The 57,671-nt window shown below is 44.3% G+C and carries 49 protein-coding genes (1 of these 49 running past the window's edge); 27 read left to right on the plus strand and 22 right to left on the minus strand.

The features are described from left to right. Positions 1–22 precede the first annotated feature (22 nt). From NH462_RS07130 to NH462_RS07155, 6 genes are all read right to left on the minus strand, one after another. Complete coding sequence (locus tag NH462_RS07130) at positions 23–976, minus strand: tyrosine-type recombinase/integrase (RefSeq protein WP_253105112.1); 954 nt, start codon at positions 974–976, stop codon at positions 23–25. Positions 977–1,137: 161 nt separating this feature from the next. Next, a complete protein-coding gene (locus tag NH462_RS07135) occupies positions 1,138–1,656 on the minus strand; it encodes an ester cyclase (protein WP_253105113.1) in 519 nt (172 codons plus the stop codon). 12 nt (positions 1,657–1,668) lie between these two features. After that, positions 1,669–2,607: a polysaccharide deacetylase family protein gene (locus NH462_RS07140; protein WP_253105115.1), complete on the minus strand. Its 939-nt coding sequence runs from the start codon at positions 2,605–2,607 to the stop codon at positions 1,669–1,671. Between the two features lie 2 nt (positions 2,608–2,609). Then, complete coding sequence (locus tag NH462_RS07145) at positions 2,610–3,161, minus strand: YbhB/YbcL family Raf kinase inhibitor-like protein (RefSeq protein ID WP_253105117.1); 552 nt, start codon at positions 3,159–3,161, stop codon at positions 2,610–2,612. Further along, on the minus strand, positions 3,158–4,279 hold the full coding sequence (locus NH462_RS07150) for an alkene reductase (RefSeq protein WP_010369581.1): 1,122 nt from the start codon (positions 4,277–4,279) through the stop codon (positions 3,158–3,160). Before NH462_RS07150 ends, NH462_RS07145 begins: the two co-directional genes overlap by 4 nt. Before the next feature lie 13 nt (positions 4,280–4,292). Then, on the minus strand, positions 4,293–4,712 hold the full coding sequence (locus NH462_RS07155) for a lactoylglutathione lyase (protein WP_010369578.1): 420 nt from the start codon (positions 4,710–4,712) through the stop codon (positions 4,293–4,295). A 112-nt stretch (positions 4,713–4,824) separates the two neighbouring features. Here NH462_RS07155 and NH462_RS07160 point away from each other — a divergent pair, with 112 nt between their 5' ends. Beyond that, positions 4,825–5,751 (plus strand): LysR family transcriptional regulator, encoded by a 927-nt coding sequence (locus NH462_RS07160; protein WP_253105119.1) that lies wholly within the window; start codon positions 4,825–4,827, stop codon positions 5,749–5,751. 96 nt (positions 5,752–5,847) lie between these two features. After that, positions 5,848–6,465 (plus strand): HAD family phosphatase, encoded by a 618-nt coding sequence (locus tag NH462_RS07165; protein WP_010369570.1) that lies wholly within the window; start codon positions 5,848–5,850, stop codon positions 6,463–6,465. Between the two features lie 46 nt (positions 6,466–6,511). Here the strand turns inward: NH462_RS07165 and NH462_RS07170 are convergent, their stop codons facing one another. Together NH462_RS07170 and NH462_RS07175 are read right to left on the minus strand one after the other, a co-directional pair. Further along, positions 6,512–6,724 carry a hypothetical protein gene (locus NH462_RS07170; protein ID WP_010369567.1) on the minus strand — a complete coding sequence of 71 codons (213 nt, stop codon included), beginning with the start codon at positions 6,722–6,724 and terminating at the stop codon, positions 6,512–6,514. Positions 6,725–6,756: 32 nt separating this feature from the next. Beyond that, entirely contained in the window at positions 6,757–6,939 is a 183-nt protein-coding gene (locus NH462_RS07175) for a hypothetical protein (protein WP_010604114.1), read from the minus strand. A gap of 303 nt (positions 6,940–7,242) precedes the next feature. Between NH462_RS07175 and ggt the strand changes: the two genes are divergently transcribed. Further along, positions 7,243–8,985: a gamma-glutamyltransferase gene (ggt, locus tag NH462_RS07180; RefSeq protein WP_253105121.1), complete on the plus strand. Its 1,743-nt coding sequence runs from the start codon at positions 7,243–7,245 to the stop codon at positions 8,983–8,985. 274 nt (positions 8,986–9,259) lie between these two features. Here the strand turns inward: ggt and NH462_RS07185 are convergent, their stop codons facing one another. Together NH462_RS07185 and NH462_RS07190 are read right to left on the minus strand one after the other, a co-directional pair. Beyond that, positions 9,260–9,733: a hypothetical protein gene (locus NH462_RS07185; RefSeq protein ID WP_253105124.1), complete on the minus strand. Its 474-nt coding sequence runs from the start codon at positions 9,731–9,733 to the stop codon at positions 9,260–9,262. A 6-nt stretch (positions 9,734–9,739) separates the two neighbouring features. After that, positions 9,740–10,894, minus strand: a complete 1,155-nt coding sequence (locus NH462_RS07190) for a PepSY-associated TM helix domain-containing protein (protein ID WP_010369557.1) — start codon at positions 10,892–10,894, stop codon at positions 9,740–9,742. 327 nt (positions 10,895–11,221) lie between these two features. Between NH462_RS07190 and NH462_RS07195 the strand changes: the two genes are divergently transcribed. The 3 genes from NH462_RS07195 (at position 11,222) to NH462_RS07205 (ending at position 14,590) form a co-directional block, all read left to right on the plus strand. Next, positions 11,222–13,348 (plus strand): TonB-dependent siderophore receptor, encoded by a 2,127-nt coding sequence (locus tag NH462_RS07195; RefSeq protein WP_253105127.1) that lies wholly within the window; start codon positions 11,222–11,224, stop codon positions 13,346–13,348. Between the two features lie 109 nt (positions 13,349–13,457). After that, on the plus strand, positions 13,458–14,039 hold the full coding sequence (locus NH462_RS07200) for a hypothetical protein (protein WP_253105130.1): 582 nt from the start codon (positions 13,458–13,460) through the stop codon (positions 14,037–14,039). 14 nt (positions 14,040–14,053) lie between these two features. Beyond that, complete coding sequence (locus NH462_RS07205; RefSeq protein ID WP_253105133.1) at positions 14,054–14,590, plus strand: hypothetical protein; 537 nt, start codon at positions 14,054–14,056, stop codon at positions 14,588–14,590. Positions 14,591–14,842: 252 nt separating this feature from the next. Here the strand turns inward: NH462_RS07205 and NH462_RS07210 are convergent, their stop codons facing one another. The 3 genes from NH462_RS07210 to NH462_RS07220 form a co-directional block, all read right to left on the minus strand. Then, entirely contained in the window at positions 14,843–16,288 is a 1,446-nt protein-coding gene (locus NH462_RS07210; RefSeq protein ID WP_253105136.1) for a metallophosphoesterase, read from the minus strand. A 91-nt stretch (positions 16,289–16,379) separates the two neighbouring features. Beyond that, complete coding sequence (locus NH462_RS07215) at positions 16,380–18,368, minus strand: hypothetical protein (protein ID WP_253105140.1); 1,989 nt, start codon at positions 18,366–18,368, stop codon at positions 16,380–16,382. A gap of 50 nt (positions 18,369–18,418) precedes the next feature. After that, positions 18,419–20,020, minus strand: coding sequence for a hypothetical protein (locus tag NH462_RS07220; RefSeq protein WP_253105143.1), 1,602 nt, complete (start codon positions 20,018–20,020; stop codon positions 18,419–18,421). Between the two features lie 368 nt (positions 20,021–20,388). Between NH462_RS07220 and NH462_RS07225 the strand changes: the two genes are divergently transcribed. Beyond that, a complete protein-coding gene (locus NH462_RS07225) occupies positions 20,389–20,859 on the plus strand; it encodes a hypothetical protein (RefSeq protein ID WP_253105146.1) in 471 nt (156 codons plus the stop codon). A gap of 45 nt (positions 20,860–20,904) precedes the next feature. Here NH462_RS07225 and NH462_RS07230 read toward each other — a convergent pair whose 3' ends face one another. Further along, on the minus strand, positions 20,905–22,515 hold the full coding sequence (locus NH462_RS07230) for a tetratricopeptide repeat protein (protein WP_253105148.1): 1,611 nt from the start codon (positions 22,513–22,515) through the stop codon (positions 20,905–20,907). 250 nt (positions 22,516–22,765) lie between these two features. Here NH462_RS07230 and NH462_RS07235 point away from each other — a divergent pair, with 250 nt between their 5' ends. Further along, entirely contained in the window at positions 22,766–23,497 is a 732-nt protein-coding gene (locus tag NH462_RS07235) for an Ig-like domain-containing protein (protein WP_253105150.1), read from the plus strand. Between the two features lie 46 nt (positions 23,498–23,543). On the opposite strand, the gene NH462_RS07240 is transcribed toward NH462_RS07235, so the two are convergent. Further along, the gene (locus NH462_RS07240) at positions 23,544–24,434 is read right to left on the minus strand and encodes a DMT family transporter (RefSeq protein ID WP_253105153.1); all 891 of its coding nucleotides are present in this window, start codon (positions 24,432–24,434) and stop codon (positions 23,544–23,546) included. Between the two features lie 177 nt (positions 24,435–24,611). On the opposite strand from NH462_RS07240, the gene metA reads away from it, so the two are divergent. The 14 genes from metA to NH462_RS07310 all read left to right on the plus strand — a co-directional run bounded on the left by metA (position 24,612) and on the right by NH462_RS07310 (position 44,671). Next, positions 24,612–25,559, plus strand: a complete 948-nt coding sequence (metA, locus tag NH462_RS07245) for a homoserine O-succinyltransferase (protein WP_130126639.1) — start codon at positions 24,612–24,614, stop codon at positions 25,557–25,559. After that, on the plus strand, positions 25,549–26,628 hold the full coding sequence (locus tag NH462_RS07250; RefSeq protein ID WP_253105155.1) for a homocysteine S-methyltransferase family protein: 1,080 nt from the start codon (positions 25,549–25,551) through the stop codon (positions 26,626–26,628). The genes metA and NH462_RS07250 overlap by 11 nt, the downstream gene beginning before the upstream one ends. Positions 26,629–26,637: 9 nt before the next feature. Beyond that, positions 26,638–29,265, plus strand: a complete 2,628-nt coding sequence (gene metH, locus NH462_RS07255) for a methionine synthase (RefSeq protein ID WP_253105157.1) — start codon at positions 26,638–26,640, stop codon at positions 29,263–29,265. 210 nt (positions 29,266–29,475) lie between these two features. Continuing rightward, positions 29,476–30,360, plus strand: coding sequence for a hypothetical protein (locus NH462_RS07260; RefSeq protein ID WP_102056404.1), 885 nt, complete (start codon positions 29,476–29,478; stop codon positions 30,358–30,360). Further along, the gene (locus NH462_RS07265) at positions 30,360–32,228 is read left to right on the plus strand and encodes a GGDEF domain-containing protein (protein ID WP_253105159.1); all 1,869 of its coding nucleotides are present in this window, start codon (positions 30,360–30,362) and stop codon (positions 32,226–32,228) included. The genes NH462_RS07260 and NH462_RS07265 overlap by 1 nt, the downstream gene beginning before the upstream one ends. Positions 32,229–32,304: 76 nt before the next feature. Then, a complete protein-coding gene (hrpB, locus tag NH462_RS07270; protein ID WP_253105162.1) occupies positions 32,305–34,815 on the plus strand; it encodes an ATP-dependent helicase HrpB in 2,511 nt (836 codons plus the stop codon). Between the two features lie 61 nt (positions 34,816–34,876). Continuing rightward, the gene (locus NH462_RS07275) at positions 34,877–35,674 is read left to right on the plus strand and encodes an MBL fold metallo-hydrolase (RefSeq protein ID WP_253105164.1); all 798 of its coding nucleotides are present in this window, start codon (positions 34,877–34,879) and stop codon (positions 35,672–35,674) included. 27 nt (positions 35,675–35,701) lie between these two features. Further along, complete coding sequence (locus NH462_RS07280; RefSeq protein ID WP_010369508.1) at positions 35,702–36,808, plus strand: hypothetical protein; 1,107 nt, start codon at positions 35,702–35,704, stop codon at positions 36,806–36,808. Between the two features lie 318 nt (positions 36,809–37,126). Next, the gene (locus tag NH462_RS07285; protein WP_010369505.1) at positions 37,127–37,354 is read left to right on the plus strand and encodes a DUF1496 domain-containing protein; all 228 of its coding nucleotides are present in this window, start codon (positions 37,127–37,129) and stop codon (positions 37,352–37,354) included. A gap of 324 nt (positions 37,355–37,678) precedes the next feature. After that, complete coding sequence (locus tag NH462_RS07290; RefSeq protein WP_253105166.1) at positions 37,679–38,872, plus strand: HlyD family efflux transporter periplasmic adaptor subunit; 1,194 nt, start codon at positions 37,679–37,681, stop codon at positions 38,870–38,872. 11 nt (positions 38,873–38,883) lie between these two features. Further along, positions 38,884–39,606 (plus strand): ABC transporter ATP-binding protein, encoded by a 723-nt coding sequence (locus NH462_RS07295; protein ID WP_253105168.1) that lies wholly within the window; start codon positions 38,884–38,886, stop codon positions 39,604–39,606. Further along, a complete protein-coding gene (locus tag NH462_RS07300) occupies positions 39,606–42,032 on the plus strand; it encodes an ABC transporter permease (RefSeq protein ID WP_253105170.1) in 2,427 nt (808 codons plus the stop codon). The genes NH462_RS07295 and NH462_RS07300 overlap by 1 nt, the downstream gene beginning before the upstream one ends. A 40-nt stretch (positions 42,033–42,072) precedes the next feature. Further along, positions 42,073–43,407 carry a sigma-54 dependent transcriptional regulator gene (locus tag NH462_RS07305; protein WP_017218994.1) on the plus strand — a complete coding sequence of 445 codons (1,335 nt, stop codon included), beginning with the start codon at positions 42,073–42,075 and terminating at the stop codon, positions 43,405–43,407. Then, complete coding sequence (locus NH462_RS07310; RefSeq protein ID WP_253105172.1) at positions 43,400–44,671, plus strand: HAMP domain-containing sensor histidine kinase; 1,272 nt, start codon at positions 43,400–43,402, stop codon at positions 44,669–44,671. The genes NH462_RS07305 and NH462_RS07310 overlap by 8 nt, the downstream gene beginning before the upstream one ends. Positions 44,672–44,714: 43 nt before the next feature. Here NH462_RS07310 and NH462_RS07315 read toward each other — a convergent pair whose 3' ends face one another. After that, entirely contained in the window at positions 44,715–46,169 is a 1,455-nt protein-coding gene (locus tag NH462_RS07315; RefSeq protein WP_253105174.1) for a hypothetical protein, read from the minus strand. A gap of 237 nt (positions 46,170–46,406) precedes the next feature. Between NH462_RS07315 and NH462_RS07320 the strand changes: the two genes are divergently transcribed. From NH462_RS07320 to NH462_RS07330, 3 genes are all read left to right on the plus strand, one after another. Further along, the gene (locus NH462_RS07320) at positions 46,407–47,780 is read left to right on the plus strand and encodes an MATE family efflux transporter (RefSeq protein ID WP_253105177.1); all 1,374 of its coding nucleotides are present in this window, start codon (positions 46,407–46,409) and stop codon (positions 47,778–47,780) included. Further along, entirely contained in the window at positions 47,764–48,729 is a 966-nt protein-coding gene (locus NH462_RS07325) for a helix-turn-helix domain-containing protein (protein ID WP_253105179.1), read from the plus strand. Before NH462_RS07320 ends, NH462_RS07325 begins: the two co-directional genes overlap by 17 nt. A gap of 103 nt (positions 48,730–48,832) precedes the next feature. Then, positions 48,833–49,249 (plus strand): GNAT family N-acetyltransferase, encoded by a 417-nt coding sequence (locus NH462_RS07330; RefSeq protein ID WP_223229711.1) that lies wholly within the window; start codon positions 48,833–48,835, stop codon positions 49,247–49,249. Here NH462_RS07330 and NH462_RS07335 read toward each other — a convergent pair. Next, positions 49,246–49,698: a pyridoxamine 5'-phosphate oxidase family protein gene (locus NH462_RS07335; RefSeq protein WP_010369480.1), complete on the minus strand. Its 453-nt coding sequence runs from the start codon at positions 49,696–49,698 to the stop codon at positions 49,246–49,248. The genes NH462_RS07330 and NH462_RS07335 overlap by 4 nt on opposite strands. Before the next feature lie 198 nt (positions 49,699–49,896). Between NH462_RS07335 and NH462_RS07340 the strand changes: the two genes are divergently transcribed. Both NH462_RS07340 and NH462_RS07345 read left to right on the plus strand, forming a co-directional pair. Next, positions 49,897–51,921, plus strand: coding sequence for a methyl-accepting chemotaxis protein (locus tag NH462_RS07340; RefSeq protein WP_253105182.1), 2,025 nt, complete (start codon positions 49,897–49,899; stop codon positions 51,919–51,921). Positions 51,922–52,132: 211 nt separating this feature from the next. Continuing rightward, complete coding sequence (locus NH462_RS07345) at positions 52,133–52,564, plus strand: antitoxin Xre/MbcA/ParS toxin-binding domain-containing protein (RefSeq protein WP_010369474.1); 432 nt, start codon at positions 52,133–52,135, stop codon at positions 52,562–52,564. A gap of 233 nt (positions 52,565–52,797) precedes the next feature. On the opposite strand, the gene NH462_RS07350 is transcribed toward NH462_RS07345, so the two are convergent. The 5 genes from NH462_RS07350 to NH462_RS07370 all read right to left on the minus strand — a co-directional run. Continuing rightward, on the minus strand, positions 52,798–53,187 hold the full coding sequence (locus NH462_RS07350; protein ID WP_010369471.1) for a YbaN family protein: 390 nt from the start codon (positions 53,185–53,187) through the stop codon (positions 52,798–52,800). After that, on the minus strand, positions 53,184–53,774 hold the full coding sequence (locus NH462_RS07355) for a biliverdin-producing heme oxygenase (RefSeq protein ID WP_010369468.1): 591 nt from the start codon (positions 53,772–53,774) through the stop codon (positions 53,184–53,186). The genes NH462_RS07350 and NH462_RS07355 overlap by 4 nt, the downstream gene beginning before the upstream one ends. Before the next feature lie 67 nt (positions 53,775–53,841). Next, the gene (locus NH462_RS07360) at positions 53,842–56,565 is read right to left on the minus strand and encodes a TonB-dependent receptor (protein ID WP_253105185.1); all 2,724 of its coding nucleotides are present in this window, start codon (positions 56,563–56,565) and stop codon (positions 53,842–53,844) included. 84 nt (positions 56,566–56,649) lie between these two features. Continuing rightward, positions 56,650–57,615, minus strand: a complete 966-nt coding sequence (locus tag NH462_RS07365) for a FecR domain-containing protein (RefSeq protein ID WP_253105188.1) — start codon at positions 57,613–57,615, stop codon at positions 56,650–56,652. Positions 57,616–57,625: 10 nt separating this feature from the next. Next, positions 57,626–57,671 carry the end of a sigma-70 family RNA polymerase sigma factor gene (locus NH462_RS07370; RefSeq protein ID WP_253105192.1) on the minus strand. 425 nt of this gene lie beyond the right edge of the window, so only the last 46 of its 471 coding nucleotides appear in the window; its start codon lies beyond the right edge, outside the window; it ends in the stop codon at positions 57,626–57,628.

Below are 57,671 nucleotides of genomic sequence, written 5' to 3' on the forward strand. Positions count from 1 at the left end.
TCATAATTAGTAGTTATCCTTACTAACTAGCAATTCGTTTCCTTACATTGGCTTTAGTGATCTTCTTTTGCAGAGCATTATCGGTAACATGGGTATAAATTTCCGTGGTTGAGATACTACTATGTCCGAGCAACCGTTGAACGAAGCGAATGTCGAGGCCTGATTCAAGTAGTTCGCATGCTGCGCTGTGCCTTAGCATGTGTGGAGTGACTTTGAGTTGGGTGTATGCTTGTTGACTAAGTTTTTTGATTAGTTTGCGTAAGAATTGCGTTGAGGCGGGTTCCCCGCGGCTATTAATCAGTAAATGATCGCAATGTGGTGCGCAAATAGCGCGGCTTTCAATATAGTTCTTGAGTAATTTGGCTATTTCTTGATCTGTGAGATACACAAACCGTTCTCTGGCTCCCTTACCTAAGATTTTAATCTTCTTTTCGTTGATATAGATGTCAGTTAAACAAATTCCAGCAAGCTCAGAGACGCGGATCCCTGTGCTAATCATAAGTTCTAACGCGATGAGTGAAGTAAATTCATTTAGCATGCGCTTTTGACTGATGCTATATGTGTTTGATGATTCTACCCATAAGTTTTTACAGTTTTTTCTGGCTTGTTTGAGCAAGCGTTTCAAGTCTGAGTGTGGTACGTTTCTTGGTAATCTTTTGGGTAGCTTAATGTCTAGCTGAAATTTATGAAAAGGATTAAGCTCGATGAATTCCTCTCGCTCAAGCCACTGGAACATAGCCCTTACACACGCCATTTTGCGCTTTATTGATGTGTTTGATAGCTCGGAATCAACTAGAAATTGATGGAACTGTGATAAGTCTACTTTGCTAATATCTTTAATGCTTTTATTTTCATCAAGTGCCTGCATAAACTGCTTTAAGTCTATTTGATACGCTTTCAAGGTGTGATTTGAGAGTTTACGTTTATCTTTACACAGGGAAATGAACTGTTGAGAAAGTTGGTTTATTGATTGCACTGCGATAAATCTACTTTTGCTAATACCTAATTTAATGACCGTATTAGAACAGATTGTTGATAAAAACAGTATACAATCAACGGATTTAAAGGAGTGTAGAATACAAGCCTATTTGTTAAATAGGCTCCAAGTCGGAGCCTCGGTATTATGACAATAATTGTTTATTCGTTAATTTGCATTTGTTCAAAGAGCGTATGGTAGTCTTCTAGGTGCCAATTTTTAGTAATTTTCTCACCATCAACGTAGTAAACATCGACGGCTCGAAAATCAATGGCTTGACCTGCTCCTTGGTGCTCACCAAATTGGCCGCTGAAGTGTCCAAAAAAACGTAGTCGTACCGTGACAAATGAACCACTGACTAGTAAGTGTTCGACTTCTGCTTTCAGGTCTGGCACTGCGCGACGAAATCCTGATGAGGCTTCTAGCACGCCTTTCAAGCCCTGCTTTCTACCTCTTGGTAATGTCATATCAGTAAATGTGTTACTTAGTGCCTGTCTCGCAAACTTAGTGTCTCCACTGTGCCAAAAAGCAGCGTATTGCAATGCGGCATTCGCGGCTATTTGACATTGTACTGAGTCACAAATTTGCGCAACCTTTGCTACGGGTAACCCCTCATTGGGTGCTGCTAATGCTACAGTCGCACTGACACTTAGCGCTAAAATTAAAGCATGTTTAATCATTACCGAGCACCTCTAAAACACGCGCTCTGGGTTGGTTGGTACGTCTTGCTGCTTTAGAGTCCATTTCGCGATGTCTATCTTGCGCATAAACTTAACCTTTGGGTGCGATTTCGCGTAGCGAATAAAGTCGTCAAGTGCTTTTACGCGAGCAGGGCTGCCTGCGAGCCTGTCGTGTGCGCTGATAGACATCATACGGCGATGGGATTTTCCTTCTTCATAAAGCACGTCAAACTCGTCCTTTAACTCTTGCAAATAGGCTTTTGCTGTCATTGCGGAACTGCTGCCATAGCGCACGATATCGTTATTTCTAAAGGTATAAGGCACCACCACGAAGGGTTTGCCATTGACTGGAGTAAACGAAGGCTCATCCCGAGATAAATCATCAATATGATAGACAAAGCCAAGGGACTGCAAAATAGTTAATGTTTGCTCAGAGTGGCGCATCCAAAACGCATTAAAGCCTTGTGGTCTTTGCCCTGTGATCTTTTCAAGCACGTCTGCACTGTGAATATAAGACGCGCGTTCTGCTTCGGGTGTCATCGAGTATTGTGGTGTCCAGTTTTGTCCATGACCTGAAATCTCATGCCCCTTTTGAGCCACCATTTTGGCAAGTTCAGGATTGAGCTCTGCAGCTTTTCCTACCATGTGGGACGTCACTTTGATGTTGTGCTTATCCCAAAGCTTAAGCAATCGTGGGATCCCTTCATTCATGCCATACTGATACCAAGTAAGAGCGACGGTGTCGGGGTAGCCTGCTTCTTGCTGAGGAAATGGCCCCGGATCGCTTGGGTCTTGTGCGGTTGCTTCAAACTGCATGGAGATAGAGATCACCAATTGAGCATCATCAGGCCAGTAATTGCCAGACTCTACTTCAGCGCCGTGGGCTGTGCCTGCAAGCAGGGCGGTTGCTGTTAGTAGTGCTCGAATACTTGTGGTCAACGTGGTACGCATGGTTATTCTCCTGCGTCTCTTGGGCCTGCATACACAGAAAGTGTTGCCTGCGCTAAGCTATGCTGGTGGATAAAAAATCCAGTAAGTGGTGCCGTTGCACCAGCTGGCACGGGGAGTGTAACTACATCTAGCGCATGTACGGTAAAGGTGTATTTATGCTTGCGACCAATAGGCGGGCACGGGCCAAAGTACCCAGGCTTTCCTAAATCCGTATTACCTTCAATGGCTTGGCTTGGTAAAGTTTCTGTGAGCCTCGTGGTGTCTTTGGGCAGGTTATACACTTGCCAGTGCCAAAATCCGCTGCCGGTTGGCGCGTCTTGATCGTAAAATGTCACCGCAAAGCTCTTGGTTTGTTTAGGTGCATTTGACCAAACTAAGGTTGGCCGTGTGCTGTTTCCCTCGCAGCCAAATTGATCCCAGTATTGAAATGGTCGAATAGATTTTTCGGCAACAAGATCTGGGCTTTCTAGTGTAAACTCAGGTGCTGAGATTGCATTGGTTGCACCGAGTAATGCCATAGAGGCTAGGGATAAGTTCAGTAATAATGGTTTCATATTGCACCTTTTGCTCTTAATTGTTGAAAATCTGCATAGTCGGTGTAGCCCTGCTCGCTACCACCAAATAAAGGCGCATCAGGGTTGATTGGACTCAAAGGTAATTGATGAATCAGACGGTATACGAGATCTGGGTTGGAGATAAATTTGCGACCAAAAGCCACAAAGTCGACTAGGCCTTGTTCAATAAGGGCTTCGGCTTGCTCTGGCTCGTAATTTCCCGCCACAATAATGGCGCCGTGAAATTTTCTTCTTAGTGCTTGCCTAAAACTCTCCGTCACGACCGGCGCATCATCCCAGTCTGCTTCAGCTAAGTGCACATAGGCAATGCCTAGGCGGTTAAAGTGCTCCGCGGCGAGCAAGATAGTATCAATGGCCTCTTCGTCTTGCATGCCACGTTGAGTAATAAAAGGCGCTAATCGGATCCCTACTTTTTCAGGCCCAATTGCTTGGCTAATCGCGGTGATAACTTCAACCGCAAAGCGAATTCGGTTTTCCTTCGAGCCACCATATTGATCATGACGTTGATTAGAGCTGCGGCGTAAAAACTGGTCAATTAAGTAGCCGTTACCAGCGTGTATCTCAACGCCATTAAACCCTGCCATCATGGCATTTTCAGCCGCATGAACATAATCTTCGACTATGCTCTGTATTTCTTGGGTTGCCAGCGCGCGTGGTGTCGGGCAATCGACCATTTCACCCACTCCTTTTTCATTGACTACCCACACTTGTGCGTCAGGCGCGAGTGCTGAGGGGGCCACGGGTTGGCCATCTTCATGAAAAGTAGAGTGAGACATACGACCGACATGCCAAAGCTGACAGAAAATACGACCACCTTTTTGGTGTACTGCATGGGTGATTTCCTTCCATCCGGCAACCTGCGAAGCGGTATAAATTCCGGGAGTAAATGAATATCCCTTGCCCTGACAAGAGATTTGTGTGGCTTCACTAATGATAAGCCCTGCCGAAGCGCGTTGGGCGTAGTACTTTGCCATCAACTGGTTTGGAATATCTCCCGGTTGTGTTGTTCGAGAGCGGGTCATTGGTGCCATCAAAATGCGGTTTGGTAAGATTAAATTACCGATTTTTTTCTGCGTAAATAACAATGGATCAGACATAGTATTCTCCTAATTATTGAACAAGTGAGTTGATGTGGCGTGGAAACAGCACTTCAATTTTTAGAGATTCAGGTGCAAAGATAAAAACCTGATGCTCATTGCTAACGGGGACATCTCGTTCCACATAGCGAACGCCAAAACGCTCTAGTCGGGCGATTAACCCAGGGTAATCATCACCACGAAATGCAATATGATCTATGTTGCTAGTACCCATGCTTGCGGTTTGCACAGAGCCAAGGTATTCAACCTGTGCTTGGGTATGTGGAGATTGTTCAACCAGATGAATGAAAGGTTGTTGTTGGTCGCCATAGAACCACTTTCCTGGAAATGGAAAAGGTGGACGTAAGCCTTCTTTAAGCCTAAGCACCTGCTCAAAAAAGATTGCCATCTTTGCCATGTCACGTGCTCTAAACAAAAAGTGATCTAACTGCATGGTGTGTTACCTCCATTGGTGTTAGCGATTTATGCGTTGAGAACAGTCTATTTGTTTATTAATATTTGATAATTGGCTTATATGTAAAATTACTTTTCATAAAAGGTGAACAATGAAAAGCAAAGCAGACGATATGGCGCTTTTTGTTCAAGTGGTGCGCTCTGATGGCCTGGCTGCGGCAGGGCGAGTATTAGGGCTTTCTCCTGCGAGCATGACCGCACGGATCAATGCACTTGAAGCGCACTATAAAACCCGTTTACTCACTCGAAACACCAGAAGTATCAAACTGACAGAAGCGGGAGAGCGGTTTTACCAAGGATGTGTGCGAGTTATTGAGGAGGTTGCGGCGGCGGAGGCGCTACTGCAAGATGCCGATCCTGATTTGAGAGGCACACTCAAAATTGCAGCAAGCTCAGACTTTGGCCGTCAGTACGTGGTTCCCGCCGTTGCGGAGTTTGCCACGCAGCATCCACAGGTGGTGGTTAACCTGAGCCTAGGGGAGGGCTTAGTCAAATTAGTTGAGTCTGGCACTGATATTGCCATTCGTTATGGTAATTTAAATGATAGCAGCTTGATATCTCGGCCTCTGTTAAACAACCGCAGAATGCTGGTTGCCGCCCCAAACTATCTCGAACAGTATGGTACACCAGATTGCTATCAAGCATTACAGCAACATCGCTGTTTAGTACTGGAAAGAGCAGGACAGGCGCTAAACGATTGGTATTTTATCGACAGAGACACGCAAGCAAGCATCATTGAAACCGTGCCTACCTGTTTAGTGAGTTCAGATGGAGAAGTATTGCGGAACTGGGCTATTCAAGGGCTTGGGATCACCATCAAGTCGTGGCTGGATGTTCACAAAGATATTAAAGCGGGACGATTGGTGGAGTTGTTGCCAACTCAAACATTGGGATTTAGTCCAACGGACTCAGATAAAGTCGCGCTACAAGCTATTTATCCATCTAGGCAGTTTCAACCTCGTCAAGTCAAAGCTTTTCTCACCTTTTTTAGCGAGTATTTACAACAAATGCATGATTGATTTTATTTCAATGAAGTCTAACGAATTAGCCGTGCGTAAGTGATAAAGATATGCATAATAAACGCTCATATTTAAATTAACTAAAGAGGTTCAAGGATGGCAATTGGCAATATTAAACACGTAATTTTTGACGTTGGTAACGTATTTGTGAGGTGGTCACCAGAGGAGATAGTTCGGCTTACCTTTGGCAACCAATGCGACGTTGAGAGTCTAGCTAAGCAGTTGTTCCACAGTGAGATTTGGTTTGCGATTAATCGAGGAGAACTGACTGAAGCAGACACCAAGCACGCTTTTATGCAAACCTGTCACTTAACCTCTGAGCAAGCTGACGAACTGTTCTTTTATATCAAAGAATCGCTGATCCCACTTTATGGCACGCTTTCACTGATGCAGCGCCTAAAGGCGGCTGGATATAGTGCATATGCCCTCACCGACAATGTGCATGAGATTGTGAGCCACCTAAAAGCGCGTCATACTTTCTGGCAACACTTTGACGGAGAAATTATTTCTGCTGAGCTTGGCTGCATGAAGCCCGGTAAAGCTATTTTTACTCACTTACTGGAGCGCTACCAACTGGCGGCAGATGACTGTGTTTTTCTTGATGATGTCTTAGCGAACGTTGAAGGTGCAAAGCAGGTCGGATTACATGGCATTCAGTTTTTTAATGCGGCGCAAGCTGAGCGCGAGTTGCGTGAGCTAGGATTGGTGTTTTGATCGGGTTGAGACTCCAAAATAGGCCCAAGTGCGGGCCTAAAAAGAATTAATCGCACATATACTGTCTATTGGTGAAAGCGCAGTCGTGATCACCGTAACAAGAGATAGCACCTGTACGGCAATCGTGGCGGTTAGTCGGTACACAGTCCAAATCAGTCAAACGGTTTACACCACCACCAATTTGGGGGGTTGCTTGTGGCGTAATAGCTTGAGCATTGTTTAAGTTTTTAAGCGGCTTTTTATTCAGTTTAATTTTCATTTTTCATTTCCTTTGGGTGGTAAGAAAGCGTATTAACAGCGAAGAGAGCCACAGTTATAGCAAGAACCAAATGCTTTCGTGTTGCATAACTCGGTTATTTCTCTGTCACAACCCGCGGTTAAATAACCTCCCGCGATGTTTGGTGTTTGGGCTTTTTCCAAGCCTGCAGTATGGTTCAGTTGTTTTATCTTTCTTTTTGTTAGTGTTAATTTCATCTTATTTTCCTTATTGTGAAAGCTTGAATTGTCGTACAAAAAATAAACTGCATTGTTGACTGTACCCAACATAAATTATTTGTCAAATATGTTTTTTAAAGGTTAAATTTATGTTTTTCGCAATTGCCTTATTTCAACCCTGTGTAACTTCAACGCTCGATGACAAGCTGCTTTTTGGCCTTGAGTGCAGCAACTATGGTGTAACGTACATTTGCACTGCCAGTCGCCCAACGCATCGATATTGTTTGGTCTTTTTAATCATGCAACACTGCAACATGAGAATAATTAAAAAGCGGGATGAAGATGCGTAAATTAACAGCCTTGGTGTGGTCTTGCTCTGTTTCCTTGTGCGTGGGTGTTGCGTTTGGTAACACGGCGCAAGCTGACGAGTCACCAATATTTAGTTCTAAAGCCACAGCACAGCCAATATGGGCTGAACACGGCATGGTATCTAGCCAAGAGGCACTTGCCAGTCAGGTTGGTGTAGAGATTTTAAAGCAAGGTGGCAATGCTGTTGATGCAGCTGTCGCAGTAGGTTTTAGCCTTGCTGTGACTTTGCCAAGAGCCGGAAATATTGGCGGCGGCGGCTTTATGCTAGTGCATCTGGCAAAAGAAAATAAAACCATTGCGATTGATTATCGCGAAATGGCGCCGAGCCGTGCACATAAAGATATTTTTATTGATGAAAGCGGCGAGGTAAACCCAAAGCTAAGCCTTCAGCACGGCCTTGCGGTGGGTGTTCCCGGAACGGTTATGGGAATGGAGTTAGCACTCGAAAAATATGGCACCCTGACACTTAACCAAGTTATTCAGCCTGCAATTAAATTAGCGCGTGATGGCATAAAAGTGACCTCTGATTTAGCCAATTCGCTTTCTCATAGCTATATCAAAGAACGAATGCTTGGTGTACCGGCGTCTAAGGCTGTGTTTTATAAAAAAGATGGTAGCAGCTACAAGCCAAATGAATGGCTGGTGCAGGCTGACTTGGCTCACTCTTTGGAACTTGTTGCCGAAAAAGGCAGCGCGGGCTTTTATCAGGGCGAGACAGCAAAGAAAATTGTTGCTGCGGTAGAAGCAGCTGGTGGCATTATGTCGCTGGATGACTTAAAAGGCTATAAAGCGGTCGAGCGTGAGCCGGTAAAAGGTACATATCGCGGCTACGACATAGTTTCTATGCCGCCTCCTTCATCTGGAGGTGTGCATATCATCGAGATGCTGAATATGCTGGAGCAATACCCGATTGGTGAGCTTGGGCATAATAGCGCTGCTACCGTCCATTTAATGGCTGAGGTCATGAAACGTGCGTATGCTGACCGCAGTGAATATTTGGGCGACCCTGATTTCTACGACGTACCCGTTAAAGCATTGGTGGATAAGCACTATGCAAAGCTGCGCAGTAAACAAATAAATGCAGACAAAGCGACGCCAAGCCGCGAGATTAAGCCCGGTAAATTATTACCTTATGAGAGTAACCAGACCACGCATTATTCTGTGGTAGATAAGTGGGGCAATGCGGTGAGTAACACTTACACGCTTAACTTTAGCTATGGCTCAGGTATTGTCGCGGCTGGCACTGGCATTCTACTTAACAACGAAATGGATGATTTCTCGGCAAAGCCCGGCACACCAAATGGTTTTGGTCTGGTTGGTGGAGAAGCTAACGCTGTTGAAGGCAAGAAGCGCCCGTTGAGCTCGATGACACCGACGATTGTAATGAAAGAGGGTAAACCCTTTTTGGTAACGGGTAGCCCTGGTGGCTCGCGTATTATCACCACCACGCTGCAAATCATTATGAATGTTATCGATCATGGCTTGAATATCGCAGAAGCAACTGTGGCTCCGCGTATTCACCACCAATGGTTACCAGATGAAATTCGTATTGAACGTAGCTTAAATGTGGATACTCGACGTCTACTTGAAAACAAAGGACACACACTTTCAGAGCAGAATGCGATGGGCTCAACCCAGTCAATCATGCTTACCGACAAAGGTCTATTTGGCTCCTCAGATCCAAGGCGTGCAGATAGCGCTGCGGTGGGGTACTAATACCAATTGAATTAATTCTCTAATCAATTTGAAGGGTGAAATAGCATATTAGCTTCGTTAAAAATTTCTCATTTAGAACAACTAAATAGCAAAATTTTTGCCTTGCCTATATGGATATAGGTACCTTAGCGGTAGCAGGACGCGAGAGCGGTGCTACTAAAGCTATTTCCCCGCTTCAAGATAGATCATTTACTTAATACAACTGGTATAATATCCTGATTTCTATTGAGTCTTAAGTGCAATTTAAATCGAGTAGGGGCGAGATGCCCCTTTTCTATGCGCTTTCTTTGATTAAATACTCTGGCAGTGGCCAATTCATGACGATGACTTCGCCTTGCCAAGTTTCAATCGTCAGCCAAACCTTGTCGTTTTTTGATAATGTTTTCTTTGCTAAAGCATGTACGTGTTGACCGTGTTTTGTGCCGTGAAGGATCCCGAGCTCATGCTCCATAAGCTGTGCAAGTGGCATCGCGTTGGGGCCGATATTGAGATAGCCTTGACGCATAGAATCAACATCGCCTTTATTAAATAGCAATAAGAAGTCTTTGACGTATAAGTTATCGTGGATGTATGGCGGCTTGTCGTCAAAAGGCATTGGTGTAATGCTGTACTTTCCAAGTGTTTGCTCCGCCAATGGAGCGGGAAATTCTGGATGTAATGATTGATAATAAAACCAAGCTGGCAATACCAGCAATAGAGCATTTAACCAATATTTATTGTGTTGTATAAAGCGTTTGACTGCATTCATGGCGATTTACCCTTGTTGTGCTTTTAGTTGTCTTGCATTGCTTCGTTCTTGGCTACGCGCGCGTTTGGTCCGAAGCTGATACATGATAAATCCGGTAACTGACATCCCGGATAAAATACAGCCAAAAATAAACCAGATGACTTTTGTCCAGATCCCTCCAATGGTGCCGTAGTGCAGTGGATCTGTGATGTGCATAACCGTTTGTAAGCCTGTCATTGAATCAGGGTTTGCATGATGAACGACTGTATCATTCCAAGTGTTGTAGGCAATATTAATGCTGTAATCGTCATAGAGTACGTAGTCGTTTGCGCCACTGATTTTAAGCGTATCGCGGTTATGCTCAGGTAGCATGATGTAACTTGGACGAAAGTCAGTGTACTGTTGTTGGATTTCAGCGAGCGCTAGATCAACACTGGTCTCTACTGCATTCGCGTTTATTGTTGAGTTGGGTATATTCGCTGCATTTAATGTTTCATGATGTTCGAGTTCAACACCAGCATGCCACAGCACCGCTTGCGTTAAATACCACAGTCCGGTAAGGCTCATTACGGCCATAAACCAAAGCGACCATACTCCACTGAGTTTATGGATGTCAGCGGCAAGGGTGCGACCACCTTGTGATTTACGCAGCTTAAACTGAAAAAACGCTAACCAAAACTTTTTGTATACCACCAGGCCTGTGATCAACGCGCCCAATAGGATCAGTGACATAAACGCCACTAAATAGTAACCAACACTATAGCCATTTTGCCATGGAAATAGCAGCCAGCCATGTAGTGAACGCATAAAGTTAATAAACGTATTGCCGTCATTTATTTCCTGAACAGCTCCTGTGTACTGGTTTACGTATGCAAGCGCATAGGGCTTGTCGACGTCGGTAAACATCACCACGTAGGTCAAATAGGGCTCTCTCACATTGAGCCCCATGACATCTGCACTTGGGTGCTCATCCTTAAACGCGCGTAACACTGAGCCCGCTGACATCTCACTTACTTGACTGGGGTTATGTGCCCGAGAATCAGGGTTGGTAAGCCATGTAAGTTCATGGCTGAAAACGGAAATGGTACCTGTGATACAAATAAAGCAAAACAGTAGCCATATTGGCAGTGAAAACCAACCATGCAACTGAAACCAAAACTTGTTGCTTATTTTCTTTGCCATTGTGTGTTCCTAGTTTTTTGAATGACGGCGACAAATTAAAGCTGAGGGAGTATTTGCGCAAAAATGTAAATAAAGTATATCTTTTTAAAAGTGTAAATAGCAATTATATTCATTTGGATGTGCGTTAAATGGCATGTTTTATTCGTTTAGCGGTTTATATTACTCGTTTCCTTTATGGGAAAATTGTTTTAAATTAGTTGGTTACAGTTTTTGGGAACGTTCCTTAAATCGGGTTCGAAACTGGTTGTAATTCATCTTAATGTTATTGCTAATGGTTATCATCTGCATTATTATCGTTTTAATTTTTACAATATTAGGATGAACCCAGTGAACACTCTGCCTCTCAAAACGCTCTCATTTGCTGTTATGGCAGCGCTCGGCACGTCAGCATTACAGGTGCAAGCAGCACAGCAAGATAATGAAGAAATTGAAAAAATAGTTGTGACGGGAAAATACACCGTCAATGAAGTGATAGACACCGCAACTGGCTTAGGGTTATCCCTTCTTGAGACGCCGCAATCTGTTAGCGTTATTACCGCTGCACGGATCAAAGAGCAAAAGCTCGATACGTTGACCGACACCGTATTAAATGCGATTGGGGTGTCAGCGAAAGAAGTTGATAATGTTCGTAATACGTTGCAGTCACGTGGCTTTGACATTACCAATTATCAAATTGACGGCGTTCCTTTGTCATGGAGTTTGGCGGGGGATTCAGGTGAAACCATCGCGGATGTTGCGATATATGAGCGCGTGGAGTTTGTGCGTGGTGCAACGGGGTTATTAACCGGCGCGGGCGATCCTTCAGCTTCTATTAACCTAGTACGCAAACATGCAAATAGCACCGACCTCACAGGTTTTGCTAGTGTCTCTTTGGGGAGCTGGAACAATAAAGAAGTGATGGTGGACGTTGCCAATGGATTAACTAACGATGGCAGTGTGCGTGGACGTGTGGTGGCGAAGTATGAAGAAGGTGACTTGTATTTAGATCTCTTTTCTGACGAAAGTACCGTGCTTTATGGGGTACTAGAAGCGGATTTAAGCACGCATTCGACGATCCGCGTTGGTGCTAGCTATCAGCGTAACGACCCTACCAGTCCAACTTGGGGGGCATTACCTACTTTCTTTACCGATGGAAGTAAAACAGACTGGGAAATTGAAAAAACCACGGCTGCAAATTGGACAGAGTGGCAAACTACTGGCACCAATGCTTTTGTGAACTTTAGTCACAACTTTGCAAATGGCTGGGAACTGGTTGCCAATTACAACAAGCTGAAATACGAGCAAGATACAGAGCTGCTCTATTTATTCGGCACGTTGGATAAAACAACGGGTGAGGGCTTAGCGTCTTGGCCTTATAAAAGTACAGGTGAAAGTAACCAAGACAGCTTTGATATCCAGCTTAAAGGTTTTTATCAACTCGCCGGTCGTGAGCATGATTTTGTAACTGGCGCGCTTTACAGTGAGCAGAGTGCCGATACCCTCACTTTCGCTGCGCTCGATAATGCCTTTTTGCCAGTTGGCAATTTTTACGAGTGGGACGGCAATTTCCCTGAGCCGACGTGGGGCACAGAAACCTCAGTTGCTCAAGATATGGATACCGAGCAAAAAGGGTTTTACGCCGCAACAAGGCTAAATCTTAGCGATGAGCTTAAAGTAATAGCGGGTGGTCGTTTGTCGAGTTGGCAGCGCGAAGGCGAAAGCTATGGCGTCATCACTGATTTTGGCGACAATGGCGTATTTATACCTTACGCTGGCGCCTTGTACGACTTGTCGACAACACAGCGAGTGTATGCAAGTTACACAGAAATATTCCAGCCGCAAAATGCCCAAGACCGTAACGGTGACTTCCTTGATCCAATCAAAGGAAAATCATACGAAGTGGGGCTAAAAAGCACCTATTTAGATGATACGCTGCAAACAACATTGGCGATTTTCCAAATCGAACAAGATAATCTAGCTCAAGATGATGTTGGATACATAGTTCCAGGTTCGGTAAATACAGTCGCGCAATATGCTGCTGAAGGCACAACCAGTAAAGGCTTCGAATTTGAAGTGGTGGGTCAGTTAACTGACGGTTTTGATGTGCATTTGGGTTATTCACAATACAAAGCAGAAGATGCCAACGGCGTTGAAGTGAATACGGATAACCCAAGAAAGCAATTTAAGTTGTATACGACTTACCAATTTGTGAATGCTTTACCTGAGTTGACGCTTGGCGGTGGCGTGAACTGGCAGGATGACACTTATTCAGTAACGGGCAACGATAGGCTAGAGCAAGATGCCTATTCACTGGTTAGCTTGATGGCAAACTACGTACTGGCAGACAATATGGCGCTACAACTCAACGTAGAAAACCTCTTCGATGAAAAGTACTACAGCCAAATAGGCTTCTTTGATCAGTACCGCTATGGTGCGCCGAGAAATTACAGCTTAAGTTTTAGCTATGATTTTTAGCAGACTGTAAACTAACAAAGCGTGGCTAGTGAGCCACGCTGTTGTTCATTGTTTATTTATTGCAAGAACTGTACGCTTGGAGGCAATACAGTCAAAAAGGAATTTTGCAATGAATTTATCCCCTGTTTTTTTGGTCGCTGGCTTTATAGTAAATATGAGTACAGCGTCCGCCACACCGGACTATCAAAATGTGCTTAACCAGCTACCGCTGCCACCTAATGAACTTACCACTTTACTGCATGACCTAGCACTACATGGCCTTGAGCAGCACGCTATGGCTGAATTAATTAAGGGCTATAACCGATTACACAACAAACGGATAGAATGTGCCAACGTTGCGACTGTGTTGAAAAGGTCGCAATTGGACTCACTCAAAATGGATGTAGAGTACTACACCACTGTGCTTTTTTATGTTGATGGTTTGAACAAAAATCAGTGTGAATCTGCGGAGTTTGGCGCTTTTACAAGGACAGTCGCTATAAATTATGTGATGCATAAGAGCCCGAGGGAGCTTAAGCTGGTGAAAGCAATGAACGTGCTATCTTCTGGGCGTTACGCAAATTTTATTGAGTTTGAGGCTGAGTTCAACGCTTTACCTGAGACCGTTAAAACGGCCGCGCTAAAAGCGGATTTTCTTCGAGATAACTTTAATTTGTTTCAAAGCTTGGAGCAAGTTCACGGACACGAGTGATAAAAGGAATATTTGTGAAACCCCTGCTATTAGTTTTGATATTGTTTGCGTTCGCGCCGCAAACTAACGCTGAAACAATGTCAGTAGATCTTACGCCGACTATTGAGTATCCAGTTGAACAATTAGCACCAGTTCAAAAGGCGCTGCTTCGTGAGCTGTTAAATAGCGTAACACAACTGGGTGATAAAAAAGCGGCTTGCGAAAATGCGCGTGTTATTACACCAAAACAATTACACAGCCTTAATATTACCCCGCAGCAGCGAGGTATCGTTTTATCTTATTTTTATATTCACCAAAAAAGAGAATGTGAAGCCGAAGAATATGGCGAGTTCGCCAGACTTGTTGCTGCGAATTTAGCGGTGCAAAATCAGTCAGAAGTCTTAAGGTTCGTCAATGCACTAAACACGGTAAGCTCCAGCGTTTATTTCGATTATGTTGAAACGGAGTTGGAGTTTAACCAGCTACCAGAAAGTGTTCGCAATAGAACCTACCAAGCCGAGTTTTTACAGCATCCGTTTAGTCTTATGCATACGCTAGAACAGTTCGAATGATTCGGCGTGATGTTCTTATTAAGTAAAATCTAAGCTGGCATAATACGGTTTAATAATTCGTATGCGGTACGTTTTGCGATATTCACATTGATTGCGAGCGTGCTATTATTCAGTGTTAACCACGTTTATGGTTTAGCAGTAGTGATGTTTATTTCAGGACTCGCGTTTGCTGCTACTCGCTTGGTATCAAAAACACGATGATACAAGGCGAGTAACTCAAGTTGTCAGTGATTAAGGATGTAAGAGTCGCGCTTACTTCGTGCGACATACCGCTTGTTTATCTGTAGTTTCGCTGCTGCAGGTCAGAAAAGCGGCACCACTTTCATCCAAAAACTCCCCTTGCCACGCGCCATCTTTGCCAAGCTTGATGGATAAAAAGCCGAACTTACCTTGCTCGTTAACGATTGCGTTTTGGCTATCAAGTGCATAATCAAATTCACTAAAGGCATTGGTATCACTGAGGCTGACGCCGCTATTGCCGACAACGATTTGTGGAGGGCGTGCGGTACTGGCAGCAAAGGTTGAAGACTGATAAATATGCATATGTCCTGCGAGTGATAAAGTTACGTGAGCAGGCAACTTACCTTGTCTGGTGCTCTTCAGCGCGGTTTGCAACATCACATTTAGTGTGTCTTTGGTTGTTGGGTCTTCAACGCCCCAAATGGGTCTGTGGCTCATAATCCACATGGGTTTGGCTTTGAGCAGTTCGCTTCTGACATTAAGTCGTTGATATTGCTGTTGGTAGACTTTTGTCAGGCCATTATCAGCACTGGCATCACAGGCATTGGCGCTATCCATTACCCACACACTGAGCGGTTTTAAGTTGATGGTATAGGAGTTTTGCACAATGATATGGGCACTTGCAGATTGTGGCGGTTGATTATAATCCCCTTGAGATGGACATTGCTGTTGGTCAATGGCATCAGGAAGATTGGCTCCCGGGCCAAAAAAGTAAAACCAGCCAATTCCTGCGCGGCTACAAAGTTCATGATTGCCTCGCGCAAAAATCCATGGTGCGGTTGCTGAAAGATCCGTTGTTGCGGCAAAAAAGTCGGCTTGCCAGTTGCTCCATGTATCTGGTCTTGGGCTATTTAACGCGTTTTGACTGTAGTAGGTATCGTTAAGACCGCAGCTAGTACCACCATATCCACCATCGCCTGCGTCATAAGCATAGGTATCACCGGAAATCGCACCACCCGTGCCTCGGTAGTTGAAATCCCCCATATGGAGCAACAATTGTGGTTGTTGCTTTGCCCCTTGCTCTGCGAGGGTTTTAAACGGCTCGGCAGCAGTGTTGTTTTCGCAAACGGATGACTTACAGCCAGTGTCGCCAAAAACCGCAATTTTATTCGGATCGAATGTCACGGGTGCTAACGAGAATTGGCTATCACTGACGGTATAAGCCGTGTTTGGGGAGATTTTTGCTTCACATACTGAAACCGGAAAGTGTGTTTGGTCTGGACTCATTGCTCGCAACTGCATCGGCATGGATTTTTTACCAAAGAGCAAGCTTGGGCATTGATTGGCGTCGCTGAGCACGCCGTCAACAACGACGCGCGCGTAGATATTTGGGGCTTCAGTAGTGGAAGGCGCAAACATTGAGTAAGCGCCTAATACTTTGGTATTCGCTTGTTGGACTGCAAACGTGCTGCTACAAGCAATTAAATTGAGCGTCGCAATGGCGATGATGATGCGCATGACTTCATTCCTTTTTGAACAGTTGAATGAAGTTTAATGCATTGTTAACTATTTGCGAGTCTTGAATACGAATATCCTTATTCACAGCTGATTATTGGTGTTTGCAGCGGTAGAAGCCGTTGACTATATCTTGGCTAAAGCGTGTGCCGTTAACATAGGTGTCTTGGTTGATTTTACCAAACTGCGCTAGGTTGAATTGCAATCGTGCAAGCATTTCAGCACTCGAGGCCTGTTCAAAGATTTCTGTTACCGGTGGATCGCCAACAAAGTTGGTATACCAAGGAAACCAAGAATTATCCTGCCCACTGACTGTTTGATTCGGATAATAATTCCCCCCTTGCCAACGGTCGAAGGTAAGATCTTCGAGGCTAAATAGGCCAAAACCTGGCTGTGTCATACAAGCATCAGCCGCCTGATACTCAGGGTAACCTGAGCTGGCAGCAAAATGATTACAAACATTATGTGGCAAATTACTGCTATTCGCCGCTTGATATTCCACCTTTCTAAACATCACTGGCTGTGCGGGACTTCCTGATGGGTAGACGATATTCGCCGCGACAGGTGAACCCCAGCGATAATGGTACATGGCCACAGCCAACCCTAAATCTTCCTTACTGGTGGCAACATTATCTGGATGAGTCCACACTCCACCCGGATCGGTTGGCGTTGCCCCATTTTTAAAAATAATCCCATATTGATTGTTTTCTAATTGATTCATTAGATTTGGCGTTGTGTTGTCAACTACCGTCGTTGGGATCATTGTGCTTGCGGCATTGGGAGTATAGGTGAGTGTTGGGTTATTTAACGCCTTCCAGCATAGCAAGCCATAACCATAGCCATTGGCTATCATCGGGCAGCCAGACATTGCTGATGCCGATTGATTGCTTTCATATGTATGTGTTGTTGAACGTGCCGAAACTTCGCCGGAGCTAACCAATATTCCCCAAGCATTGCGAGTAATGCGAATATCAGCAAACTCGGTGTCAGGAATAAATACCGTTGTGGCCGAAATAACCTGTAGTTCTAAATCTAGTTCTAGTAGAGAGGTGGCAACGAGGGCGTCTTCATGAAGCTTTGGATACTGCGTCATAATCGTTTGCTGCGATGGTTTAATCACAGCGTCTCTTGGTGATAACCCCAATAAATATAAGCGATCGTTATCAAGATAGCTTGCCAGTGGGCGTGATAGCTCAAGTTGTGCGATTGGACGCTTGGCTTGAATATTTGAGTTGGTATCCGTGAGGGTGAGGTCGGTATTTTGAAGCAGCAACCAATGCTTATCACTTAGGCCAACAACCTGAGTTTGGTTAAGTATGTGACGAGATACGCTATCAGCTTGGCGAGTTACAATTAAACTATCGTCATTCAACGAATAACTAGACTGTGTGTTGTCATTGTGGTGATGACGCAGCGCCGGCGGCTGATATTGTCCGATTAAAGTGGTAAGTTCAATGCGAGTAGCGTCGTGAGTACTTTGAATAAGCCAACTTCCTGCTTCATCTCGAACAAAAGTAGCCGGACTATATTGACCGGATTTATTCACGCTAAATGCTTGCCAAGTAGTGTTACAGGCTTTGGCGCAGGAGGGGGAACTTCGAGTAAGGGATGACTTATCTTTTGTCAGAGATTCGTCATAGTTATCATTAAATACAAAGGGTAACTCAGCTTTACCCGACGCGAGTTGTAACGTGAACAGTAAACGCCGTTGATTGCCGCTGGCATAGAGTCTGTTTTCTTTTAGATAACCGAGCTGGAGTTGAGAGTAACTCTCTAACTTTTTCATGTTTCCAGCTTCACCTTGATAGCTGGGCTCATACGTCTCGCTATTGAATGGTGCAGTTTGCTCTAATTGGGGAAATTGCAGCGTTTGTTTGCAGGCATCTTCTGCGCATGTTTGTAAGGTGATCCTTTGGTCCTGATATTGAAAAGAATACCAAGGTGAAAGGGCTTGATAACCTTGTTGACCAGCGTGAAATAATAGCGGTAGGGTTGATGTGTCGTAGTGCTCTGACTCTGCTGAGGCGTTAACGCTTAAAGACAAAGCCCAGCAGGTAAGCGTGGTGGCGATGAACTTATTCATAATCTTTCCTTATTGGAGTAGGGCAGCGCATAGCCGCCCTTAACAAAAACCTAGTGAATGATGCCTTGGCGTTGGCCCGCATTAACGGGTTTGTTGAGTTGGACAGAGAGCCAGTTTTCAACGTCGCTACGTAACGACGCATCGCTATCAGGACCGGATTGTGACGAATAGAACCATAACCCTGTTGGTGCTGGAGCATTGACATTGCTGCCACAGGTAAAGTGATTTGCCGCATACATCACCGCGCCTGAGCTACCATATTCGTAATGACTGTCCGAATAACCACCGTAGCCTCTGGCTTGCACCCGACCTTTTGAATCAAGGGTAAAGTGATACACCTCATTGGGTTGCAACAAGAAAGGACTGACATCGGACGAATCAAAGCGCGCGCGCATTGTGGTGGTAACACTGGCTTGATTACCTGAACGCGTGATCATGCCTGCCAAGTTGGTGATAAGCGCATCGGCCAATTGACCGTCCAGCAAGCTGCCAGGGTTACCATTGACGATTGCAGAAGTAATGCCAAGTGCGGCTTTGACGACTCCAATGGTGGAGTTCAAATTCCATGTGGTGTTGTATCCCATGGCTGCGCCACCGGCTTTATTAAACAAGATGACTTCAGGTGCAGCTCCTGGCAAATCGACCGCAAATTTTGCGCCGTCCGTTGCATGTGAGTTGGTCCCTTTTGACCAGATTTTTTTAGCTTGCCCGGTTACGTGGTAGCGAGCTGAATAAGTGCCTCTGACTTCTAAATTGCCCGAACAGGCATTGCTTTGATTACATGCAAATCCCCCAGTGTCTGCACACAACATTTTGACGTGGAACTCTGTCGAGTTATGGGCTGAGGTGTTGTCGAAACTGAGCGCTTTATTTTTTGACCAGCGTTTGCCCTTAGCTGAGTGGAAGGCACCGTAGGCTGAGGTATTGACATAAGCATGGTGCTTTGAAAAACCACTACCATCGCTGGTGGATGTGCTCCAAGGCGTTTGGGTTGATGGGTAGTTAGTGACCACTTGGCCTGTGCTGGTTGAAGGGGTCACCATCTGACATGAGCATTGTGACTTAGGCCCGAAGATGGGTTTTTTAGTCAGCAATTCTTTTAATTCGGCAAGAATATCTGACGGTAGCGTCCTATCGTATTCAAGTACCGAGAGCCCTTTACGTTTAGGAGCTGCGTATTCCTTATGCCAAGTGCTGTAAAGCTGCGGTGCATTTAGCTCTAAATGTTGGCTGAGTGTTGGCACTTTTTGCTGTTGTGTCCATTTTTCGAATACCGCTGGCTTAAATTGAATAAGATATCGAGTAAAGAAAAAGTTATCTTCAGGCGCTTGCTCGGTAAAAGCATCTTCCCATGCTGATAATACGTTTTGATCTAATGCTTTTGCTTGGCTTAGCATCTCCCCATCTCGATAGTCGCGGATCAAGCTATCGACATAGCGGTCTAATTCATATTCTTCGTCGTTGTCGGAGATATATTCAAGCAAGGAAACACGGTCTTGAGACCAGTTTGAAATGGCTTGCCACGCTTCTGGGCTTACTTGAGAGGGTGCCATTTCTCCATATTCTTCTGCGGCTTGCAGCGAAATAGTACCTAGTAACAACGTGCTGGTAACTAGGCTGACTAACTTTGGGGTGAAATTTCTCTGTTTCATTTTTCTATTCCTTCATCGTTGTGCAGAGTCGACATGCCTCATGCATTGTTAACTTGCATTGTGATGTTGGAAACTTTTTCAGCAATTGAATAGGAGGTTGTAGGGCCAGTTAGGGTCAACTTGGGTAAAACCTTTGGTATTAAGCGGACGCATTAGGCTAGGTAAGTTTTGATATCAAGCGGTGATAAATAAAAACTTAAATATCAAAGTTTTGCATATACTTTTACCCGAATTTACCCAATTGCCCCGTAACTTTTGCTGCAATCAATATGCGCTTGAGGCAGGATTTTGCTATCGCCGTTATTGGAGTCTCAACGTGAGTACATTCGCAATCTAATAACGGTGTCATAACCAATAAGGAGACAGTTATGAGACGAGTAATAGTATTGGGAGCAACTTTGATTGCGAGCTTTGTACAAGCCCATAGCCCAGAAATGATAGCGCAGTTCGAAGTTGCTGATGGGGCGAAATGTCCAAAGCGGCAAACGATCCTACTAGGTAAAATGACATTAACCGCTGGGACCTTTAAATATTTACACAGTGAAGGAAGTAATGTTTGCACAAGTCCCAAGCAAAGTATTTCTGGTCGCATTACACCACAACTAGATTGTGGCCAGTTTGATGATTGGCGGCTTGCTTATGATATGGGTAATAAAATGTGTCAATCCCTACATCAAAATATGAAAGGCTTTAGTAATAGCTTAAAGCCTGATATGACAGTGTATCCACGCTTCGAAGGACCTTTTGAATTCAAAGGAGAGCGCCATCACCAAGAATATGAGGCCGGTATGGGCGTGACTTTAGCATGTTATTTATGTGAGACTGTTACGGTTAACTAGGGCCTGTTAATACCAGAAGGGGCGGAAGCCCCTTTGTTGTAGATATTAAGCCGCGTTGGAGCAAGCTAAGATTTGTTCCAGTTGTGCAACTTTTTGAGAAAGAGGCACGGTATCGAGATTAGCGTCTTCTTGGCATTGAGTGAGTACATATTGTGCCGTGGTAACAATATTTCGAATACGCGGCTTTTTGGGCAGCGTTTTGATATTAAGATAGCGTTCAAGAGTACGCACTCGTAAGCGACCATCATCGATATTCACTTTCCATACTTTGCTTTCTTCCGCTAATTCGACACGAGTTTTGCCACTATTTTGCTCCCAAAGTGCCAAAGTGAGCGTCATCACCTCAACCATCAATAGTCTTGCGGCTTGTTCGTCAATGCTCGTATGTTTACTGTGCAATCCATGAGTGCCGGTGCGGGTGGTATAGCGAATAAAGCAGTAAGTAACCAGCACACCTGCTAAAAATGCGATAAGCCCGATGAATATATGAGACACAATATTTGTCTCTGCTTGTTGCTCAGGTGCGGCCAAGACATTAGCGCTTTGGAGGCGAAATTGATAAAGGTTCTCACTTTGTATACGACTACTTTTAAGCATGTCATTATAACGCTGTGCAGTCTCTACCGCTTCTTTATAAGCGTGTGTTTGTAGTTGGGACTGCAATAAGGCAATGTAAAATAACTCCGTAAGCTGACTATTTTGCTGATTATGTGCTTCAAGCCCCTGTTTAAGTAACGTTTGTGCTGTTAGGTTATCGCCCTCAAGCTGCTTGAGTTTGGCTTCAATAAGCAGTGCTCGCTGATCAACTTTACCGTGTTGAATTAGTTGCCGAGTGCGTTTGAATGAAGCGAGTTGCTGTTGTGCCTGAGCGATATGATTTTGAGCAATGGCAATTTCGGCCAATAATAAATAGGCTCGAGACAATTGAGTATAGGCACCGCTTTGTGTCAAAGGTTGAAGTAAATCTTCAATGATTTCAGTTGCTTTGTTGTAGTCGCGCTTTTTGTAAAATACCTCCGCGATGCTTAGCAAGGTGTGATTCGCTTTGACTTGGTCGCCAGCTTGCTGGTGGAGCGCATGGGCTTGACGAAACGAGAGAATGGCATCATCCAACTGATTAATATCCCTCGACACATTCCCTAAATTATTAAGTGTGATCGCTTGCCTCTGCAGGTCATTGGTTGCTTTCGCTATTTGGTAGCTTTCTAAAAATAAAGTAAGGGCGGTATCTAGATCTCCGAGTGCCTGATAAGCATTAGCTAAATCGTTTGCTGATTTACCCAGGAGTTCGTTTTGTTGCAACTTAGCCGCAAGCGTTTGCGCTTCGTGGAAGCTCTTAAGCGCTTGAATATAATTGCGCTGGCGATAACGATTAATACCACTTTGTCTTAACACCTGAAAGCGTTGGAGTGTGGTTAACTTCCATGTTATCAACTCATCCAGTATTTGATTGCTGAGCTTTATGTCACCCACTCGACGATACAAGCTAACAAGCTCAAGGTGTGCATCAAAAGCTTGGGCACCGTTGGGTTCAAGCGTTTCAAGATGTTGCTTACAAGACAAAATTTGGCTTGTGAGGTTAGCATTATTAGCACTTGGGCATTCTGAACCATGCGCCGGTAACACAACGAGCAGTAAAGCTAAAAGCAAAGGCATAAATATTAGTCTAGATACATTGTTTTTACATATTAATATAGTGGTAACAAAAAGTCGTGTCTGCCTTTAACAAATCTCAGGTTGACTATTTTTTGTATTTTGTTGCTGTCTAGCTGCTGTTGTTTAATTTTGCCAGTACGACCAAGTCTCGATTTGTTAATATTGTTAGTTTAATGTGTTTTTGGTTTGGTCTTGTTGCTAATTAAGGCCCAGCTGAAGAAGCTGGAAATCAATCCATAAGGAAATAAAAATGAAGTTAAATACAATGTGGCTAAAGTCACTTAGCGTCGGTTTCACGTTATTTGCACCATTAGTGAGTGCCGCTCCTCAGCTTGATAAAGCCATATTCGAGTACAATGCTGGATTAAACATTCAAGAGGAATTTAATATCTTTGCCGATGGCAACGTGACTGATCCTAATTATCCAAATAGTGACTTGCGTATTCAATTGGATAGTAGCAAAAGCTACGATCAAATTGGCTTTTATGACAAAACTTACACTACATACGGTCAGGCGGTTGCATACAACACATTAGACAGACGTTGGGTTAAATTTAAGGGTAAGGTGCTTTATTTTTCAGGCGAAGACAACGGTAACCAAAAGATAGATACGATTTCTTTTCGCATTGTTAATCCTGCTGGAGAAACATCGGAGTGGGGAGAGATCAGAGTTAGCTTAGACCAAGCGTTTGGTGGTAATTACGATGTGTATCCGAGTGATGACTCGGCACAAACCTTTGCTGGTCAATCTGTTGATGTGTACGTTAAAGATAACGATAGTGGCGTACCGTATTATTATGGTGTTGAGATTTTTAGCTCACCCGCTAACGGTACAGTATCTGTTAACAGTGACTATTCCATTACCTACACACCAAAAGCAGGGTTCATTGGCCAGGATTCGTTCCAATATCGCATTAAGGGTAACAACCTTTATGATATTACAAGCGCGCCAGCGACAGTTTCTATTTCGGTAGCAAATTAACCCCAAACTCAGGCCAATATGCACACATATTAAGTGTGTATATTGGCTATCCTTTTAGCAATAAAAATACTCCAGCCAAAGCAATTAGGCCTCCAAACATCATAGACTTAGTAATCGCTTCTCTGCGCAGTAGCCCAATCGTCATGACCATGAGCGGTGCCGTTGCAAAGATGGTTTGTGCGATAGCGGGATCAGTATGATTAACGGAAATCAACTGTAGCCACAGCCCAATAAAGGTGCCAAAAAACACTGCAACGAATAACCAGTTTTTACCGTCGATTTGTTTAAGTGTGAGTGCTTTAAACAGGCTTTGTGATCGCAAACAAACAACAATAAAGGCCACAAATAGGGTGCCGGAGCCCAAGCGGATAAGTGCCGCCCACAAACTACTAATGCTTTCGTTATTTAGCGCACCTTTGGAAAGTACCATACCCGCAGCTTGGCAAATGGCAGCCGTGAGTGCAAAGCAGACTCCCAAAAGGTAATGTTTTTTGTCTAATACTGGCTGGCTTCTACTTGGCTTAATCGCCAGCATCACGCCAACAGTCGTCACTGCAATGCCGAGCCAAGCGGATGCGCTGAGATAAACACCAAGGAGGACAATGTTTAAGATCCCCGCTATGGCAGGTGCAAGACTTTCAATAACTAAAGTGCGAGCAGGACCTATATTTCTAAGTGCGGCAAAGTAGGCGCTGTCACCAATCGCTATGCCCAGTATCCCACTGGCTATCAGCCAGCCCCAGCTTGAGAGTAAGGTCGGGTACATAGCATCACCTGCGATGAGCAAACACAAGATCATCAAAGCAGAAGCGATGACGCCTTTGCTGACGTTCAACTCAAATGGGCTAAGATGATGGCTAAATCGTTTGTAGAGTATAGTTGAGCCAGCCCATACCCCAGCCGCCGCAATCGCTGCCGCTTCGCCAATACCAATCATAAATACCAAGCTTCTTGTGTTTATTAATATGGTGGCAAGTATACATAAATTGAAATAATCAGTGAGAGGTGAGACATAAAATTATTACCGAAAATGTTTAGACGTCCATACATCTAGAGGTTGAAATTTTCCAGTTTTTGTCCATAATAATGCCATTCGATTAGTCTGGAGCAGCGCATGCCAATCACCGTCACCGACGAACTCCCAGCCATTGCCCAATTGCGTCATGAAAATGTGTTCGTGATGCCACAAAGTCGTGCATCAACGCAAGAGATCCGCCCAATGCGGCTCGCGATATTAAACTTGATGCCGAATAAGGTGGAGACTGAGGTGCAATTTATCCGATTACTGGCAAATACCCCTTTGCAGGTGAACGTTGATTTGTTGCGACTAGACACCCATCGCAGCTCTGAAAACTCAGAGCAACACCTAGATATGTTTTACCGCTATTTTTCGGATGTGAAAGATCAAAACTATGACGCTTTGATCGTCACCGGTGCGCCGCTGGCGCATCTTGAATATGACGATGTGGTGTATTGGCAGGAATTACAGGCGTTTTTTGATTGGGCTGAGCACCATGTTACTTCAACCCTGTTCTCCTGTTGGGCCGCACATGCCGGTTTGTATCACCATTATGGGTTAAAGCGAGCGCTCAAAAATGACAAACTTTGCGGCGTATTTAAACACCACTGCTACTTTGACCACGGGGCGCTCACTCGTGGTTTTGATGATGAGTTTTTGGTGCCACACTCGCGCTATGGCCACATCGACATCGATAAAATTAACGCGTGTAAAGACCTAGTAGTATTAGCGGGCTCTGAAAAAGTGGGCGCTTACTTAATTAAAAATCACTCAGGTAGCCAAGTATATATTACCGGTCATCCTGAATACGACGCCGATACGCTACAAAAAGAATATCTTCGCGATTGTGAAAAAATGGCCAACGCACCGCAGCCTGAGAACTATTTTCCTGAGAATGACACCAGCAAACGTCCATCTAAGACATGGCAAAGCCATGCATTCTTGTTATTCTCAAATTGGTTAAACTACTATGTTTACCAAACCACACCTTATGATATTAACTTAGTTAGCCAAGATGTAAGGACTAACAATTATGCCGAATAATGTAGCCGTAAACGGTGAGCAAATAGCAGAGCAGCTTAAGCAAGCGATGCAGCAACGTATTCTGATCTTAGATGGTGCAATGGGAACCATGATCCAAAAGCACAAATTAGAAGAGCAAGACTATCGCGGTGAGCGCTTTAAAGATTGGCATGTCCTTATCAAAGGCAACAACGATCTGCTAAGTTTGACGCAGCCTGAGATAATCAAACAGATCCATCGCGATTATCTAGCTGCTGGCGCGGATATCATTGAAACCAATACTTTTAATGCTACCACCATCTCGTTGGAAGATTATGACATGGCAAGTCTAAGCCGTGAGATTAATCTTGAATCGGCGAAGCTTGCACGTGCGGTATGTGATGAATTTACCGCCAAAGATCCTAGCAAGCCTCGCTATGTGGCGGGTGTACTTGGTCCAACGTCAAAAACCTGTTCGATTTCTCCAGATGTAAACGACCCAGGCTTTCGCAATATCACTTTTGACAAATTGGTTGCAGCCTATGTTGAATCAACGCTTGCTCTTATCGAGGGCGGTGCTCATCTTATTTTGATTGAGACTATTTTTGATACGCTCAACGCCAAAGCCGCGTCTTACGGTGTAGAAGAAGCGTTCGAGCAAGCGGGCGTCACTCTGCCTGTTATGATCTCGGGCACTATCACCGACGCTTCCGGTCGCACGCTGTCAGGGCAAACCACCGAGGCGTTTTATAACTCCATTCGCCATATTAAGCCAATCTCTATCGGCCTCAACTGCGCGCTAGGCCCAGACTTATTAAGACAATATGTAGAAGAGCTGTCACGGGTTTGTGAGACCTTTACCTCTGTGCATCCAAACGCAGGGCTTCCTAACGAGTTTGGTGAATACGACCTAGAAGCCGACGATATGGCAAAAGAGATTATTGATTGGGGTAACGAAGGGTTTATCAATATTGTTGGCGGCTGCTGTGGTACCACGCCTGAACATATTCGCGCCTTCGCGAGAGGCCTTGAGCAAACCCAGCCGCGTAGCTTGCCTAACATCGAAGTGCGGATGCGTTTGGCAGGTCTTGAAGCCTGTAACTTAAATTAGGAATTCACCATGACACAAACAGCAGTATTTACCAATGTCGGTGAACGTACCAATGTAACGGGATCGGCAAAATTTAAGCGCTTAATTTTAGAAGAAGATTACGAAACCGCGCTGGATGTTGCTAGAGAGCAGGTTGAAAGCGGCGCGCAAGTGATCGATATCAACATGGATGAAGCCATGTTGGACTCAAAAGCTGCGATGGTGAAGTTTCTTAATCTGATAGCGTCAGAGCCGGATATTTCTAAAGTTCCCATCATGGTCGACTCGTCTAAATGGGAAGTTATTGAAGCGGGCCTGAAATGTATTCAAGGTAAAGCCATTGTAAACTCAATCTCTTTAAAAGAGGGTGAGGCACCATTTATCCACCAAGCTAAAATCATTAAGCGCTTTGGTGCTGCTGTGGTGGTGATGGCATTTGATGAAGTTGGTCAAGCGGAAACCGCAGAACGAAAGTTTGAGATCTGTCAGCGCTCTTACAAAATCTTGGTTGACGAGCTTGGGTTTCCGCCAGAAGACATTATTTTTGACCCCAATATTTTCGCGGTCGCTACGGGTATCGAAGAGCACGATAACTATGCCGTAGAATTTATCGAGGGCACGCGCAAAATTAAACAAAACCTGCCGCACTGTAAAGTGTCAGGGGGCGTATCGAACGTTTCTTTCTCTTTTCGTGGTAATAACCCGGTGCGTGAAGCGATCCACTCTGTGTTTCTTTACCATGCGATTAAAGCGGGCATGGATATGGGGATCGTCAATGCCGGTCAGTTAGCCGTGTATGACGATATTCCAAAAGAGCTCCGTGATGCCGTTGAGGATGTGATCCTCAATACCGACGCCGGTGCTGGCGAGCGATTGGTTGAAATCGCGCCTAAATACTCGGGCATGGCGCAAGCCGAAAAACAGGAAGATTTAGAGTGGCGTTCTTGGCCAGTTGAAAAACGCTTGGAGCACGCCTTAGTTAAAGGGATCACCGAGTTTATCGACGAGGATACCGAGGCCTGTCGGCAACAGTTTGATAAGCCAATTCAAGTGATTGAAGGGCCACTGATGGATGGCATGAACGTGGTTGGCGACTTGTTTGGCGCGGGCAAAATGTTCCTGCCTCAAGTGGTGAAATCTGCTCGAGTGATGAAGCGCGCGGTTGCCTACCTCGACCCTTACATTGAGGCCGAAAAAGAAGAAGGCTCAAGCAACGGTAAAGTGATCATGGCCACGGTTAAGGGCGATGTACACGACATTGGTAAGAACATCGTGGGCGTGGTACTGCAATGTAATAACTACGAAGTCGTGGATTTGGGTGTGATGGTGCCGGCAGAGAAAATTCTGCAAACGGCCATTGACGAAAACGCTGATGTTATTGGTCTGTCTGGTCTTATTACGCCATCCCTTGATGAAATGGTGCATGTTGCGAAAGAAATGACGCGTCGCGGCTTTGATATTCCTCTACTCATTGGTGGTGCAACCACATCGAAAGCACATACGGCGGTTAAAATTGAACCTCAGTACGACAAAGGTGTGATTTACGTCAACAACGCCAGTCGTGCGGTTGGTGTGGTATCTAGCCTGTTAAGTAAAACCCAAAAGCCAGAGTTTTTAGCAAAAACCGCGGACGAATATGTCAAAGTACGGGAGCAGCAGGCGCGTAAAAAGCCACGTTCAAAACCGGTTACCTTGGCGCGAGCTCGCGATAATGCGGTAAAACTTGATTGGCAAAGCTACACGCCACCGGTGCCAAATAAGTTGGGGATCACCGAGTTTAAAGACGTGAGCATTAAAACGCTACGTGATTATATCGACTGGACGCCATTTTTTATGACCTGGTCATTGGCCGGTAAATATCCACGTATTCTAAAAGACGAAGTGGTTGGTGAAGAGGCGCAAAAACTGTTTCATGATGCCAATGTCATGTTAGATCAGTTAGAACAAGCGGGTACTTTGCAGCCACTGGGTGTGATTGGGTTGTTCCCTGCTAACCGCGTGGGTGATGATATTGAAATTTATACCGATGAGTCGCGTAGCGAAGTCTTGGTTACGTCATGTCAGCTGCGTCAGCAAACCGAAAAAAACGATTTCCCTAACTATTGTTTGTCGGATTATATTGCACCTAAAGGCACGCCTGATTATTTCGGTGCATTTGCCGTCACTGGTGGTCTTGAAGAAGATGACTTAGCGGACGCATTTGATGCCAAGCAAGATGATTACAACAAGATCATGATTAAAGCGGTCGCAGATCGCTTAGCCGAGGCATTTGCTGAATACTTACATGAGCAAGTGCGTAAAGTGCACTGGGGATTTGCAGCGGATGAAGCGCTAAGTAACGAAGAACTTATCCGTGAAAACTATCAAGGGATCCGTCCTGCGCCAGGGTATCCAGCGTGCCCTGAACACACCGAGAAACAAAAAATTTGGCAGTTGTTAGATGTCGAAAACCGTATCGGTATGAAGCTGACTAGCTCATACGCCATGTGGCCGGGAGCAGCGGTGTCGGGTTGGTATTTCTCACATCCAGATTCTAAGTACTTTGCCGTTGCCAGTATTCAAAGAGATCAAGTAGAAGACTATGCTGCGCGTCAAGCGATGTCGCTAGAAGAAGCGGAGCGTTGGCTTGGTCCTAACTTAGGATATGAAACGGCATAATAGCTGAATTGAAGCCTAGCTTAACTTAATTTAAGACTAAGGTAAGCTGGGCTTTTTATTGCTTTCACTTTGTGAGTTTTAACGTTTATTGGCGGGCTGATAAATTTCAAATCCAAATTCATTAGAATATGTTGTTTAGTAGTTAACAGAGCACGCTAAATTCAAGTATACTGAGTTGAATAACTGTTAATAATAAGGCTTTACTCAACAATGAAGATGAAGTGGCTGTTTTCACTCCTTTTTATTTCCAATCTCTGTTGGGGGAGCAATCAGCTGGTTGTTGACATTATCAGTAGCGAAAATTTCAGTCAGCGTTATGAGCACTTTCTTGCTGGTCGTGACGTTTTAGACGTTGATTCTTTTTTTCCAACCACCAAAGGTTCGCATATTGAAATCATCGAAATGGTGTTACTACAGCAGGCCTTGTTTCTTGGTGGTGAGACGCGCAAAGTTGTATTTAATCCAAAACCTTCGGTGAATATTTTAGAGTTTTCCGATCTGATCGCTGGGGAAAGTTTAATCCTTGCTCGCAGTGTTTGGCATGAAAATATCGTGGACTATCGCGGCTCATTATTTATCTCAGATCCGCTTGTTGAAGTAGGAGATTACGAAGCTGGGCTTTACGTCACCAAGCGTAATGTCGCACTGCAGCAAACGCCGCTTTCACAGCTTCGGCAGCTGAATGTGGTATCTAACCCGCAATGGGAAGTGGATTGGCGTGCTTTGATGAATACAGATTTACACATGGTGAGCTTTATTGGCCCGTGGGAAACCATGTTGGCAATGGTAGAAAGTGATGTCGTCGACACTATGTTGATTAATTTTAGCGTGAGTGATTCTTTAACTTTAAATTTTGAAGGTAAAGAATATGTCCCAATCGAAAATATTAAGGTTGTCTTGCCAGACTCTCGGCATTTTGTCGTCAGTAAAAATCATCCTGAAGGCGTGCAAATATTTGCGGCACTCAATCGTGGGTTAAAAATACTTAAACGACGAGGCGTGATCAAACGGGCGTTGACAGAATCTGGTTTTATCAACAAAAAAGTGGCGAATTGGCAGGTGGCTAACGCTGAAATGCTGGTGGGAGGAGACTAATGCAGCCAGCTGTGGTATCGCTTTGCATATTGGTAAGTGCGCTAATTACATTTTGTGGTTTTGCTTACGAATCATCAGAACAAATACAGCGCAACTTAAATGCGCTACAAATGTCGGCTGAACAAGATTATGACTTGTCTTTATTACCGGACATCAGAGCACTTCGAGAGCAAGCGCGTGCGCAAGGTAATAAGCCGTTGCAAATCAAAGCATTACTGTTAGAGGGTAGTATAGTTCAACACTTTGGTGAGTTTGAGGATGGTCTCGACTTACACCAACAAGCGTTGCAGTTGGCCGAAGCTGATAACAATACATTTTTAAAGGCAAACACCTATCTCGCCATTGCTCACCTTGATATTGACTTAGAGAGCTATGAGTTAGCGCAGCGCTATTTAGATAAAGCGTCAGTACTGGCTGAGCAAATTGATGATAATGCCCAGATAAAAGCCGATATCAGTTTATGGCAGTCGCGCTTGAATATGGATAAGGGCGCTTATCGTTTAGCGCTTAAGTCTTCTTTCGTACCAGAGAATTCAGGTATTCGACAGGAGACACTAGCGCAATTAAAGCTCACACGCTCTTGGGCTCATTTACAGCTCGGTGAATATTTACCAGCCAAGCAAATTTTAGATGAATTAGACAATGCGGGTTATTTGGTTCAAAACCAAAGAATGCGGATTATGTCGGCAGTGCAGCGTGCCAGAGTGGCTTTACAAAGTGGCGATTTTGCAACTTCAATTGATTTAGCTCAGGCTGGGCTGAGAGATACACTCGGCACACGTTTTTTACTTTTTCAATCTCAGTTGCAGTGGATACTGGCCTCAGCCTATGCTCAGCTTGGAGACTATCAGCAAGCGCATCGTTATTTAAAACGCTATGCCGTTACCGAGCAGTCACTGAATTTGCAAAAGCGTAATAACAAACTACTTAAGCTAGAAGCGCAATATTCTCTTGCCCAACAAAAGCAGGCACTTAATGAGCTTGAGCGAGACAATGCCCAGCAGGCAAAGCAGATTATGGCGCATCAGCAACAGATAGAAAATGCAAGATTAAGCCAGCAGCGTTGGTTATTGATAGTCCTGCTTGTATTTACCTTAGCGCTGGTCTTTTATTGGCGTTGGCAAAATCGCCGTTACACCAAGCTGTTAGAAAGTCAGGTTGCGCAGCGTACTGAGGAACTCGCAGAGCGAAATAAGCGGTTACAAACCCTTAGTTTCACCGATAGCTTGACCGGTCTGAGTAATCGGCATCATTTTTTTAGCGTGATCGATGGCACCATTGAAGTGTACAGGCAAAAGTGGCAAATTCCGCAAACACAACAGAATGCCGATCTAATTTTTGTGATTATTGATATCGACCACTTTAAAAATATCAATGATAGTTTTGGCCATGCCGCAGGAGATATCGTGTTGCAAGACTTTGCTGAAATCCTCAAGCAATGCACACGAGAGTCAGATATATTAGTGCGCTGGGGTGGGGAAGAATTTTTGTTGGTGATGCCGGATATGGACAGAGCGGCTGCGCACGAAGTGACAGAACGGATCCGTCGCCAAGTGGAGAGCTATCCATTTGTGGTGAACGATCAAACTATCAACTGTACTTGTTCAATTGGCTTTGCTCCATTCCCGTTTGACCCAACACAACCAGACAAGCTTAACTGGGAACATGTGTTAGAGTTAGCCGACGGTGGCTTATATCTTGCGAAAGAATCTCATCGTAATGCCTGGGTTGGCGTGCACACTGGAGACGAGGAAGTACAGAGTCCGGCAGAGCACATGGTGCAAAATCTACGCTCATATTTACAAGCAGGCAAACTAAAAACGTGGTCAAATCTATCCGATCTTATTTATGCTTGTAATACTCGTTAAGCGAATTCTGCTGTTTGGAGACATCCAGTTTAGGTGTATCATATTGAACAAGATAGAATAATAAAGCGCTATAGTTTTGCTGCCGATTGAAGCCTTCATCCCCGAGATTATTTCCACCTTAAACAATGATAACCGTCTGGTATTACAAGCCGAGCCCGGCGCAGGTAAATCGACCTTAGTGCCGCTGCGTTTACTGCAAGCTGATATTTTTTCAGGTAAAAAAATCATTATGCTTGAGCCACGTCGTGTGGCTGCAAAATCTATCGCGACTTATTTAGCCAAACAGCTGGGAGAATCGGTCGGTGAGCGAGTCGGTTATCAAATCCGAAATGAGCAACGTGTTTCATCCAACACCCGCTTGGAAATCGTCACCGAAGGCGTATTGACTCGCCGTCTTCAAGCGGATCCCGAACTCAGTGATGTTGCACTTATTATCTTCGATGAATTCCATGAGCGTTCTATTCATGCGGATCTAGCTTTAATGCTCGCGTTTGAAGTGCAACAAGCGTATCGCGACGACCTCAAATTACTGGTGATGTCTGCAACGATAGACTCCGAGCTTTTATCGAATTATCTGGATGGTGCACCAAGGTTATCTTGCCCCGGTAAAACCTATCCTGTTGAAATTGAATATGTCGGTAAAGCGAGTCGTTACTTAGCGGAGCATGTATTAAGTGCGCTGCGTCACGCTTTCACTCTACAAAGCGATGGTGATGTATTGGTTTTTCTTCCTGGGCAGGCTGATATTCAGCGCTGCATTGAGGCGTGCCAAGTGCTTGACCAAAGTAATATTGAGCTTCTGCCTTTGTACGGCGGGTTATCCTTATCTGAGCAAGAGAAAGTACTCAGTAAAAGCGCCAGCGCATCAAGACGTATTATTTTTTCGACCAATATTGCTGAAACCAGTTTGACTATAATCGGGATCACTATGGTTATAGATTCTGGCCTTGAAAAACGCTTAACCTATGACGTTAGAAGCGGTCTCTCGCGGCTCGATACGGTGATGATCTCAAAGGCATCAGCAACACAACGTGCAGGGCGTGCGGGTCGTCTGCAAGCGGGCCATTGTTTACGTCTTTGGCGCGAAAGCGAGCATAATAATTTAAGTGACTTTCAGCCAGAAGAAATAACCACCACTGACCTTTCTGACTTAGCGTTAGAGCTCAGCGCGTGGGGCGTGACACAATACAAGGACGCGAATTGGCTAACATCGCCACCGGTGCAACATTTTTCGGTGGCCTGTCAATTGAATCAGTCGCTTGGCTTGGTCGATGCGCATAATAAAGTGTTAACTGCTGGGCAGCGTGCACTACAACTGGGGGTTTCGCCTCGTCTTGCCAGCATGCTACTGCGATGTGAGACGCTAATTTCGCAACAACTTGCTTGTTTTTTGGCGGCAATATTGAGCGAGCGAGATATTTTAGTACAAGCTAACACAAGTGATGTATGTGAACGAGTATTGGCATTGGTAGAGTTTGTGCAAGACCGTACCCGTGCCGCCAAAGCATATCGCTTGCACAGAGCTGCCGCAGAGCAGGCCGTAAAATTGGCCAAATCATTTGCACACAGACTGGGAATTAGTCTCAAGAGTGAAGCAATCACCCTTGTAGATATTCAAACCTTAGCACCTACTTTATTGCTCCATGCCTTTCCTGACAGAGCTGCACAAAAACGTCCTTTAGGGGACAACCGCTACTTACTTGCGAATGGTCGGGGGGTGACATTACGTGACGGCGATCCGCTGCAAGGTCAGGCTTATTTGATTGTTTGTGATGTGGATGGCAAAAATAAGGATGGCTTGGTATTTCTAAGCTGCGCAATCGAAAAGAGCACATTACTTGAGCAGCTAGCGCCATACTTGAGTGAGGCGGTGCAGTATCAACTGGATAGTAAAAAAGAGGCGATTCAGGGCCGGCAACAAGTTAAATATCATGCTCTGGTATTAAAAGAGCAAAACCTGAGTCAGATCCCCAAAGAAGCGTTTGCCCAATGTGTGAAGGATATTCTCACATCGGAAGGACTTGGTTTGCTCAATTGGTCGGTAAAAAGTCACGCTTGGCTCGCTCGAGCTAAATGGTTAAGTGAACAATTGAATACCTTCCCACAGATATCTGAGTCAAGTTTGATAGCGCAGCTTGATACTTGGTTATTGCCCTATTTGACGGGCGTAAACACTATCAAACAACTGAAGCAACTGGATATTTTTAACCTGCTTCAAGCGACACTCACTTGGGAGCAGCAACAGCAACTCGAAGCGCAAGCACCTGAGTTTTATGTTACGCCAAGCGATAAGCGAGTCGCGATCCGCTACGATGAGCACCAAGGGCCAACCGTTTCTGTGGTGTTACAAGAAATGTTTGGTCAATTGACGTCGCCAACGCTCGCCAATGGTCAAGTCGCAGTGCGATTTGAGCTGTTATCTCCAGCGAAAAGGCCAATCCAAACCACCAGTGATTTAAGCAACTTTTGGCAAACTTCTTATTTTGAGGTGGCCAAAGAAATGCGTGGTCGATATCCAAAACACAGATGGCCTGATAAACCGCTTGAGGAAAAGCCTGGCCGCTCCATCAAACCGAGAGGAAAATAGGCTTGTAAAGAAGTCATAATGGCTATAACGTGAGCAATCTAATAATATAAAGGAGTGTGAAATGCGGTCTATTATGGCGTTCATTTTATTGGGCTTATTTGTTGCTCAGCCAACTTATAGCGGTGAGTTTGAAGTGCTTTATCAATCTGACACAGCAAAAGTCGTCAGAGATAAAAGTTATGGCACAAACATTGGGATCTTTGCAACGAAAAGGGGAGTGGTGATCATTGACCCTACAACTGAAGATGCGGATTTGCCAAAGCTCAATGATTTGATACAGAATAGCTTTCAGACCGAGAAAAAATACCTGCTAAACACACATAGTCATTCGGATCATACTGGTGGTAATGCTTTTTTCCAACAGCAAGGTTTTACACTTATTGGCAGCCCGCAAGGGTTAAAGGAGCTTGGGGTGATAAAGCATACTCAAGCCGTTTCACATACCGCCAATGACAACATCCTCTATCATCCTACAAGCAATATTCTGTTTACCGGAGACATTTACACCACAAACTGGCATCCAACATTTTATGCCGGGGGCTTAACGGGTTTTAATAAAGCGGTCGATTTGATTTTGTCGATTGGCGATCAAAATACGTTGATAGTGCCAGGTCATGGCAAACCTACATCGAAAAGAGAACTCGAACAACATAGAATTCAAACATTCGCTTGGGTTGAGCGGGTTAAAATTTTGAATCAGGCGGGTAAGTCGGTTGAGCAAATAAAGAACGATGCTAAGATCAAGCGCTTATTAGCGCAGTTTAATCTTGAAGGGCGACAACCTTTTCTTCCAGAGCGGGCGCTTACCCGTTTTATTGAGCGCACTATTACCGTGTTAGGGCAAGCGAATAAAGCTTAATAAAACTGCTAAAAGGCTGAGGCTGATATGCAAACAAAAAGTGGAAAAATAGCGTTATATTTTCTGTTAGCCATCCTTGTGGTAATAAGTTGGTTGCCAGAGTTTAATACCGCCATGATGGCCTTTATTGATGATGCGCTACTGCAGTCTTCGCTTGTCTATGCTTCAGCACGTACGGTAAATGGCGCTATTTCTTTGCTGCAATCTGCCGAGGTTGGGATTGGTGTTGCAAGCATTCAGCCTGCGCAGCTACTCGATCCTATCAATGATTTAGCCGAATACATTTCTGATGTGATGCAACTAGCCATTGGCTCTTTGTTTATACAACGTATTCTCTACACTATTTCCACTCATATTTTATTCAGTGTTGCTTTTACCGTCACCGTAATTGGGTATTTCGTGTGTTGCTATCTAGGACTTTGGCAAACGGTAAGGACTAAAATATTAGCCACGATGCTACTGATCCGTTTTGTGGTTCCGTTTGTAATTCTATCGACGGGTCTCACTAGTCAACTGTTACTGGACCAAGAAATAAATAAACAAAGTGAAGTGGTGTCGAGCAGTGTTGACCTCTTTCAATCTCAAGCTACAAAGACCAGCACACAAAGTGTAAAAATAAAGGCCCAAATCGCCAGTCAAAAGCAAAGCCATAGTGAGCAAATAGCGCTATTGACGAAACAACAGATCCGTCTTCATGGTGAAGCGACCGAGCTACATGCTGAAATTACCGCTTTGGAAGGTGATATTGAAGCGGCTCAAGCGAACCGAAGTTTATCCGAGTGGCTAACATTTACCAAAAGTGAAGAGGCTAAGCCACTGATTGAAAAGCAGCAGCGATTGGCCAGCGATAAAACAAAACTCGACACTGAAATAGCGCTTATCAATAGAGAAAAAGATCAACATCAACACGCAATCGAAAAGCTCAATGAGCAGCTTCACGGTAGCAATGAGGGGACGCTAAGCCGAGCAATTAAAGCGGTTTCTAGTGGTATTAGCGATATGCTCGATGCTGCTGAGTCACTTTTTATAGACTTCTTAAACGTGGTATCGCTTTTGGTACTGAAGTTAGTATTGATGCCGCTGTTATTTTTCTATTTGGCGAGTAAAACCTTTAAAGCAATTTGGCGATTATAGTATTAGAGTCTAAGAATACCTCCACGTATATAGACATAAAATATAGTTCAATAGGGCCAGTGCTAATATGATTAGCATCATACTTATAGACTTCTATAGAGTTTTAGAATTCGGTGGTCGGTGTTAAATAATTGACATTGGAATTGAAATAGGTACGATTTAAAATTAGTCAGTTTTTATTGCTTTTAAGTTGTTTTAGGTAATTTCTGAGCAGGTTGAAATGTAATAAGAGCTTGGCTGTTGCGGTTGATATACCCGTCTTAACATGTAAATGAAACACCCTATAGGCTTTGTGGGCTGAATAAAAAGGAAATTAAAATGATAAAATATATTTTTTCAGTTTTGCTATTAGCACCTGTTTTTTCAATTGCTGCTGAAGCGAATAATGTTGAAGTAAATAACAAACAAGCAAAAACTTACGACTCAACAAAGTTTTGCTACTACGCAGATAAACAATTCTCTGAAGGCGCAAAACACTATATCGGCGATGTCGTGCAGCGTTGTGTTAGACGCGGGGATAATATCTTGATCTGGAAGACACTCTAGTTTGCTGTAAACTTCGCGACCTATCATAGGTGCGCAGCTTACATCGGTTGTACACCTCTAACTATGATCAAGTTAAAGCGTAACTAAGAGTTACTTTCTAGACTTCCAATTCATTATTTACTTCAAAAATTCCCAGAAAAGCTCTGTCACAGTCCCACTGTTGGGAAAGAAACACAAACAAAAAATTAAAAAATACAATAAATCAATAGGTTAACTTTGGCATAGATGTCGCTTTTACGTATAAAAAATTAATACAGTGAAGCGATGGATATTAAAACGACTCTGACAAAACCACCTGTCAAGGCTTTTAGGTGGCGATTAATTGTGACTGTCACCCTAATTATACTCTTTGGTATGTTGTTCTTACCGGACAGGCATCAGCTAGATGTTGAAACACTCAAGTTTGCCTCTATTCAATCCGGACCGATACAGTTCAGTGTTAAAGGCTATGGCCGATTACGCTCAAAGATCAGTAGAGAGATCACAACTGCATTTGCAGCGCAAGTTGAAACCGTACTGCATCTTCCTGGCAGCAGGGTAGAGCCAGACACCGTTATTTTACAGTTAACCAATCCTGAGTTAACTCAGCAACTCCACCGAGAAAGACTAGTACTCGCTAGGCAAAAAGCCAATGTTGAAGCATTAAGGCTAAGCCAAGAAAGTGAGCGACTTGTATTGAAAGGGCAAAATACTCTACTCAGCAGTGAGCTTGAAAATGCCAAATTGCGAGAGCAGGCTGAGCGCCAATTAGTCACTCAAGGCATAGTTTCAAGCTTAGATCATCAGCGCTCAATCTTAACGGTCGCTCAGTTAAGCGAGCGAGTAAAACTCGCTCAGCAGCAACTTAGCCAAACCAGTGCTTTATACAAGCAAAGAATTGAGATTGAGCTAGAGCTATTAAAAGAATATGAGCTGAGCTATCAGGTCGCGCTTCAGGCGGTGGAGCAATTACAAGTTACAGCGGGGATCAGCGGCATGTTGCAGCAAGTACATGTCAGTCAAGGTCAAGCAATTACACGCGGGCAGGCGCTAGCTGTGGTGGGTAGTGAGCGAACTTTGGTAGCCGACTTACTGGTGCCAGAGCGAGAAGCAAGCGAGATTATCTTAGGTCAACGAGCGCTAGTAGACACCTTTGTTGGTCAGGTTGAGGCTAAGGTTAGCCGCATTGTGCCCATCGTACAAGACGGGCGTATTGCGATAGAGCTCACATTACTTGGGGAGCTGCCAAGCAATGCTCGCCCACTTTTGACTGTTGAAGGGCAAATTTTTACAGCAAAAAAGACTACCGCACTTTCACTGATTAAGCCACCGCGTGCAACTCCACAATCTCAGAGTCAATTATTTGTTTTAGATAAACAAAACAACATGCTTATCAAAAAAAGTTTTAAGTTTGGTAAACTAGCCGGCAATGCCATAGAAGTACTCGAAGGCGGTTTATCCGGTGAGCAAGTGGTGGTGTCAGAAATGTCTGACTACCAGCACCTAGAAAAAATAACAATTAAATCACTCAATCGGTAAAGGAAGAACAAATGGGCAAGACAATTTTGGCATTACATCATGTGAGTAAAGTGTTCTTTGGCGAGGATGTTGAAACTCACGCCATTAGTAACATTAACCTTGAAATAAAATCGGGCGATTACGTTGCAATAACTGGCCCGTCAGGATCGGGAAAATCCACTTTATTGAGCATTCTTGGACTATTAGATGACATTACTTCAGGTAGCTATCGCATCCAAGATATAGAAACCAGTACGCTAGACGCAGATACGCAAGCAGAGCTGCGTAATTTGCATATCGGTTTTGTCTTTCAGTCATTTAATCTACTGGATGGGTTAACGGTATTTGATAATGTGGCTTTACCGCTTCAATATCGTGAGCCTGCGCTTGCGACTGACGAAATTGAGCGCCGTGTGATGGGCGCACTTAAGCAAGTTGAAATGTCCCACCGAGCAAAACATAAACCAAACCAACTATCTGGTGGACAGCAGCAGCGAGTGGCTATTGCGCGTGCGCTTGCAGGCGAGCCAAGTATCTTATTAGTTGATGAACCAACTGGAAACCTCGATTCTAAAAATGGTGATGCGGTAATGGCCTTGCTGGGGGAGTTAAACAGACAAGGTACAACCATTTGCATGGTGACGCACGATATTCGCTATGCAGGTTATGCCAAGCGACAAATTCAGCTTTTAGATGGGGTACAGGTTTCATCAAGCGTTGCAAAACGTGATATTTGTGCTGCGGAGGTGGTGTAATGGGGTTTTTGCAATTTCGGCGTCAACTAGGGCTGGCAATTAAAAGTTTGCTTCAGGTGCCGAATTTTTGTATCACATTAGTACTGACGTTGGCACTCGCGTTAAGCTGTTTTTTTGTCGCATTGAGTCTATTTAGTGGCTTTTTTATTAAGCCGCTTGAGATTGAAGATGAATCAAGATTTGTGGTAGTAGAACAAAAAAACGTATACCAAGATAGGATGTCTGAAGGGCTGCAAAGCTTTCAAAATATGCTGAACTGGTATCAGAGTCCCTCCATGTATGAAAAGCGAGCTTTGATCAGTAGCTTTTCCGATGTGGTTGAAAATCTAGCTGGCAGGCCAAAGCTTACGCTGACTTTTGCAAGTTCGGATTATTTTAGTATGGTGAAAATGCCGCTAGCACTGGGGCGATACCTAACGCCGACGAAAAGCATTAGCCAGAAAAATCCAGAGGTCATTATTTCCTATAAACTTTGGCAACAATACTTCGATGGTGATGACAAGGTGCTTGGGGAGAGTCTGCGGATTGTTGGCAGACTGTACACTATTGTCGGTGTTGCTGCACGTACGCATGTTGATCCTTACTTTTTAAGTGAAGGAAATGGGGCGCTGTGGCTTAGTTTTTCAGAAGACGAGCGATTTTTTGGTGATCAGCGCGGCGAATATCATCCGTGGAGTAGCAGACTAAATAACTTGAAGTTACTGGCGATATTACCAGCCAGTAGTGATCAGGATATCCTCGCAGAGCAGCTATATCAAACTGTTCAACTGTACCAAAGCGAATGGAAATCGGCTGACGAAGCGTTACTTGATATTGAACCTATAGTACGTTCCTACCGTGACGTAGAACTGGCGGGACATGACAAGCTTGCCATTATCGTATTGTTGAGTGTGTCATGCTTGGTACTCATCGCAATTTTTAATGTAAGTAATTTGTTTATCTCTCGAGCTCACACCATCCAGCAGCAACTGGCCTTACAAGCTATGCTCGGTGCAAAGCGTAAGCTGTTGTTTCGTGGAATCTTACTAGAAGCGCTGTTATTGGTGTCAAGCGCTGTGCTGGTGGGGTTATTTATCGCCGCGTGGGAGCTGAGGTTAGTTAAATCGCTCACCAGTGGTTATTTGCCGCTGATTGACACTTTAAGCTTAGATACCACGGTGCTGCTCAGTGCTATCCTAACCGTACTGTTATTAGCTTTATTGTTTGCGTTTGTCACCTCACGCATGATTGATTTTAGCCAACTTAAGCAAAGCATGCAGTCGTCAGGTAAGGGTAGCGTAAAAGCGGTACGCACAACGACGACAAAAACACTGGTTGCGGTACAGCTGTTTTTTACCACTGTGCTGGTGCTTGGGGCGACCTTAGTGCTATGTAAAAGCGCCGATACCTTGCTTAGACCGCTCGGAACAAAGTTGGACAATATGTATAGCGTGATGCTGCATATTCCCGCAGATCCCACTCCATTTCCCGCGCGTTACGCCAATATTGAAGGATTCAAACTCGCGTTGGCTAACATTCAGGGCGTGTTAGGCGTCGCCCATGGAGAAAGTCCATTACAAAGCGATGTCCCTGTGGTTGCTATGCAGGATATGGCGGGTGAATGGACACCGAGCATGGTTAGAGGTAACGTTGGGGCGGATTATTTTGCATTAACTGGGCTTGAACTCGTTGCAGGACGCACGTTTAGCGAGGCTGCAATTCGAGGCGAAAAGGAAGAGGCTATTGTCTCTTCAGCCGCGGCACAGGCGTTAAAACCGGGCGGTGATGTGATTGGTGAAACGTATTTTATTTTTAACCCAGATGTACCTGCTGAAATCGTAGGTATTTCAAAAAACTTCAACCATCCTAAACGTCATCATGAGCTTCAAGGTAAAGCGGTTTGGCTACCTGCGCTGCCTTTGGGTTATCCATTTATGATAGAAATGGAGACGGGAGCATCACTTACTCGCGCTCAGATCCAAAATGCCATCAGCACCGTGAATGGTCAGGCGGGAATATGGCGTTTTTCAAACTTAACAAAGACATATCAAAGCATTACCTATTTGGAGCGTTTGACTTTATTGCTAAGCTTTGCGCTTTGTGGTTTTTGTTTATTGTTATCTGGGGTGGGCATATATGGCGTGCTTAACTATAGCTTTCAACAAAGACGCTACGAGTTTGGGATGCGAATGGCACTTGGTGCCAAAAGACACCGCTTATCTCGGTTGTTATTGTCAGATACCATCGCGCCGATGCTAGTGGCGATGTTGGCTGCCATTATGGTTGTTGCGGGATTTTATATGAGTGTTTCGTCAGATTGGTTGTTGGCAAAATCTAGCTGGTTGCTTGTGGTGATTGTTACCATGTTGGCTTTTGCGTTAGCCACGGCGATTTACCCAATGAGACAGTTAATAAACTCGACACCAATGCGTGCATTAAAACATTAAAGTTTGGGCGTAAGCCCATACAAAATATGAGTAGGAAGTGATGACGCCAGTTTTAATCATCGACGACAACCCTGACGTGCGAATGTCAGCCACCATAGTGCTACAAAGTCATGGTTTTATGAGCCTTGAAGCTGCACACCCAGATGAAGCCAAAGCTTTGTTATCAGAGCAGCCTGTTGCGCTTATTTTGCTTGATATGAACTTCAATAGAGATACCACCTCAGGAAAAGAAGGACTGCAATTTCTTAGTTGGCTGAGACAAGCGCAAATAAGTGTGCCTGTGGTGGTTATTACCGCATGGGCCAAAGTTGAGCTTGCGGTCCAAGCAATGCAGCTGGGCGCATGTGACCTTATTGAAAAACCTTGGCAAAACCAGCGACTGCTGAACACTGTTAGACGCTACACCAAAAGTGCTGAAGCGCTATCGTCATCACATGAACCACACGCAGGCAATAACGCAACCACTCAGTTATTTCAGCAAGCTCAGCGCGTTGCAAAAACCAATGCCAATGTGCTTATTTTGGGAGAAAATGGCTGCGGAAAAAGTCAGTTGGCTAAATATATTCATGATACTAGCAGTCGCTCTGAGCACGCTTTTGTGAGCGTAAATATGGCCGCTATTCCAACAGAATTATTTGAAAGTGAGTTATTTGGCCATCGTAAAGGCGCATTCACCGATGCAAAAGCAAACCGCACTGGGCGGTTTGAAATGGCTGAAAATGGCACTTTGTTTTTAGATGAAATCGGCAGCTTGCCGCTGCCACTTCAGGGTAAGCTATTACGCGTGCTCGAAACGGGTGAATATGAAGTCGTGGGAGATTCTGAAACGCGCCGCAGTAACGCGCGGATTGTTTCTGCCACTAATACGGATTTGTCAGAAGCGATTAACGCAGGGCAGTTTCGTCAGGACTTACTTTATCGCTTAAATACGGTGGTGCTAAAGGTACCGCCACTCAGAGCGAGATTAGCAGAGCTGCCAAACTTAGCTGCCCATTTTTTAACGAAACACACTAGGTGCCATGGTAATGATACCGGACGGGAGCGCACGCTAACCACTGCGGCGCTAGACAAATTATTAAGTTACAGCTGGCCTGGCAATATTCGTGAGCTATCTCATGTCATTGAACGAGCGGTGATCTTAGGACTTCAGCCTGAAATAACTGCGGATGATATTGAGCTTGAGGAAGGTGTACCAGAGCAAGAGATCCCACTTTTGAGCCTTGAAGAAGCCGAAAAACGCATGATTGCAAGAGCGATCCGCCATTTCGATGGCAATGTAGTGGCCGCTGGAGAGTTTTTGGGCTTGAGTAAATCTGCAATTTATCGACGCCTAGAAAAGCATGATATTAGCCCAAAGGCAGAGCTTGATGGCTAAGCTGGCATCACTTGAGCATAAGTTATTGGTGGGCTTTGCGATACCTATAAGCACACTTACTATGCTCGCGCTTGGGATGATCTGCTATTTTGAGCTTACGCTGTTAAGTGCAATCACTTTGTTGCTCGGTGTGATGATCCCCTCTGTATTCGCACTGAGTTACGGTTATCGGGCAGTAATGCAGGTGCTTGAAAATTTGGCTGTCCAGTTGGATGGTGTAACCAACGAGGAGTTTGGTGTATGGCAGTTAGCGCAATACCGCAAGGGTCGGGTTGAATTGCTCAAGGCTGAGCTCAAAGAAGCTGCCAAGCGATTACAGCAAAAGCGTCAAGAATATGGTCAGAATGAAGCTTTTGTATTTAATTTTATGAGCGAACTCACCCTGCCAATTGTGGTACTTGATGCGCATCATCATGTGTATTTTGCCAATCATGCCATGAATACAGTGTATCCAGAACAGGTGTTACATGGTGCACATGCTAAAGCTCTGGCGCTTCAGTATGTGGATGAACAATGGCAGCATACGCAGCACATCTCTCGATTTAGCATTGCGGCTCATAAACTATATCGGGGGCAGCGAGCCTATCAATTATTGGTGTTTTTCTCGGTGGAGCAAGCGCTGCGAGATAATGAAAAGCAGGTATGGCAAAAGCTACTATCGGTACTCAATCATGAAGTGCGAAACGCCTTAACTCCGGTGTACTCAATGGCGCAATCCCTGCAACAAGATGGCAATATCATTTCACCTGAGATGCAGCAAACTATGCTCGGTGTAATAGAAAGTCGTGCAGCTCATTTACAGCAATTTGTTGCAAACTACGCACAAGTAGCGCAGCTTCCACCCGTTGATATGCAAAACATTGAGGTGGAGTTGCTGGTATCGCGCTGGCAAGCTTTATTTCCCAGTGTTGAGATAAAGGCGCTTAATAAGGGCTTGGTTTATTGTGATGAAGCTCAGCTAACGCAGGCTATGATCAACCTTGTCAATAATGCTGAGCAAGCAAATCAATCTGCGGGGAATGATGGCATAACACTAACCATAGATAGACCAAAAAATTGGCGCTTTACCCTAGAAGATAACGGCGCTGGTATCGCCAATCCAGATAACCTTTTTGTACCATTTTATTCCACTAAACCAAATGGCTCGGGTATCGGCTTGGTGTTGAGCCGGGAGCTTATTCGTAATCAGCAAGGGGAATTGCATTTAGCGAATTTATCGGACAATAAAGGGGCTCAAGCTGTGGTTACTTTGCTTTCGCGTTAATAATAAGTGGTGATAACTTGGTCGTTATCACCACTTGGCAGGTCTAATCGTCGAGTGTTTTTTTAATGAACAGACCCGCCATAGAGATATCAGTAGAATGTGTCATGGGCGCATTCTCAAGTCCCACAGCGCTTAACACGCCATTTTGAATGGTTAAGTCTTGGAAACTGGCGGAACGTGCGGTGCTAGTGGTTTCAACAGCAATATCGGCTAGGTTTTCAAGGTTGATTTCCCCAATAAACGCCTTGCTATGTTCAACCCAGCTATTTGTGTCCACTTGTACACCACCAGTATGGCCGTACACAAATAATGTGCCGTTGCTGATATTTACTCCACGTAGCACATCTTCTTTATCTAAGTCATACCAATAACGCTCGGCAGCCCTTTCACCATGGTAAACTTTTACTAAACCAATATCCCATTCGCTTGAATATCTTGTTCTACCCGTTTTGCTGCGACGTGCCGATACACCAACAAATACACTGTCTTGATGTACTTGAACACCCTCCACTAACGATGAGTCAGTATCACTGATAAATTGTTCATTGAGTTGTTCACCGTCTACATTAAAGGTTTTTACAATCATGTGCATCGCACTTTGATCCGTGTTATCGGGTATCGCATGGTTGGTCGAAAATTTATGATTGTAGGCAGGAATTGCATCAGTACTAATATTTTGCACTGTGTATAAAAATCCGTTCTCAGAGAGCGCCATTTCAATTGCTTCAGAAGCACGCGAGCTGTTAGCCCAGTAACGAATATCAATCAGCTTTTGCCACTTAAGTTGGAGGTTTACGTCGTATTTCGCAATCTTTTGACCTCCGTTGTTATAACTGACGTACAAGTTGTTGTCATGGCAGGAGAATTTTACATTGTTAAAGCGCCACCATGTAATGCTAGTTTGCGTGTATGGAATTTCACTCAATGGATTGTCTGTCGGAATAATAGTGAATGGCTTTTTAAGCCAAGCACTCTTATCAGCTGGGATATCATATTTAACGTCCATTGATAACGCCTTCATTTCAGCACTTTGTAGCAAAGTCCCAGAGCCATCGTAGCGTTCAAGTTGTACACTGAACTGATCAGTATCTTCACGTTTAAATCGGCCTATGGCATATTCTCCTGAGTCAAAAACACAGGCATCAACAAATCCTTCTTGCGTTTGTTCATATTGATAAGTTTGGCCATCTAGGTTCGTGATCGCATAAAAACCTTCTTTATTACCTAGTTCTTCAACACTTGATGTTTCTCCGAGCACTAATAGTTTGTTGTCTTTTAAGTTGAAGACGCGCTCCAAAGTCGTGGTGTAACCCAAGCTGCTCGAGTAAACATGATTGTTTTGGTCCAGTGCCGTGATATTGAGTTTGTTTTCTGTGGGAGAGGGTGGTGGCGTGACCGTTTTGGGGGGTGGTGCTTGGTCTTGTAAGTCAGTTGAAGAGCCACCGCAACCAGTTAGTAGGGTAATAGTTGCAACCGCAATAGTTAATCCTAAACGCATAGTAAAATCCTTTCAAAAGTGAATCAAAGAAGTAGAGGTTACAAAATATACTAACTTAGGAACAAAATAGAGTTGTAAAAGAATGTTATCGTAGCGGGATTTTTTGTTATGCCGGTTTTTGTGCGTCAATTTCATCAACTTCGCAATATTTGAATATTTATCTTTGTTTGGAATTTGTAACCTCTCCATATAAGTAGTTTTATCTTGCCATGTTATGGCAACTGAGGATTAGTTTACATGAAAGATAAAAATCAATTAGGGCTTGTGCAGCTCGCCGAGATGCCCATATTAGCGCTGTTTATTCGAACCTGTATTCCCATTTGTATCGGTTTACTCGTTGTGGGTTTATATGCCTTGGTCGACGGCTGGTTTATTAGTCGCTATGTGTCAGAGATGGCATTTGGCGCTGTGGCCATGGTTTACCCGCTGCAAGTGTTAATGATAGCGCTAACCGCTATGGTATCTGCAGGTATGGCGGCCACAATTACAAGATTAATCGGTGCAAAGCAAATGGATAAAGCCGCGGAGGTTATCGGTCATGGACTGATAATTGGCGGTATAGTTAGCGTGGTATTCTTGATACTTGGTTGGCTTTATCCACTTGAGCTTTTATCACTTTTGCAAGTGGAAGCGGTTTTTGTAAAGGATGCGCTTAGCTACTTACAGCCGTTATATCTTTGTGCCATTAGCGGAGTTTTATTGCCAATTGTGGCTGATATGTTCCGTGGTCAGGGTAAACCGCAGTTGATGATGCTGTTGTTATTAGTCTCGGCTGTGTTCAATATACTGCTTGATTATCTATTTATCGCGCAATTTGGTTTGGGGGTTGCAGGTGCGGCATATGCGACAATCGCAGCGCAATTGGGGGCTTTGGTTATTGCGCTTCAGCTCAAAAGAAAGCGTACTGACTTGCTTGCGATTAAGGTGTGTTGGAAACCTCGTGCTTGGCTACCGATCCTCGCAATCGGTATGCCTATCTTAATCACGCAATTTTGCCTTGGCGTGCAAACTGCGGTGGTTAACTGGCTGCTGTTGTCTTTTGCAAACGAAAATTGGGTAGTAGCCCACGGCATGCTGGGACGTATTATTAATTTCGCAATTCTACCCGCGATTGCAATGTTGATCGCATTTCAAACTATCGTCGGCTATAACTTAGCGGCAGGACATAGTGGGCGAGTAAGAGCGTGTACGCGTATTGCTTTTTTAGGTATGACAGGATTTGTGCTGTTATTGACGCTAGGGTTGATGGGATTGCCGAGGCTATGGCTGAGCCTGTTTACCGAGGCGAGTGAATTTCTCGAAATAGGAGAGCGCGTTTTTCGCTCAGCACTTTGGGGGATGCCGCTGTTTGGCGTGGTAATTTTAGCGTCTGGATTTTATCAAGCAAAAGGTGATGCCAAACGCGCTTGTTTTTACAGCGCCTTGAAGGTGATGTTTATTCTAGTTCCATTAATCGTTATTGCACCGCACTACTTTGGCTTAAATGGTGTATTTATGGCACTTGTAGGGGCCGATTTTATAGCGGCAGGGTTAACACTTAAACTGTGTTGGCGGCACTATCAACAAGCTAAGAGCCAATCGGGAGAGATACAGCTTGCATCAATCAACTGAGCAAAAGTTAAGCGCTGAAGAGATATATTTAGGGCGGTTACAACCTGTCATTGAATGGGTGCATAGCAATCCAGAGTCGCCGCTTTCATTACAGCAAGCGGCGAGCCTGAGCCATTTTTCTAAGTTTCATTTCCAGCGCATTTTTGCAGCTGTGATTGGTGAATCTTTGAGCCAGTACACTAATCGCGTGAGGTTGGAGCGCGCGGCCAATATGCTGTTGCTAGCCGAAGAGTACAGTGTGACAGATATTGCGCTACAGTTTGGTTTTTCTGGCAGTGCAAACTTTTCGCGAGCATTTAAAGAGCACTTTGGTGTGACTCCTTCAAGTGTGCGAAAAACAGAACAACTACGTAAGCCGGTGGCAAAAAATAACATTGAGCCGGCACTTAACACGACACAACTTACCCGGATACACGCTTTAAGAGCTGAGCGACACAGTGTTATTCAGCCGGTTAAACTACACTCTATTTCACAGCTATCCTTATGTACTTTACGCGCGTCACAAGGCTACCAATTGCAAGGAATAAGCGCCTGTTGGCAGCAGCTTGCAGCGTGGGCTAGTGCACACGGACTGGATTATAGCCAAGTACAAAAGTTTGGTTTTGGTCATGATAATCCCGTTTTTACGCCACTAGATAAAGCGCGTTACGATGGCGCAATTGTGATTAACGATGAGTTAAAATCTGCGGTGACTCGGCCATATAAATTCAATGTGCTCAGCGCGGGAATATACGCAATTTTTGATTACCGTGGAGCAATTAAAGACTTGTTGAGTTTCCAATTAGATATTTTCGCCAAGTGGCTGCCACAAAGCGGATACGAGCCAGAAGATGCGCCCTTAATAGAACATTATCCGGAAGTAATTTCACAAGAAAATGAAGGCTCGCCAAGTGAAAAGGTGATTGCGCTGGAAATTTGGTTAAAGGTCAAGCCGCTAAAATTCAAATAAAATTAAATTGTTAAAATACTTTATTGGTGTTTTTTTTAAACTTCACAATTCGCCCACAAACTTTAAGCATGATCAACCGTACACCAAGCGGGAGATTAAAAAAGTGGTTGAACTAGAGTTAATTCGAGTTGATAAATACAGTGAGCAGACTTTTACACATTTGCTAGAAGCGAGTCATTATCAAAAGCAAGTGGGCTCGTTTGAACTGTGTAGCGCAACCAATATCGCCTATCTTTTTTATGCAGATGGTAAGCTGGTTGGCTTTACCGTAATTGGTATTTCAAACCGCCGAGAGTTTGAAGTCAGTGCGCTTTATATTACTCCTGCCGAGCGCAGAAAGCGTTACGCCACTGAGTTTATGGCACACATTTGGTCGGTATACAAAGGCCGTTGGAAAGTGCGTATGCAAGATAAGATTGAAAGTTCGTGCGGTTTCTGGCGCAAAACCTTGGCTGACATGACCAATCAATCGCAACCGCATGGACGAGAAAGTGAGTATGAACACGCTTTTGCAGTTTAGTACCACTCCTGCTTTTCTAGCCAAAATGCACGGCCAAAACCGCCTACATATCGAACCCTAGCCACTTCAATTCGCCATAGGTGAAAGTCACCGAGCATGGCATATTGCTGAGCTTTTTCGTGCTTTATTACGAATTGTGCAATCAGGTTTTCGCTATCCACTCTTGGTAGTTTGTGTGCATGCCCAAGAATAGTAACTCGCGGATTTTCAACATCTTCAACCGCGCCATCACCAAGCACCATAAACGAAAGTGCTGGGTGTTTGGCTAAATTCTTGGTGTGCTGGGCGATATCACTAATAAAGAAGTAAAAGTGATTATCTTCAAGAAAAACATACTGAGCGATAGAAGAAAAAGGAAAGCCTTTTTGATTGTTAGAGAAGGTAGATAAAAATGCGCTCCTATGGCTTTGGCATAAGGCCTTTGCTTCGTTGATTGCGGTTTCTCTCATCTTGTTATGCTCTTAAATAATACATCTTCTAACTGTTATGATCGTTAAAACTAAAAATAAAATCAAAAACTAAGTAAGCAAAACCGCAAATTTGAAGCTACCTTTTTAAAAGGTATGTTGGTAATTTTTAGAGTATTTACTTGGTTTTTTATCTCGTTTGTAACATAGTTTGTTTACTCAAAATAGAGCAATGACATTATGCTAAGTAAACTAACAATAAAACAAAAAATTACTTTAGGCTTTAGTGCATTAGGCGTGCTGCTGTTACTTGCGTGCGTGCTTGCCTATTTAGCATTGGCGCAAATAAAGTCTGCTAATCAAAATATGGGGCAAGTCACTTTGCCTATTCAGCGCAGTGCTGACGCCTTGCAACTTGAGCAGCTTAAGCTCAGCAAATTGATTTCCCAAGCTTATACCCTCGAAAGCGAGCAAGATATTAATCGGGCTCGACAGCAATTTACCACACAGCAGCAACTGTATGTTGAGCGTCAGCAACACTTAACGTCATTGACGCAAGCCATGCCTGAATTTGTCACACCATTAAAGCAAACTCTGGCGCTGGGTGAGCAGCTCAGTCGTGCCGCAGAACAAATGTTGCAGGCCAAGGCTGATGTTGTACAAGCGCAGCAACGGATCCAATCACAATATCAAGCACTGAAACAGGATAAAGAACAGGCCAGCAATGCCATGCTGGATCTTGAGTTAATCGAGACAGACAAAACACGGCAGTTGGAAGAAATGGTCGGCACCGGCGTTCGTATTGACGACATGTTGTTTACCTTGGAAAACAACAGTCAGCGGATCAGCGGATTAACCCTCGAGCAAGTAGAGCAACATCAGCAAGACATGCTGTTCTTGTTAGATAATATTGAAAATAACTTAACGTTTTTGAAGCGCCAAGCCTATGGCATGGATGCAGATGATTTGTTAAATCAGTTTAGTGAGGGTATGACTAAGCTCAGAGAAAAGCTGGGTGAGCCTGGTCATCTTTATGTTGCGGTACAAGAGAAACTGCGTCAGCAGCAACAAGCGGCGATGTTATACAAGCAGTCAGAGCAGCATGCGTTTGCCATTTTAACTGAGCTTGAGAAAATGCAGCAAAGCGCTAATGCGGCGTTTAATCGTTCTCAAAATAATGCTGAAACCCTTATCGAGCGAGCGCAAAATACCGCCATTTTATTGGTAATTGTCTTTATTGCTTTAGGTGCGTTTATCTCGGTTTCAACCAGCCGGGCAATGCTTGGGCCGTTGGCTGCGGTGAATAAAATGCTCAAATACCTTGCTGCTGGAGACTTTTCGAAACAAATGAGTAAGCGCAGTGATGATGAATTTGGTCAGTTAATTGATAATATCAATCAGGTTAAAGACAATCTTCGTGCTTTGCTAGAGTCAATCAATAACCAAGTTCATGAGTTAGAAGGACTATCGGAATCATCATTAAGCGAAAGTAAACAAATAGCCAATAATGCGACCGAGCAAATGCGCCGCATGGATAATGCCAATCGCTTAGCGCAAAGTATTTCAGCTAGCGCTTTGGCGGTTTCCGAGCGTTCGTCAGAAAGCCTCGCGAGCATCCATACCGCTAACCAGCATAAAACAGAGGTCAGTAAATACACGCAAGACAACAAACAACATATTCTATCGCTCAGCACTCGTATGAGTGAAGCGGTAGAGAGTATGAGCAAATTGACCACACATAGCGAAAACATCGGCAGTATCTTGGATACCATTGTATCTATCGCTGAGCAAACCAATCTGTTGGCGTTAAACGCAGCAATAGAAGCAGCCCGCGCAGGTGAGCAGGGAAGAGGGTTTGCTGTAGTCGCCGATGAGGTTAGAACGCTTGCGTCTAGGACGCAAGAGTCGACCAACGAAATTAACCAAATGATCGCAGCACTGAGACAAGATACACATACCGCCTCTGAGGCCATCAATTCCGGCCAGCGTGATGTTGCCTCATGTGTTAAACAAAGTGAGGCACTAGCCAGTGCCATGGATGAAATTGCCAATGCTATTTTACAGGTTACGCAGTTAAGTGAAGAAGTGAGCCAAGCAGCTGATCACCAAGCGACGGATTGTCAGCAAATTGAGCAGGTGATGCTAGATGCGCAAAGTACCGCAAACGATAATGCTCAGGCGATGCAAAGCTTGGCGAAAGGCAGCGAGTCGCTCAGTAGCTTCTCGCATCGCCTAGCCACTCTCGTGGAGAGATTTAAATTGTGAGGCGTTCTCTAAATTAACTTTATATTTAGTCATGTTGCTTATTCTTAAAAGACATATGGATAGTATGCGCTATTGAAACTTTGGAATAACAATCTTAATATTATCGGAAGTGTAATTTAGTTTGTTCTATTGCATAATATTGGTTAAAGAATGGGTTGTGCTTGTTAATATTTCTGTTATATTCATCCGCATTATTTGATTTGGGGTGTATATGCAGCATCGTAGTCCAGCAACAAATAGTTTCCAAACAATATTAAATGAGATTGGCTTAACGAGCGAAGTGAATCCCAACAAACGTCTGGAAGACAGTATTCCGTTCTCCATTTTTACCGATCTTGCCTTATCGCTAAAGCTTGATAAGTTTGATTTAGCGAAGGCGATGGGTATATCACCATCAAGTTTGATAGAAATCGCGCAGAATAATAAGTTTTCTCGCTCACAGAGCCAGCGTTTTTATAAGATGATAATGGTGCTTGATGAAGCTTTGACGCTTTTCGAAGGAGATTGGGATTCTGTTATCTTCTTTGTGAATAATCCAGCGATATGGCTTAACGGAAGAAAACCGCTTAGCCTATTTGTGAACAATGAAGGTGTTGCGCAGGTTTCAAGTTTAATTAAGCGTCTAGAACACGGCGTAATATAGAGTAAAACTTGGCTTGCAAATAGTGCCAATTCGCTGAATTTAGTAATCTATTTTGAGGCGAGAAACCTTGTCGATAACACCCTCTAACGCGTCCTGCAATCGCCAAGGTATCTGCATCCATGTAGGCAAGGTGGAAACTTTGCTATTTAGTTACTCTAGATAAGAAGTTTTTAACGCAGTTAGCGCTAAAACTGTTTGCTAGAAAGGCATTAATTATCCGAAGCACAGGTTACTTAGTAACGCTTTGATGGTCTGGAATAAATATAAGACATCACTGCGATCTTTATACTGCCAACTACACAGGCCAGCCAAGCCGCTGGGGAGAGCAAAATAAGTAAAGCATAACTTGCAGCCATGCCCAGTGTTGCCATGATTTTGGCCTTAAGTGGAATAACCTTATATTGCTTCCATTGCGTTAATGAAGCGCCGAACCTTGGGTGATTTAGCAGCCACAAGGCCAGCTTAGGAGAAGCTTTTGAAAAGCACGCCAAAGCCAGAATAAAAAATACAGTGGTTGGCATGACGGGCAAAACAATACCAATAACACCGAGGGCTACAAATAGGTATCCGCATAGCAGTAGGGCTATTTTTTTATAGTTGGCTAAGGCGGCTTTAAACATCATGAATAAACGTGTGCCTGGAATGCTTGGAAACGGGTGAACGCCTGGCGAGCACCTTCAATTAGCGCTTGTTCTTGCTGTTCGCTTAGTTCAATTGAGTCTATGATTTGCACAAGCTCTCGCCAAGCGCTGCCACGACCAGCTCCTGGACCTGCTAGATATCGAGCGCCGTGCTGCGCATCAAAATTGAGCTTGGCCCCAACTTGTTTACCCAGCATGGCTGCACCTACCTTTGAGCCCTCGACTACATATAGCCAGCCGAGTGCCGAAGCGACATCGGTATTGCTGCTTACTTCTGGCCTTAAATAGGGATCAGGGATGGTGGTTTCAAGGTCGATAAAGTCTTGTTCAAGCAAACCTAAGCGGCGACGCGCGGCCAAATCAGGAATAAGCGCTAACAACTCTGGATGTTCATATAGGGCGCTCACATCTTTTAAAAAATAAAACTGTAGTCGTAAGAAATCGAGATAGCTTTGTGTATTGGCGAATGGGTCTTGCGCCATAATAGATTTGTCTACATTGTCGTGGGTATCTGCAGTTGCATGTTTTAAGTTTTGCGCTCGAGAAGGTGCAGAGGTAACGGTAGTCATTGATGCTCCAAGGTGATGTAAAAATATAGCGCTGTCTTTAAGCAAAAGTACAGCGCGTAAGTGTTTATTAAAGTTTGAGTTCTAAGCCAATTGAAATGGTTTGGCCAGGTTCAGGCATCGCAACGATTGAGCCGGTTGAAACCTTATACTGATCGGTCAAGTTGGTGATCGCTAGGTTGCCTTTGATGCTGTCGCTAAAGATATAATCAAGGTAAAAGTCGAGCTGATAGCCTGCTGGAATATACTCAAGTGCAGTTACCCCAGTCCCTGCCAAAAAGCCACCTGGATGATGTTTCTCAGAGTGCTTTTTGTAAGTAAAACCCGTATCAATTGTGTCGTTAAAGAGTGTCATACCAAGCGTTGCGATATAGCTTTTTTCAGGCGGCACACGAAGCGGTGTTAAACTCCCCGCGAAGCCAGTGGAATTACAAGTATCGACACCTACAGCTTCAGCCATTAAGCGCGAGCACATTTTGACGTCGGTGTACTTTGTGTAAGATAGCCTGCTGTAAAATAAGTCGCTTTGGTAATGAAGACCAAATTCCGTGCCAGGCAGTTCAAACTTATCATAGTTGGTAAAAGTGAACTTTTGATCCCATGAAGGTGCATCGGGTTTAGGTAAGAAGCCCGTAGCCAACATACTTTCAATATTAGTGTAGAAGTACTCCGCCGAGATAATTAGCTTATCCCCGTGATTGAGTAAGTTGCTAAAATCACTCTCAAAACCAATATCATACGATTTCGTTTTTTCGGGGGTGATCGGGTAATCACTGGAGTAAGAAAACACCTCATTAGAAACCGTTGTTTCGTACAGGTTTGGCATACGATATGCGTTGCTATATTTGGCTTTAATGGCAGTATTATCAAGCAGTTGATAATTTGCTTGTACGGTCACATCGGCTTTAGCATCAAATGTAAGCTTTTCTCCTGTTTGATAGTCCTCATTCACCGAGTCGTGAAGGTTTACGTTCAGTGCAAGCTCTACTGGTGCAAGATCGATATTGGCATTGGCAAATAACGCTCGTTTTGTTTGCTTACCGTGTCGTGAAGTTGACTTTAATTTGAAATCATCAGAGTGCCATGGGCGCTTAAAGTTGTTTTTCCAGTCTCTATGAGGCGACAACTCTTCAGCCTGCCAAGATAGCCCGTACGTCAATGTCACAGGCGTATTTGCAAGCGATAATGCGGAGGTATTAAATACACTTACCCCGTGGCGTTTGTTGTTAAAACGGTGGAAGTATTGCCCTGCATTTTCACCTAGGTTACTGCCAAGGGCATTGTACTGTTGTAACCTCGCGCTGGTACGCCAAACGTTAACACTGAGGTCGACTAATGAGTTATTACTTGGTAAAAAGCGGTATAGTGCGCTAGTACTATTGACCAGAGCAGAGCCCGGAGCCCACTGCGGCATAGTTTCTACGCCTTCAGGAATTTCTTCGGACATCCATTGCTCTTGGCCATGCTCATCGATCACCTTCCAAAACTTGGTGTCGCCGGCTCTTTGTTTGTACCAGTAGGTGGCCAGCATTTCTCCTGCTTCTTGTTTATGGTAACGTGTGTTCACCTCTAATGATTGTTCGTCCGTAAATGCATAAGTTAGTTTGGCAAGATATGAGTCGCTTTCAAAGCTTGTATTGACGACTTCGCCATTTTGGTTAACGGGTGGTGGGATCAGAATGACTTCTGTGACTTCATCATACTGTTTTCCATGCTCGGTTGAAGGCACCCAGCGAATGTACTCTTTAGACTCAACGAAATCGTTAAAGCCATTTTTTCCGGCAAAGTAGTTACCGACCTTTTTCTTACTGTAAGCCAGCACCGCTTGTAAGTTATCCTGTTGGTAGGCGGTTGCTAGCGTAAATCCACCGCCTGCAAAATCGAGCGTGTCATTGTGGTTGCTTACCTCGTAATAACTTTGCAGGCCAAAGCTTTCAGGTACTTCAGGTGTTCTATTGTTGTTATGCGTATTAACCTTAACCAAAGCGCCATAACGCTTACCATCTTGGAGAATATCTTGCGTGCCTAAGGTGCGGATATTGACTGTTCCGCCGATTGCGCCAGAGCCAAATGGTGATGCTTTGGCCGATGCGCCTTTTTCAACATTGACCGAGCTTATCAGGTTTGAATCGATATAGGTTCTATCCGACGAGCCCATATAGCCGCGGTTTGTGTGCGTTGATTGCAAACTGCCATCGATGAAAATTGGTACTCGTCCTTCGCCTTGGACTCCACGAATACCGATATCAAGCGCACCAGCTTCGTTTCGAATATTGTTTGCCTCTATACCTGAAAACGTTGAGAAAATATCCGAGTTAGATAAACCTTTGGTTCGAGCAATCTGTTCACGATTAAGATTGAGTTTATCGCCTTTGACAGTGATGACTTCAATATTATCTTGCGGATTTGGTGTTTGCTTGTGCTTAGCCTGAGTGTTATTGGATTGGCCTTTTGCTGGCGTTAACTCGCTAATCGCCGCTTTAATAACGATGTTATTGTCGATAATACTCGCCGTTAGCGGACTACCTTTCAATGTACGCTCTAGTGCCTCGGTTAAACTTACCTCCCCTTTGAGTGCTGGGGCTTGCAGGCCATTTAATAGTTTCGCATCGGCAATTAGATTCATACTCGCAGCCTCAGCTACCTGCGTTAAGGTATGGCTAATAGGTTGCTGCGCAAGATTAAATTGATATATAGCAACTTGACTCTGCGCGGTTGCAGGCAGGCTCAGGCTAAGCCCGAGTGCAAATGCTAAGGGAGTGAGTCTTGTGTTTAAAGCAGTGCGAGTTCTCATTATGATGCGTCCAAATAAATTACCTAAGATGAAAACGAATGAGAATGAGAACTCCTCAATAAAAATCTGAATATTTTTATCTTGTCATCGAGAATTAACTATAACCACATGATTATTAGTATTTTTAACTTCTACTGGCAGGGCGTGTGGTAATAAGTTTAAAAAGCTTTCGAGCTCTGATGCTAAAAAAGTACCCGAAATTACCAATTGCTCAGTTGATTGAGCGGTTAAGGTGTAACTTATCGCATGATGTCGCTTAAATTCCTCAAATACTTCACTGAGTGGCGCATTGTCGAACACGAGTCGCCCTTGCTTAAATGCATCGACGAGATTGAGGTTTGGATCAAACTCAGTCTTAGTAATGCCGTCACTATCCACAACCGCCATTTGACCTTTTCTCAGTTCTATTTGCTGATGTTGGCTTTGCACGTTTACACGACCATGGTCCACCACAATGCGAATGCTATTGGCTTTTTTATCCACGGAAAAGCGGGTACCTAATACGGTAATTTTTGTGCTGCCGGCACTAATAACAAATGGTCGGCTTTTGTCGCTGGCAACATCAAACAATACGCGTCCACTGAGTAGCTTATTACTGCGCCGATTGCCATCAAAATCAATCGCGAGGGAAGTTTTGGCATCTAAGGTCAATAGAGAGTTATCGGGCAGTGAGATAGTGCGCAATTCGCCTCGTGTTGACTGATAGCTGGCGTGGAAGTTGTCGTTGTCAATTTGAAAGAACCAAGTTTGATAGCCAAAGAAACTCAACGCAAAAAGTGCAAAACATGCAGCAATGGCGAAGTACCGCTGAGTTGTCTTTGATTTAAGCTTAGAGTGTGTAACTGGATTCTCTAATTGTGCAATGTCTTGCTCTGAAAATTGCGATAACAGTCGCTCAACCTGTTTACTTTCTTGATAGGCTGTTTGGTGCGCACGGCTTTCACCAAGCCAACGATTGAGCGCTTGCTGCTGCGCTTTATTGAGTCCTTGCCTTTCGAGTTCCAGCCAGTGGTTTACTTGCTGTTGTATTGATACATTATGACGGTCCATTGCGATTCTCTTATTGTTTTTGTAATGCGTTACGGCAAGCGAGCATGGCAGTTGCC

Origin of the sequence: Pseudoalteromonas sp. OANN1, assembly GCF_024124685.1 — a bacterium.
GTDB lineage: Bacteria > Pseudomonadota > Gammaproteobacteria > Enterobacterales > Alteromonadaceae > Pseudoalteromonas > Pseudoalteromonas piscicida.

Bases quoted from the DNA above. Each gene is read 5' to 3' on its own strand.
- NH462_RS07135 (WP_253105113.1), bottom strand. From the start codon at position 1,656: ATGATTAAACATGCTTTAATTTTAGCGCTAAGTGTCAGTGCGACTGTA.
- NH462_RS07140 (WP_253105115.1), bottom strand. From the start codon at position 2,607: ATGCGTACCACGTTGACCACAAGTATTCGAGCACTACTAACAGCAACC.
- NH462_RS07145 (WP_253105117.1), bottom strand. From the start codon at position 3,161: ATGAAACCATTATTACTGAACTTATCCCTAGCCTCTATGGCATTACTC.
- NH462_RS07150 (WP_010369581.1), bottom strand. From the start codon at position 4,279: ATGTCTGATCCATTGTTATTTACGCAGAAAAAAATCGGTAATTTAATC.
- NH462_RS07155 (WP_010369578.1), bottom strand. From the start codon at position 4,712: ATGCAGTTAGATCACTTTTTGTTTAGAGCACGTGACATGGCAAAGATG.
- NH462_RS07160 (WP_253105119.1), top strand. From the start codon at position 4,825: ATGAAAAGCAAAGCAGACGATATGGCGCTTTTTGTTCAAGTGGTGCGC.
- NH462_RS07165 (WP_010369570.1), top strand. From the start codon at position 5,848: ATGGCAATTGGCAATATTAAACACGTAATTTTTGACGTTGGTAACGTA.
- NH462_RS07170 (WP_010369567.1), bottom strand. From the start codon at position 6,724: ATGAAAATTAAACTGAATAAAAAGCCGCTTAAAAACTTAAACAATGCT.
- NH462_RS07175 (WP_010604114.1), bottom strand. From the start codon at position 6,939: ATGAAATTAACACTAACAAAAAGAAAGATAAAACAACTGAACCATACT.
- ggt (WP_253105121.1), top strand. From the start codon at position 7,243: ATGCGTAAATTAACAGCCTTGGTGTGGTCTTGCTCTGTTTCCTTGTGC.
- NH462_RS07185 (WP_253105124.1), bottom strand. From the start codon at position 9,733: ATGAATGCAGTCAAACGCTTTATACAACACAATAAATATTGGTTAAAT.
- NH462_RS07190 (WP_010369557.1), bottom strand. From the start codon at position 10,894: ATGGCAAAGAAAATAAGCAACAAGTTTTGGTTTCAGTTGCATGGTTGG.
- NH462_RS07200 (WP_253105130.1), top strand. From the start codon at position 13,458: ATGAATTTATCCCCTGTTTTTTTGGTCGCTGGCTTTATAGTAAATATG.
- NH462_RS07210 (WP_253105136.1), bottom strand. From the start codon at position 16,288: ATGCGCATCATCATCGCCATTGCGACGCTCAATTTAATTGCTTGTAGC.
- NH462_RS07215 (WP_253105140.1), bottom strand. From the start codon at position 18,368: ATGAATAAGTTCATCGCCACCACGCTTACCTGCTGGGCTTTGTCTTTA.
- NH462_RS07220 (WP_253105143.1), bottom strand. From the start codon at position 20,020: ATGAAACAGAGAAATTTCACCCCAAAGTTAGTCAGCCTAGTTACCAGC.
- NH462_RS07225 (WP_253105146.1), top strand. From the start codon at position 20,389: ATGAGACGAGTAATAGTATTGGGAGCAACTTTGATTGCGAGCTTTGTA.
- NH462_RS07230 (WP_253105148.1), bottom strand. From the start codon at position 22,515: ATGCCTTTGCTTTTAGCTTTACTGCTCGTTGTGTTACCGGCGCATGGT.
- NH462_RS07235 (WP_253105150.1), top strand. From the start codon at position 22,766: ATGAAGTTAAATACAATGTGGCTAAAGTCACTTAGCGTCGGTTTCACG.
- NH462_RS07240 (WP_253105153.1), bottom strand. From the start codon at position 24,434: ATGATTGGTATTGGCGAAGCGGCAGCGATTGCGGCGGCTGGGGTATGG.
- metA (WP_130126639.1), top strand. From the start codon at position 24,612: ATGCCAATCACCGTCACCGACGAACTCCCAGCCATTGCCCAATTGCGT.
- NH462_RS07250 (WP_253105155.1), top strand. From the start codon at position 25,549: ATGCCGAATAATGTAGCCGTAAACGGTGAGCAAATAGCAGAGCAGCTT.
- metH (WP_253105157.1), top strand. From the start codon at position 26,638: ATGACACAAACAGCAGTATTTACCAATGTCGGTGAACGTACCAATGTA.
- NH462_RS07260 (WP_102056404.1), top strand. From the start codon at position 29,476: ATGAAGATGAAGTGGCTGTTTTCACTCCTTTTTATTTCCAATCTCTGT.
- NH462_RS07265 (WP_253105159.1), top strand. From the start codon at position 30,360: ATGCAGCCAGCTGTGGTATCGCTTTGCATATTGGTAAGTGCGCTAATT.
- NH462_RS07275 (WP_253105164.1), top strand. From the start codon at position 34,877: ATGCGGTCTATTATGGCGTTCATTTTATTGGGCTTATTTGTTGCTCAG.
- NH462_RS07280 (WP_010369508.1), top strand. From the start codon at position 35,702: ATGCAAACAAAAAGTGGAAAAATAGCGTTATATTTTCTGTTAGCCATC.
- NH462_RS07285 (WP_010369505.1), top strand. From the start codon at position 37,127: ATGATAAAATATATTTTTTCAGTTTTGCTATTAGCACCTGTTTTTTCA.
- NH462_RS07295 (WP_253105168.1), top strand. From the start codon at position 38,884: ATGGGCAAGACAATTTTGGCATTACATCATGTGAGTAAAGTGTTCTTT.
- NH462_RS07300 (WP_253105170.1), top strand. From the start codon at position 39,606: ATGGGGTTTTTGCAATTTCGGCGTCAACTAGGGCTGGCAATTAAAAGT.
- NH462_RS07305 (WP_017218994.1), top strand. From the start codon at position 42,073: ATGACGCCAGTTTTAATCATCGACGACAACCCTGACGTGCGAATGTCA.
- NH462_RS07310 (WP_253105172.1), top strand. From the start codon at position 43,400: ATGGCTAAGCTGGCATCACTTGAGCATAAGTTATTGGTGGGCTTTGCG.
- NH462_RS07315 (WP_253105174.1), bottom strand. From the start codon at position 46,169: ATGCGTTTAGGATTAACTATTGCGGTTGCAACTATTACCCTACTAACT.
- NH462_RS07320 (WP_253105177.1), top strand. From the start codon at position 46,407: ATGAAAGATAAAAATCAATTAGGGCTTGTGCAGCTCGCCGAGATGCCC.
- NH462_RS07335 (WP_010369480.1), bottom strand. From the start codon at position 49,698: ATGAGAGAAACCGCAATCAACGAAGCAAAGGCCTTATGCCAAAGCCAT.
- NH462_RS07340 (WP_253105182.1), top strand. From the start codon at position 49,897: ATGCTAAGTAAACTAACAATAAAACAAAAAATTACTTTAGGCTTTAGT.
- NH462_RS07345 (WP_010369474.1), top strand. From the start codon at position 52,133: ATGCAGCATCGTAGTCCAGCAACAAATAGTTTCCAAACAATATTAAAT.
- NH462_RS07350 (WP_010369471.1), bottom strand. From the start codon at position 53,187: ATGATGTTTAAAGCCGCCTTAGCCAACTATAAAAAAATAGCCCTACTG.
- NH462_RS07355 (WP_010369468.1), bottom strand. From the start codon at position 53,774: ATGACTACCGTTACCTCTGCACCTTCTCGAGCGCAAAACTTAAAACAT.
- NH462_RS07360 (WP_253105185.1), bottom strand. From the start codon at position 56,565: ATGAGAACTCGCACTGCTTTAAACACAAGACTCACTCCCTTAGCATTT.
- NH462_RS07365 (WP_253105188.1), bottom strand. From the start codon at position 57,615: ATGGACCGTCATAATGTATCAATACAACAGCAAGTAAACCACTGGCTG.